The 57,671-nt window shown below is 32.3% G+C and carries 51 protein-coding genes and 1 tRNA gene (1 of these 52 running past the window's edge); 26 read left to right on the forward strand and 26 right to left on the reverse strand.

Features of this window, described 5'->3' with window-relative positions; genetic code table 11:
- Positions 1–174: 174 nt before the first annotated feature.
- Positions 175–1,968: a PepSY domain-containing protein gene (locus GCL57_RS14355; protein ID WP_152214047.1), complete on the reverse strand. Its 1,794-nt coding sequence runs from the start codon at positions 1,966–1,968 to the stop codon at positions 175–177.
- Between the two features lie 533 nt (positions 1,969–2,501).
- On the opposite strand from GCL57_RS14355, the gene GCL57_RS14360 reads away from it, so the two are divergent.
- Positions 2,502–5,306 (forward strand): hypothetical protein, encoded by a 2,805-nt coding sequence (locus GCL57_RS14360; RefSeq protein WP_152214048.1) that lies wholly within the window; start codon positions 2,502–2,504, stop codon positions 5,304–5,306.
- A 27-nt stretch (positions 5,307–5,333) separates the two neighbouring features.
- On the opposite strand, the gene GCL57_RS14365 is transcribed toward GCL57_RS14360, so the two are convergent.
- Together GCL57_RS14365 and GCL57_RS14370 are read right to left on the reverse strand one after the other, a co-directional pair.
- Positions 5,334–6,014: a tetratricopeptide repeat protein gene (locus GCL57_RS14365; RefSeq protein WP_152214049.1), complete on the reverse strand. Its 681-nt coding sequence runs from the start codon at positions 6,012–6,014 to the stop codon at positions 5,334–5,336.
- Positions 6,011–7,126 (reverse strand): hypothetical protein, encoded by a 1,116-nt coding sequence (locus tag GCL57_RS14370; RefSeq protein WP_152214050.1) that lies wholly within the window; start codon positions 7,124–7,126, stop codon positions 6,011–6,013. The genes GCL57_RS14365 and GCL57_RS14370 overlap by 4 nt, the downstream gene beginning before the upstream one ends.
- 92 nt (positions 7,127–7,218) lie before the next feature.
- On the opposite strand from GCL57_RS14370, the gene GCL57_RS14375 reads away from it, so the two are divergent.
- From GCL57_RS14375 to GCL57_RS14385, 3 genes are all read left to right on the forward strand, one after another.
- The gene (locus GCL57_RS14375; RefSeq protein ID WP_152214051.1) at positions 7,219–7,791 is read left to right on the forward strand and encodes a gamma carbonic anhydrase family protein; all 573 of its coding nucleotides are present in this window, start codon (positions 7,219–7,221) and stop codon (positions 7,789–7,791) included.
- Between the two features lie 63 nt (positions 7,792–7,854).
- A tRNA-Cys gene (locus GCL57_RS14380) sits at positions 7,855–7,929 on the forward strand.
- A gap of 167 nt (positions 7,930–8,096) precedes the next feature.
- Complete coding sequence (locus tag GCL57_RS14385) at positions 8,097–8,834, forward strand: substrate-binding periplasmic protein (RefSeq protein WP_152214052.1); 738 nt, start codon at positions 8,097–8,099, stop codon at positions 8,832–8,834.
- Here GCL57_RS14385 and GCL57_RS14390 read toward each other — a convergent pair.
- Positions 8,831–9,538, reverse strand: a complete 708-nt coding sequence (locus tag GCL57_RS14390; protein ID WP_152214053.1) for a dienelactone hydrolase family protein — start codon at positions 9,536–9,538, stop codon at positions 8,831–8,833. The genes GCL57_RS14385 and GCL57_RS14390 overlap by 4 nt on opposite strands.
- Before the next feature lie 197 nt (positions 9,539–9,735).
- On the opposite strand from GCL57_RS14390, the gene GCL57_RS14395 reads away from it, so the two are divergent.
- Together GCL57_RS14395 and GCL57_RS14400 are read left to right on the forward strand one after the other, a co-directional pair.
- Positions 9,736–12,585, forward strand: a complete 2,850-nt coding sequence (locus tag GCL57_RS14395; RefSeq protein WP_152214054.1) for an ATP-binding protein — start codon at positions 9,736–9,738, stop codon at positions 12,583–12,585.
- Positions 12,586–13,227 (forward strand): response regulator, encoded by a 642-nt coding sequence (locus tag GCL57_RS14400; protein WP_152214055.1) that lies wholly within the window; start codon positions 12,586–12,588, stop codon positions 13,225–13,227.
- 118 nt (positions 13,228–13,345) lie between these two features.
- On the opposite strand, the gene tuf is transcribed toward GCL57_RS14400, so the two are convergent.
- Together tuf and GCL57_RS14410 are read right to left on the reverse strand one after the other, a co-directional pair.
- Entirely contained in the window at positions 13,346–14,533 is a 1,188-nt protein-coding gene (tuf, locus tag GCL57_RS14405) for an elongation factor Tu (protein ID WP_152214056.1), read from the reverse strand.
- 251 nt (positions 14,534–14,784) lie between these two features.
- Positions 14,785–15,294 carry a hypothetical protein gene (locus GCL57_RS14410; protein ID WP_152214057.1) on the reverse strand — a complete coding sequence of 170 codons (510 nt, stop codon included), beginning with the start codon at positions 15,292–15,294 and terminating at the stop codon, positions 14,785–14,787.
- A 110-nt stretch (positions 15,295–15,404) separates the two neighbouring features.
- On the opposite strand from GCL57_RS14410, the gene GCL57_RS14415 reads away from it, so the two are divergent.
- From GCL57_RS14415 to GCL57_RS14455, 10 genes are all read left to right on the forward strand, one after another.
- Positions 15,405–16,421 (forward strand): glutathione S-transferase N-terminal domain-containing protein, encoded by a 1,017-nt coding sequence (locus GCL57_RS14415; RefSeq protein WP_152214058.1) that lies wholly within the window; start codon positions 15,405–15,407, stop codon positions 16,419–16,421.
- A gap of 11 nt (positions 16,422–16,432) precedes the next feature.
- Complete coding sequence (gene mtnP, locus GCL57_RS14420) at positions 16,433–17,308, forward strand: S-methyl-5'-thioadenosine phosphorylase (RefSeq protein ID WP_152214059.1); 876 nt, start codon at positions 16,433–16,435, stop codon at positions 17,306–17,308.
- A complete protein-coding gene (gene mtnA / locus GCL57_RS14425; protein WP_211363276.1) occupies positions 17,299–18,450 on the forward strand; it encodes an S-methyl-5-thioribose-1-phosphate isomerase in 1,152 nt (383 codons plus the stop codon). The genes mtnP and mtnA overlap by 10 nt, the downstream gene beginning before the upstream one ends.
- Before the next feature lie 26 nt (positions 18,451–18,476).
- Positions 18,477–19,631, forward strand: coding sequence for a RuBisCO large subunit C-terminal-like domain-containing protein (locus GCL57_RS14430; protein WP_152214060.1), 1,155 nt, complete (start codon positions 18,477–18,479; stop codon positions 19,629–19,631).
- Positions 19,632–19,633: 2 nt separating this feature from the next.
- Entirely contained in the window at positions 19,634–20,326 is a 693-nt protein-coding gene (locus GCL57_RS14435) for a class II aldolase/adducin family protein (protein WP_152214061.1), read from the forward strand.
- A gap of 76 nt (positions 20,327–20,402) precedes the next feature.
- Positions 20,403–22,079: a SpoIIE family protein phosphatase gene (locus GCL57_RS14440; RefSeq protein ID WP_152214062.1), complete on the forward strand. Its 1,677-nt coding sequence runs from the start codon at positions 20,403–20,405 to the stop codon at positions 22,077–22,079.
- 115 nt (positions 22,080–22,194) lie between these two features.
- Complete coding sequence (locus tag GCL57_RS14840) at positions 22,195–22,419, forward strand: hypothetical protein (RefSeq protein WP_161597780.1); 225 nt, start codon at positions 22,195–22,197, stop codon at positions 22,417–22,419.
- Complete coding sequence (locus GCL57_RS14445; protein WP_161597781.1) at positions 22,343–23,371, forward strand: NAD(P)-dependent oxidoreductase; 1,029 nt, start codon at positions 22,343–22,345, stop codon at positions 23,369–23,371. Before GCL57_RS14840 ends, GCL57_RS14445 begins: the two co-directional genes overlap by 77 nt.
- Positions 23,372–24,391, forward strand: a complete 1,020-nt coding sequence (locus GCL57_RS14450) for a hypothetical protein (protein ID WP_152214064.1) — start codon at positions 23,372–23,374, stop codon at positions 24,389–24,391.
- 268 nt (positions 24,392–24,659) lie between these two features.
- On the forward strand, positions 24,660–25,160 hold the full coding sequence (locus GCL57_RS14455; RefSeq protein WP_152214065.1) for a hypothetical protein: 501 nt from the start codon (positions 24,660–24,662) through the stop codon (positions 25,158–25,160).
- A 32-nt stretch (positions 25,161–25,192) separates the two neighbouring features.
- Here the strand turns inward: GCL57_RS14455 and GCL57_RS14460 are convergent, their stop codons facing one another.
- Complete coding sequence (locus tag GCL57_RS14460) at positions 25,193–25,804, reverse strand: helix-turn-helix domain-containing protein (protein ID WP_152214066.1); 612 nt, start codon at positions 25,802–25,804, stop codon at positions 25,193–25,195.
- Between the two features lie 138 nt (positions 25,805–25,942).
- Here GCL57_RS14460 and GCL57_RS14465 point away from each other — a divergent pair, with 138 nt between their 5' ends.
- Complete coding sequence (locus GCL57_RS14465) at positions 25,943–27,022, forward strand: hypothetical protein (RefSeq protein ID WP_152214067.1); 1,080 nt, start codon at positions 25,943–25,945, stop codon at positions 27,020–27,022.
- Here GCL57_RS14465 and GCL57_RS14470 read toward each other — a convergent pair.
- Together GCL57_RS14470 and GCL57_RS14475 are read right to left on the reverse strand one after the other, a co-directional pair.
- On the reverse strand, positions 26,990–27,502 hold the full coding sequence (locus GCL57_RS14470; RefSeq protein ID WP_152214068.1) for an HAD family hydrolase: 513 nt from the start codon (positions 27,500–27,502) through the stop codon (positions 26,990–26,992). The two genes, GCL57_RS14465 and GCL57_RS14470, sit on opposite strands and share 33 nt — an antisense overlap.
- Positions 27,503–28,471 (reverse strand): AAA family ATPase, encoded by a 969-nt coding sequence (locus tag GCL57_RS14475; RefSeq protein WP_161597782.1) that lies wholly within the window; start codon positions 28,469–28,471, stop codon positions 27,503–27,505.
- Positions 28,472–28,701: 230 nt separating this feature from the next.
- Here GCL57_RS14475 and GCL57_RS14480 point away from each other — a divergent pair, with 230 nt between their 5' ends.
- From GCL57_RS14480 to GCL57_RS14495, 4 genes are read left to right on the forward strand one after another with little or no spacing between them, the layout of a single operon-like run.
- Positions 28,702–29,733, forward strand: coding sequence for an NAD(P)H-dependent glycerol-3-phosphate dehydrogenase (locus GCL57_RS14480; protein ID WP_152214070.1), 1,032 nt, complete (start codon positions 28,702–28,704; stop codon positions 29,731–29,733).
- A gap of 42 nt (positions 29,734–29,775) precedes the next feature.
- The gene (mfd, locus tag GCL57_RS14485; protein WP_152214071.1) at positions 29,776–33,327 is read left to right on the forward strand and encodes a transcription-repair coupling factor; all 3,552 of its coding nucleotides are present in this window, start codon (positions 29,776–29,778) and stop codon (positions 33,325–33,327) included.
- Positions 33,302–35,764 carry a tetratricopeptide repeat protein gene (locus tag GCL57_RS14490; RefSeq protein ID WP_152214072.1) on the forward strand — a complete coding sequence of 821 codons (2,463 nt, stop codon included), beginning with the start codon at positions 33,302–33,304 and terminating at the stop codon, positions 35,762–35,764. The genes mfd and GCL57_RS14490 overlap by 26 nt, the downstream gene beginning before the upstream one ends.
- 11 nt (positions 35,765–35,775) lie before the next feature.
- Entirely contained in the window at positions 35,776–36,783 is a 1,008-nt protein-coding gene (locus GCL57_RS14495) for a 1-aminocyclopropane-1-carboxylate deaminase (RefSeq protein WP_152214073.1), read from the forward strand.
- A gap of 32 nt (positions 36,784–36,815) precedes the next feature.
- On the opposite strand, the gene GCL57_RS14500 is transcribed toward GCL57_RS14495, so the two are convergent.
- From GCL57_RS14500 to pilM, 4 genes are all read right to left on the reverse strand, one after another.
- A complete protein-coding gene (locus GCL57_RS14500; RefSeq protein WP_152214074.1) occupies positions 36,816–37,904 on the reverse strand; it encodes an LD-carboxypeptidase in 1,089 nt (362 codons plus the stop codon).
- 293 nt (positions 37,905–38,197) lie between these two features.
- Positions 38,198–39,133 carry a hypothetical protein gene (locus tag GCL57_RS14505; protein WP_152214075.1) on the reverse strand — a complete coding sequence of 312 codons (936 nt, stop codon included), beginning with the start codon at positions 39,131–39,133 and terminating at the stop codon, positions 38,198–38,200.
- A complete protein-coding gene (locus GCL57_RS14510) occupies positions 39,134–39,787 on the reverse strand; it encodes a hypothetical protein (RefSeq protein ID WP_152214076.1) in 654 nt (217 codons plus the stop codon). It abuts the gene before it with no gap.
- A 2-nt stretch (positions 39,788–39,789) separates the two neighbouring features.
- On the reverse strand, positions 39,790–41,511 hold the full coding sequence (gene pilM / locus GCL57_RS14515; RefSeq protein WP_152214077.1) for a pilus assembly protein PilM: 1,722 nt from the start codon (positions 41,509–41,511) through the stop codon (positions 39,790–39,792).
- 154 nt (positions 41,512–41,665) lie between these two features.
- Between pilM and GCL57_RS14520 the strand changes: the two genes are divergently transcribed.
- Positions 41,666–44,368: a tetratricopeptide repeat protein gene (locus tag GCL57_RS14520; RefSeq protein ID WP_152214078.1), complete on the forward strand. Its 2,703-nt coding sequence runs from the start codon at positions 41,666–41,668 to the stop codon at positions 44,366–44,368.
- A gap of 100 nt (positions 44,369–44,468) precedes the next feature.
- Positions 44,469–45,245, forward strand: a complete 777-nt coding sequence (locus tag GCL57_RS14525) for an HAD family hydrolase (protein WP_152214079.1) — start codon at positions 44,469–44,471, stop codon at positions 45,243–45,245.
- A 66-nt stretch (positions 45,246–45,311) separates the two neighbouring features.
- On the opposite strand, the gene pal is transcribed toward GCL57_RS14525, so the two are convergent.
- On the reverse strand, positions 45,312–45,797 hold the full coding sequence (pal, locus tag GCL57_RS14530; protein WP_152214080.1) for a peptidoglycan-associated lipoprotein Pal: 486 nt from the start codon (positions 45,795–45,797) through the stop codon (positions 45,312–45,314).
- A gap of 359 nt (positions 45,798–46,156) precedes the next feature.
- On the opposite strand from pal, the gene GCL57_RS14535 reads away from it, so the two are divergent.
- Positions 46,157–46,705: a 50S ribosomal protein L25 gene (locus GCL57_RS14535; protein WP_161597783.1), complete on the forward strand. Its 549-nt coding sequence runs from the start codon at positions 46,157–46,159 to the stop codon at positions 46,703–46,705.
- A gap of 5 nt (positions 46,706–46,710) precedes the next feature.
- A complete protein-coding gene (gene pth, locus GCL57_RS14540; protein WP_161597784.1) occupies positions 46,711–47,265 on the forward strand; it encodes an aminoacyl-tRNA hydrolase in 555 nt (184 codons plus the stop codon).
- A 311-nt stretch (positions 47,266–47,576) separates the two neighbouring features.
- Here the strand turns inward: pth and GCL57_RS14545 are convergent, their stop codons facing one another.
- From GCL57_RS14545 to GCL57_RS14565, 5 genes are all read right to left on the reverse strand, one after another.
- Entirely contained in the window at positions 47,577–48,464 is an 888-nt protein-coding gene (locus GCL57_RS14545; protein WP_152214083.1) for a hypothetical protein, read from the reverse strand.
- A gap of 104 nt (positions 48,465–48,568) precedes the next feature.
- A complete protein-coding gene (locus GCL57_RS14550) occupies positions 48,569–49,378 on the reverse strand; it encodes a hypothetical protein (RefSeq protein WP_152214084.1) in 810 nt (269 codons plus the stop codon).
- A 187-nt stretch (positions 49,379–49,565) separates the two neighbouring features.
- Positions 49,566–50,375, reverse strand: coding sequence for a hypothetical protein (locus GCL57_RS14555; protein WP_152214085.1), 810 nt, complete (start codon positions 50,373–50,375; stop codon positions 49,566–49,568).
- Positions 50,376–50,565: 190 nt separating this feature from the next.
- Complete coding sequence (locus GCL57_RS14560) at positions 50,566–51,378, reverse strand: hypothetical protein (protein WP_152214086.1); 813 nt, start codon at positions 51,376–51,378, stop codon at positions 50,566–50,568.
- A gap of 13 nt (positions 51,379–51,391) precedes the next feature.
- On the reverse strand, positions 51,392–53,119 hold the full coding sequence (locus GCL57_RS14565; protein WP_152214087.1) for a putative toxin: 1,728 nt from the start codon (positions 53,117–53,119) through the stop codon (positions 51,392–51,394).
- 378 nt (positions 53,120–53,497) lie between these two features.
- Here GCL57_RS14565 and GCL57_RS14845 point away from each other — a divergent pair, with 378 nt between their 5' ends.
- Positions 53,498–53,665: a hypothetical protein gene (locus tag GCL57_RS14845; RefSeq protein ID WP_161597785.1), complete on the forward strand. Its 168-nt coding sequence runs from the start codon at positions 53,498–53,500 to the stop codon at positions 53,663–53,665.
- An 84-nt stretch (positions 53,666–53,749) separates the two neighbouring features.
- Here the strand turns inward: GCL57_RS14845 and GCL57_RS14570 are convergent, their stop codons facing one another.
- The 7 genes from GCL57_RS14570 to GCL57_RS14595 form a co-directional block, all read right to left on the reverse strand.
- Complete coding sequence (locus tag GCL57_RS14570) at positions 53,750–54,331, reverse strand: imm11 family protein (RefSeq protein WP_152214088.1); 582 nt, start codon at positions 54,329–54,331, stop codon at positions 53,750–53,752.
- Positions 54,332–54,478: 147 nt separating this feature from the next.
- A complete protein-coding gene (locus GCL57_RS14575; protein ID WP_152214089.1) occupies positions 54,479–55,048 on the reverse strand; it encodes an imm11 family protein in 570 nt (189 codons plus the stop codon).
- Positions 55,049–55,305: 257 nt separating this feature from the next.
- Entirely contained in the window at positions 55,306–55,875 is a 570-nt protein-coding gene (locus tag GCL57_RS14580) for an imm11 family protein (protein ID WP_152214090.1), read from the reverse strand.
- 221 nt (positions 55,876–56,096) lie between these two features.
- Complete coding sequence (locus GCL57_RS14585; RefSeq protein WP_152214091.1) at positions 56,097–56,666, reverse strand: imm11 family protein; 570 nt, start codon at positions 56,664–56,666, stop codon at positions 56,097–56,099.
- Position 56,667: 1 nt separating this feature from the next.
- On the reverse strand, positions 56,668–56,790 hold the full coding sequence (locus tag GCL57_RS15100; RefSeq protein ID WP_281349679.1) for a hypothetical protein: 123 nt from the start codon (positions 56,788–56,790) through the stop codon (positions 56,668–56,670).
- Positions 56,791–56,888: 98 nt separating this feature from the next.
- Positions 56,889–57,458 (reverse strand): imm11 family protein, encoded by a 570-nt coding sequence (locus GCL57_RS14590; protein WP_152214092.1) that lies wholly within the window; start codon positions 57,456–57,458, stop codon positions 56,889–56,891.
- A gap of 1 nt (position 57,459) precedes the next feature.
- Positions 57,460–57,671, reverse strand: the 3' end of a protein-coding gene (locus GCL57_RS14595; RefSeq protein WP_152214093.1) for an FG-GAP-like repeat-containing protein. It continues 6,811 nt past the right edge of the window; only the last 212 of its 7,023 coding nucleotides appear in the window; its start codon lies beyond the right edge, outside the window; the stop codon is at positions 57,460–57,462.

Raw genomic sequence — 57,671 nt, forward strand, 5'->3', positions numbered from 1 at the left:
ATCAGAAAAAGGTGTTGCCCAATCAATTCGTGAAAGAAAAGTACGGTTGCGAGCCGACTAATATAATTAAAAAAGCCACTATCGTGTTTTTTTAATTCCTCGTCCACTTCGCCGACAATGGATCAATTGGCCTTGACTCGCCCCTAAAGGAGCGAGAATGCGGCCTTGCTCTGTTCATTCAAGAGCTCTTGGAACTGTTACACCATAAGTACAGGAAGTGTTATAAGCATATGCAATTTTATCTATTTGTTCTTGAGAATAATGCATATCTTTAGCAGCATCAATAATTGCTTGGGCAGCTCCCTTTTGATTTGTCGAACGGATTGTTTTAGAGAGACCATTTAAAAAAACCGCATCCATTAATTTAGCTCCAAGTCTATCGCGCGCATCCAAATTACAAGAAGACCAATACTGCCCTGCCGTGTGAGGAGAGCCTGTGTTGACGACATCCTTTGGATAAGTGCGACCAATATTCCAATTTGTCACACGTCCGCCCCAAAATGGATTGTGCCCATCCCAACGCATAACCCAATTGTACTCAGTGTCAGTTGATTTCCATTTGCTTTCATTAACATCTCGCAGATATCCCCCTGCTAAATAATCTCCTGTACCTTCACCCATTCCATTTTGACCGTCATTCCCTGCATTTCCATGAGTGAGCCAATCATGAATACCGTGCCCTAATTCATGGATGACAACTGCTACATCTTCCGCATCATCAACTCCGCCCTGACCGAAAGCAAGCTTTCCTGCGCTTGGAATATAATGAGAATTATCTTCTCCACTCAACCCATGAGGGTCAAAAAGGACTCCACCTTTGTATTGAAATGGCATTACTTTTACATTTAAAGTTTCATTTACATAACGCATATATGAATCAATTGCATAATATGCATTGACGCCATCGAAATACAAATTCGTTCTTGTGAAATCAAAATTTTGTTGAGGCTGCACTGGACAAGCTTTGTCTTGTGGACTTTCAAAATCTCCGCAAACTGCGTATTGTCCGGCAAGTGAGTAATTTCCGTCCTTAAAAGTTACGTCTTCTAAAGTAACATTCACACGAGCTGCTGTAAGTTCAGGAGAATCTGTTGGAGTTTGTTTGATATTGGATGAACTAGAGTTTGCAGTATTGTCGACAAATCCAATATCACCGTATTTCTTTCCTGCAAGCGCAAGAGGATCTGCTTTAAAAACTTGCGCACTGCCTTTTGCATGAAGTTCTTTATTTTCTGCACGAAGTATTTTTCCAGTAACAGCATCTACAATTACTTCCCAATCACCTTTGGGGCCATCATTCGGAGTCAATCTGACTTGCCAAGCATCATATTGACTTGCATCAGTTGATTTATAAATCACAAGATCAGCTTTTTTAAAATTTAATCTATTAACTCCAAGATGCTTTTTAGCAAGTTGAATAGCTTGATTCATATTTATAATTTTTGCACTGCTAAATTTAGTTTTGGCAAGACCTGTTACTGTATTGCTTGCGACAAATGTTACTTTACCATCATAAGTTACAGTAACAGCAATTTCGCTTCCATAAACCGAAACTCCATTAATACGTTGTTCAAAGCGAACAACTGAAAACTTTTCATTTAAACGTGTAGAGGTCACTTCTAATTCAGAAATCTCTTCAGCGCTCAAACCAAATTTACTTGAATTTATCTTTAAATATTCAAGTGCAATTGAGATTGATGATTTTTCTCTGTTTTCTGGCTCACTCAAAGCACTTACCAATTGAAAATTTGTGGTCTTAAAATTTGTATCAGAGACAATTTCAGCTATTCCATCTGTTCTATACAGTCCTCCCTCATTTTCTATTAAAGTAGGTAATGGACTCACTCCAATTGTAAGAGAACTTGTCAAATTATTTGATTTCTGAGGAATTTCTGCTCCTGCAGATAAAGTCACAAAAGTAAACAAAGAAGAACTGATCAATGCTAAAGACATCTTATTCATATTCATTCAAAATTTCTCCAAGTGATAATTGCGTGCTTACAAAAACCAAGAAATTTGGTCTAAATTCTTTTATTGAATATAAATGTAACAATTTAATATTACACTCGTAGCAGTCTATATTTTGACTGCATAGTCTGTTATTTGTTGTATTATTTTTAAATATAATTATTCAAAACAATATAAATTATTTTTAACTTTTAATTAAATTTATTTATAATTTTATATATATTATTAAAAATAAGTATTAGCTCATTAGTTTTTAATAAATAAAAATAAATTGTTTACGTGCCTTTAAAACATATAAATATTAGTAATATTTAATATATATAATATTAATTAAAAAAGAGTATTGACATTTTAATTTTTATATGAAATAAAAAAAATAATCGTTATGGTTTAATTTTTATTACTTCATAATGAACTAATATTTTTATTCCTCTCTAATAAATAAAAAGCTTTACACTTACCTAATAAGTTAAAATATTTTCTAATATTTCATTAATTTTTATTTAGTTCTAATTTAATAAAAGGAATTTTCTATGCAAAAAATAATAATCTCTTCATCCCTGCTCTTTATTTCATATTCTTCATCAGCTTCATCATTTGTTTCAGCCTTTGACTCAACTTATAAGTCAATATCTGAAACACTTACTGATTCAGCATTTGAATCAAATATAATTACTCCAACTAATTGCAACTCTATTTCAGAATTTTTTGGAAAATGTAAAAATTTAGGGACGACAGATCAAGCCTCTATTGCAGAAAAAGATTGGGAAAATTTTAATATATTTAAAGATAGATTCGAAAATTTTAAAAATAAAAACGAAATTTTTATTACAAAAATAAATGAAATTCCAAAGAATCATGTCTCAAAATCTATATTTAAACAATTTGAGCATTACTATGCAAAGCTCCATGTCATTAATGAAATTGATAGTAAATTTATTTGGAATAATTTTAAAATAAATTCCGTAAATGAATTATTTACTGATACTGTAAATCAATTAGCTATATTATTAAACCACGGAGAAAACCAATTTGTTGAATCTATTATAAGTGGTTATTTTAAAAAATTTCCAACAATATTTCGGAGTATTGAATTTAACTATTGGTATAAATCGTATTGGCCCGCTTATAGCGAAAAATGGGGTGGCTTTGGTCCAAATTATTATCAAAAGAGTACTTACTCTTTAGCAAATTATGGATATCTTTCCCAATATATAGAAAAATCAAATGAAGACGATTATGATTTTACCCAAACAGAAAAAGAATTTTATGCTAAATGGAATAATTGGAATACTCAACCTTCTTCTGAGACAAAGACTAAAAAAGTATATTATAAATTTAAATACAAAGAAGATCCAGATATTATATCAAAATATTTAGGAATTATGAATAAAAAAGAAGTAATCTCAATAATTAAAAATGAAATTAAAAAAAGAGAAACTATTGAAATTATTAAAAATAAAATAGTTGAGTTTCCATCAGCAATTTTTAAAACATTATTAGCAATGGAACTGGCAGATGAATCTGAACATGACAAGGCAAAATTGAAAAAAAATCAATTCAAATTGAATAGTTTATTTTTAGATTTTCTCCCTAAAACTACCAAAGTTATTTCAAAATTATCTAATAAATGTTTGTCATATACAAAAGCAATAAATAATGACGCCAAAAATTTGATCAATGTGATGCCTAGCAAGAAAAAGGAATACATTAATGCAAATATTAAATCATGTATTCCTCATGATCTATCACAAGAATTTATAATATTTCCAATAGATTCTGCTGCAATTGAATTTATGATTGCTTCTGCTAATGAAAAAGGGAAATGCTTAAGCCCTTTTAATTCGCCTCATCAATTCGAGTTCATAACCTGCAATATAAAGGATTCAGATCAGAAATGGATATTTGAAAAACAAAATAATATTAATATAATTAAAAATAGCAACTTAAAATATGATTTTTTAGAAAATGATCTTGAAGAAATTTATCATATTTTTAAAGACAAGGCTGAATATGACTTGAGTCAAGATCTACAATGGATAACCCCTACTTCAGGGAAAAATAATTTCTACTTAAAATCTTTAGCTCTTGGAAATTTAGCATATAGTCAATCTGGATGGGATAATGGATTTAAAATTAAAAAAGATTTACCCAATATTTTATATGCTTATTTATTTATTCAAAAATATTCTTTACCTACCCTTCCTAATGCAAAAAAATTTATAAATAAAATAAAAACATCCAGATGGTTTGACACTCTCCAACCCGAAGTAAAAAGCTTTATTAGTTCTTTACCAAATAAAACATCTCTGCCTGATATATCAAAAATTAATAATTTATTTACCTCTCTAAAATTACAAAAATTTAGCATTGGTGAATTAAACAGAGATACAGATCTTAAAGAAATTCATTTTTATTCAGACCAAAATAATATACATAAATTAAACTTATTTGTAAGAAATTTTACAGAAAATCCCTCATCTAAAGGTTTTTCTTACCCCAATGAAGCAAAGTCTAACAATTACTTTACTTACCTAGGCAACGTAGATATCAATCAAAGCAAACAAAATATTATAAATATTTTTAATATATTACACAAAATCAAAACTCTAACATTAGAATACAAATTCTTATCATTAGTAAACCCAAAGGTAATAATTCAACTCAATTCTATAGTAAATCAAATGAAAAGTGCTCAATATAATTTGAAAGAGGAACTTAATTTACAGTCTTCAAAAATTAATAGAGGAACAAAAACTAATAATAATATTTTAGGAAATCTTACCTCACCAATTGTAAAAATTATAAATAATCCTTTACCTCCACCATTGCCATTATTATCTGTTTCTTCACGAGATTCTGGATATTCCTATTTAACTGAATATGAATATATGGATATGAACCCTTCAGTCCCAATTCAAAATAATCCTCCTTCTAATATTGGCTCATCGATTGCATCAAACAATACTTCGATTATTTCTCCTGAAGGGGGAGGAGGATATCTTAGAATGGATGGTGGAGAAGGATATATAAAAGACCAATATCTAATAGAAAGATTAAAAGATTTTGATGAATTTGAAGATCTTGATGCAATGGAATACCAAGAAGTATTAAAGGATTATGGAGACGGAGTGCACGACACTGGGGAAGGAATGCGGGATTATGGAGATGGAATGAACGATTATTTATATGAATTTGAAAATGCAGTTAACATGGGTGAAGATGCGAATGAAGCATTAAATATGCTCGATTCAACTCCTATCACTACTTCGTCAACAACAGTGGCAATTGGAGGAGCTTCTGTTGCTACATTATTATCAGTTATTTCCATTTTATAACTAATAAAATATTATTTAAAAGTGAATTTAAATAAAAAATGTTAAGAAATTTTGAACTTGCAATGCTTGGGTTGCACCTGGGGTATTTGTAATACCTGTTGTGACAGCGGAAAATAATTCTGTGATTGGATTTGTACTACTCACATTGGAAGCAATAGCAGAGTTTAGCGTAGCGACAACCAACGCAGTTTGTGCCGCAGTCCAAGGAGTTCCTGCACGTAACAAAGCAAGTAATTCTTCAAGCTGTAACAATAAATATAAATTAATAAACATAGCTTGTACAAATTGCATATCACTTGATAAACCTGCAGCAGGAATAAGTGCCATTGAATTAACTGCCAATTGCATTTGACTTAAAACAAATGCAGTTGGATTCGGCAAAATAGCACCCGTAAAACCAAAAGGATCAGTATTGATATTATAAGAGCTTGAACTTGTAACTGCAGTAATGAGAACTTGAAAAATAATAACTCCACCTTGAGCGGCATAACAAGAAGCAAGCAAAGAACGAGCTGTGTAATTTGTGGAATCAGATGCTAAGATCTTTTCAAGTTTTGTTTGGGCAGAAGAGTAATTTCCATTTTGCATATCGATTTCTGCTTGTTCTTGATAGTTTTGCGAAGAAAACGAAGAGAGTATATTACCACTACAAGATAAAGTATTCATTAATAGAGAAAATAATATTAATAATGAAAATAACCGCTTCATAATTCAAACCCTAAAGAAACAAAATATACTTGTCTTCCTAATATTCCAGCCTGATAGTTTCCAGCATCTTTTGTATATGATCCTGCCTCAATTCTCATTAAGAATAAATTTAAGACAACTCCATAAGATGGCCAGCCTTGTAAATAACCAAAACCAACTCCAAAAATACGGGTTATTAAAAGCTTACAACCCATATAAACTTTTTTAGGCAAATCTTCTCCATACACATCGGTAATATCTCGATAATCAATAGCACAGTGCAACGCATTGGTTTCATCATGCAGAGCAAACCCCATACCTGCATTATAAGTTTGCAGCCAAGGGGGCACTCCTCCTGTAAAAGTTGTGTTACCTAAATCAGAAACAACTCCTGCAAGCCGCACATCAAAATACTTTGAACGCTTTTGTAAAGTAACACCAATATCTGTTGAAATGCCGCTTCCTCTTTTTATTGAGTTTAAAACTTTATCCTGAGCTTGGCTCACATTTAAAATATCATTCACACCAAGATCGGTATTTATTTCTGCATTGTAAATATATTTAGGTCCCACTCCGATTGCTAAGATATCAGCAAATTGAGTGCTCATAGAGGTTGCAATACCTGCAAAACCGTTGTTTCGTAAATGAATTTCTGGTAACCCAAGAGTTCCAAACTCGCGCCCTTCCACATCGATTTTAGCAACTGCAAAACCCGCCATTCCAAAATTTGAAGTGATGACACCTGCAGCATTGTCTAATCCAAAATGAACAGGTTTTTTAACGACATCTGTCAATAAATTTTGTAATTGGGTTGCATTGAAATTGCCTGCGGCTGTTACAGCATCTTTTGCAAATGAAATGGTATCAGCCCCAATGCTCACCGTACTCCGTAAAAATGTCCAACGAAAAATTCCTTCACCAAATGCTGGTAAACTTGGATTTGAAAATAAAACCCCTTCTTGGGTGGCACGTGTCATACTCGCTCCACCACTTGCAAGATCAAATGGGTTTTGATAAATTGGAGCAGATTTTTTTAAACTTGATGTATCAAGTGCTTTCATTTCCACTATAAATAAATAGTTTATTAGAATAAAAAGAATTATTTTTATTTTTAAATAAACAAACCTTTTCAAGAATTCTTATTTCCTATTATTCATTTTAGATATTGAAACCTGTGATTTCATCGGTTAGTTTTGCTTTGATCTAAAAAGGAGAAGAGTCATTTATGGAACAAGATTTAAACCAATTACAAAATAAAAGTCCTTTCGCAACAATAACAGCATATAGAGGAATCCTACCTAAAATTCCAAATTCTGTATTTCTTGCTGATGGCGCCCGTATTATTGGCGATGTTGAGTTTGGTGAAAACTGTAGTGTTTGGTTTAATGCCGTCGTACGTGCTGATGTCCATTTTATAAAAGTCGGAGAAAATACTAATATTCAAGATGGAGCCGTCATACACTGCACTTTCCAAAAAAACCCGACTCATATTGCAAAAAATGTGAGTATTGGTCACCTCGCCATCCTTCATGGCTGCAGCGTAGAAGAAGGTTGTCTTATTGGAATGGGTGCAACCATTATGGATGAAGTTGTGGTTGGCAGAGAATCGATAGTTGGTGCTGGTAGCTTAATTACCCAAGGAACACAAATTCCACCACGCAGCCTCGTCATAGGCTCACCTGCAAAAGTCGTTAGAATGGTTTCTGACGAAGAATACAATAAAATTCTTGCCACGACTTTTCGCTACCTAGAATACGCAAAAGGCTATAATTTCAGTAATATATCTAAAAAATCATAAAATCTACGAGAAGGACTTGCAAAGTCATTTCAAAGACGTTATAGCTTCAACCACTCTTCACAAGGTGCTGTGGCGGAGCGGCTACGCAAACGATTGCAAATCGTTTTCACATCGGTTCAAATCCGATCGGCACCTCCATTTCTCCCGAAAACTCATTTCTAAATTGACATGCCGAATTTACTTATAAATCTTCCTAAGTAGATGCATAAAATTTTATAATTAAAAAATAATTCCTTTGACACAATTGCTTTTTTATTTTTCATAAATTAAAATCGCTCTAAAAGATAACAATTATCGAGAGCAATATGAAAAAATATACTTTAATAATATCAATTCTCATTTTTTTATCTATAAATAATAAGATTTTTGGCAAAAATCAAATCTATTTAATCACTGGAAATGATTTTACACCCTATAGTGATGAAAAGCTAAAAGAAGGGGGAATGTATACCTACATTGTCAAAGAAATATTTAAACGTCTCAATTTAAATTTTAAAATCGAATATTTACCTTGGGCTCGTGGATATGAAATAGTAAAAAGAAATAAAGCCGATGCAACATTTCCATATGCAATTACAGAGCAAAGAAAAAAGGAAGTAAAGTATTCTACCGTAAGTCTTATTAGTGGAAAAATATTTATCTATGCAAATATAAAGCACAAAAACAAAAAAAATGTGGACGACTTTAAAAATAAAATATTTTGTAATCCAATTGGATATTATGTTGAGTCTGCAATTCAAAAAGTAATTGATAAAGATGAATTAAAAGTAATTACTAAATTTGATGCAAAATCCTGCTTAACAGCAATACTAAAAGGAGAGGCTGACTTTATGGCCTCAAATGAAGGCTATATTAAAAGCATATCTATTAAAGCAATGCTTGAGCTAAATAAAATTGTTCCTATTGGTGAAGCATTAAATGAAATGAAATTATTTATAATATTCAAAAAAGAAACAGATGATAATTTTATCATAAAATTTGATAAAGAAGCAAAAAAATTTATGGCAACAGAAGAATATAAAAGAATTATAGAATCTTATTAGAAACTTTCTCGTAAAAATTCTGTAACATAAAAATCAGTTCTTTTATCAGCTATATAATTATATGCAGTTGCAGCATTGCCAGCAGCATCTGCGTTTGTAAAGGCATGTGTACTTTGTCCGTATGAAATAAAAGTAAAATCGGCATTACATGCAATCATTTCTTCATGAAAATTTTTTATATCAGAGTCAGGTACCATACCATCACGAGCCCCATTTAAAATAAGTATTTTAGGCATTTTTTTACTTGATGGAACTCTTAATTGAGAAGTTAATAAACCGTGAATACTAATGACCCCTTTTAAACCTTCACTCATGCGAGCAAGCTTTAAAGAAACAGCTCCACCAAAACAATAACCTATTGAAAATAAATTATCATTATTGACTAAAGGATTTTTCTTTAACATATCATATGCAATAAATATTTTTTTCTGAAATACTTCTTCATTTTCTATGGCAGAGTGCATAAGTTTTCCAGAATCTTCAAAAGAACTTCCTATTTTTTGTTCTCCATACAAGTCAGCAACAAAAACAACAGCGCCTAAATTTGCCCATTTTTCCGCTACTCTTTTTTGTCTTGCATTTACACCCCAAAAATCAGTGAACATAAGAATTCCTGGAAGTTTCCTTCCTTCTGACTTTGGTTCAACCACATATCCTCGACAAACTGTCTCATCCACACGATAATCAATATTATAAGATTTCATAAAAATATTTTCCTTTTTTTAATTTAACCACAAATATTATATACTAATTATAAAAATATAAAAACAGAGTGTGATTCATATTCGATTGCAAATTATCATTGACACTTTTATTTATCAAGAGCCCCCACTTTTAAAAACAGAGCAAAAATAATATATTTATTTAAGATAAATCGATGAAATCTTAATAAGGATATCGAATGCTAAAAGCACCCATTGGAAAGAATGAAGAGGAACGCCAAAAGACTTTAGAAAACTTTTTTGTTCTAGACACTGACGAAGAGGAAGTCTTTAACGATATAACACAATTAGCCTCTGCAATTTGTCAAACTCCAATTTCTCTTATCAGTTTAGTCGATTCAGAAAGACAGTGGTTTAAATCAAGTAAAGGATTGTGTGCAAAAGAAACTCCTCGAGATATCTCATTTTGTGGACATGCCATTCAACAAAAAGAGATATTTGAAATTCAAGATGCGAGAGCTGATGCTCGTTTCTTTGACAATCCATTTGTAACCGAGCCCCCACATATTCGATTTTATGCGGGAGCTCCACTCATAGCTTCAAATGGTCATTCCATTGGCACCCTATGCGTGATAGATAGTAATCCAAAAATATTGACGGATGAACAAAAAAGATCACTTGAAAATCTTTCAAAGCATATAATAAATATATTAGAATTGCGCATATTAAATACCAACTACTATAAAATAAACAATCATTTTAATAATATTTTTCAAAACATAACAAATGCAATGGTTATTCAAAATAAAAATGGAAAATTTTATGACTCCAATCAAGCTGCACTCAACATACTTGAAATCAGTTCTGAACAATTAAAAAATATGTCATCCATTTTTTCAAATTTTACTTTGATTGATGAACATGAAAATACTTATCAAGATGAAGATATTCCTCCAAAATATTCTCTAAAAACAGGGGAAAATCAAAGAAATATTCTGATAGGATTAAAAAATAAGAGTGGAAAAATTCGCTGGATAAGAATGAATATATCTTTAATATTTATACCCAAAGAAACAAAACCTATCTTTGTTATTTATGAATTTGAAGATATCACCGCTCAGAAAAATATGGCTGACGAAGTCAAAAATATTCAAAAAGAAATTTTAGATCAAAGAATTTTTCTCGATATTATTTTACAAAATATCCCTTCAGGAATCGTCGTTAAAGACATGAAAAATGATTTACGAATTACAATCTGGAATAAGGGCGCCGAAAATCTTTTAATGCTAAGCGCTGATGAAACCCTAGGGAAAACTGCATTTGAACTCTATCCAAAAAAAATGGCAGAACGAGCTCTTGAACTGGATCTCAAAGCATTTAAAACAGGAAATCTTATTGAAATAGAAGCAGAAGAATTAGAAATTCCAAATAAAGAAAAAATGTTGCTTCATACGCGAAAGTTACCTCTTATAACAGATCTAGGTGAAGAACCCAGATACATGTTAACAATTTTTGATGATGTTACAGAAATTTATAAAGCAAAGGAAGCCGCGCTCACTGCAGTAAAATCGAAGTCAGAATTTTTAGCTAATATGAGTCATGAAATTCGCACACCAATGAATGGAATAATTGGTATGTGTCGTTTATTACTAGAAAGCAGCCCTCTTCCAGAACAAATAGAACGTCTTAAAATAATTCAAAACTGCGGATATTTATTACTAGATTTAATTAATAACATCTTAGATTTTTCAAAAATTGAAGCGCAAAAAATAGAAGTCGAAAATATTACTTTTTTAATAAAAAATATGATTCATGAAATTACAGAATTATTTTCTGCACAGGTGAACGATAAAAAACTTTCTTTATCCTATTCTCAAGATTTATCTGTACCCGAATGGATTTCAGGTGACCCCACAAAAATAAGACAAATTCTTATGAATCTTATATCCAATGCAATTAAGTTCACACAAAATGGTTTTGTTAAGATTTCTTCAAATGCAAAGAAGATTGAAGATAAAAAATTTAAAATTGAAATTACAGTTGAAGATTCAGGTTTTGGAATCTCAAAAGATGCCCAACACAAACTTTTTAAAGAGTTTTCACAAGTCGACGCATCAAGCACCCGTAAGTTTGGCGGATCTGGATTAGGTTTAGCAATTTGTAAAGGTCTATGTGAAAAAATGGGAGGAACAATTTGGGTAGAAAGCGATATAGGAAAAGGATCAAAATTTATTTTTAACTTTATTGCTACTCAAAGTGATAATAGTGAAGTAATAATTGATGAATACTCAAGAAAAAATATTGACAAAAATTTAAGCGAGAAACATCCGCTCAATATTTTAATTGCTGAAGACAATAAGATAAATCAGCAAGTAGTCTTTTCCTTTTTAGAGAAACTTGGATATAAAGCTGATATAGCAGAAAATGGTAATAAAGTTTTAGAGTATCTTAAAAAAAGAAATTATGATCTCATTTTAATGGATTGTCATATGCCTGAACTAGATGGTTTTGAAACGACTAAAGCAATTAATAAAAAATTTAAAAATAAAAAAAGACCAAGAATACTTGCCTTAACCGCTAGTAATTTACAAGCAGATATCGATAAATGTTTTGCCAGTGGTATGGATGGCTACATTAGCAAACCTATTATCTTGGATGTTCTCATAAAAAATATCCTTGATAATAAAGAACAAGTAAATACAGAGTTAAATCATGAAAAAAATATACCAAACCATTTAACAAATTATATATCATTCAACAGAAAAAACTTTCTTACTAACTTTCAAGGTATGAATGATTTAGCAATTAAAACAATTGATGATTTTTTAATTGATCTTCCTAAATATATCTCTAAAATTAAAAAATCGATTCAAAAAAATGACTCAAAGGAACTTGAAATTTCTGCTCATACTTTAAATGGCATTTTGTCTTATTTTTATGCTGAAAAATCAAGATATTTTGTTAAAAAACTAGAAGAAATGGGGCAAAGAAAAAAATTAATTTCAGCTCAAGAAATTTTAACAATGCTAAATTTAGAGTTAGTTAATCTAAAAAAAGAATTAATTAAATTGAAAAAGGAACTTTCATAAATGGAATCAAAAAATATTTTAGTAGTTGATGACAGTGAATTTGATAGGAATTTACTCGTCAATGGGTTGTCACGAAAGGGGGGTTATAAAACACTTCAAGCAGGCAATGAAGAGCAATGCTTAGAAGTATTAAAAAAAAATAAAATCAATTTAATGCTTATGGATATTATGATGCCAGGCACGCTTGGCTCAGAGGTTTTAGTTAAAGTCAGAAAATCCTATAATTCGCTTGAACTCCCCATAATAATGGTAACAGCAAAAGGAGACACATCGGATATTGTAGAATGCCTTCAAAAAGGTGCGAACGATTATATTATGAAGCCAATAAATTTTGAAGTTGCTGTATCACGCATTTCAACTCATTTAAAAATCTCCGAACTCTCCCTAGAAATGGCTAAACTAAATAAACTTGAGGCATTAAATGCCATGATTACAACTTATAATCATGAGATTAATAATCCACTTACAATTGCGATCAGTTGTTTAAATGATCCCTTAATAAAAGATGAAAATATTGGAAAGAAACTGCATACCGCTTTGTGGAGAATTGCAGATATAGTAAAAAAAATTAGTCTCATTACTTATGACAGTGATGTTGAAATGGAAACATATGCTCAAGATACAAAAATGATTAAATTATAAAATAGTTCAGAAAGTTTAAAAGAAAGATATACTAAAATCGAGTAAAAAAAGCCTTCAAAAGTCGAAACTCTCGAAGGCTTTTTTCATAAACACTTTGCTTAGATGCTAAAGAGTATGATTACTCGATGCACTTACCAACAGCGCCAGAACCAACAGTACGACCACCTTCGCGAATTGCAAAGCGTAGACCTGGTTCCATAGCCACTGGAGTAATAAGTTCAACAGTGATTTCAACGTTATCACCAGGAACAACCATTTCAACGTTAGCTGGAAGATCAACAACACCAGTCACGTCAGTTGTACGGAAATAAAATTGTGGGCGGTAACCTTTGAAGAAAGGTTTATGGCGTCCACCTTCGTCCTTATTAAGAACGTAGATTTGAGCTGTAAACTTCTTGAATGGTTTGATAGATCCTGGTTTAGCAAGAACTTGACCGCGTTCAACGTCTTCACGTTTTGTACCGCGAAGTAGAACACCAACGTTGTCGCCTGCCTGACCTTGATCAAGAACCTTACGGAACATTTCAACGCCTGTACAAATAGTCTTAGAAGTTGGCTTGATACCAACGATTTCAAGCTCTTCACCAACTTTACACATACCTTGTTCAATACGACCAGTACAAACAGTACCACGGCCAGAAATTGAGAAGACGTCTTCAATAGGCATAAGGAAAGGTTTGTCAATTGGGCGTGGTGGCTCTTTAATGAAAGAGTCAACAGCGTCCATAAGTTCAACAATTGCTTTAGCAGCTTTTTCGTCGCCAGGAGCTTGAAGAGCTGCAAGAGCGGAACCACGAATGACAGGGGTGTCATCACCTGGAAAGCCGTACTTGCTAAGAAGTTCACGGATTTCCATTTCAACGAGATCTGTTAATTCAGGGTCAGCAATATCGCACTTATTCAAGAATACAACGATGTATGGAACGTTTACCTGACGTGCAAGCAAGATGTGCTCGCGAGTTTGAGGCATTGGTCCATCAGTTGCTGCACAAACGAGGATTGCTCCGTCCATCTGAGCGGCACCAGTGATCATGTTCTTTACGTAGTCAGCGTGACCAGGACAGTCAACGTGTGCGTAGTGACGGTTAGGGGTTTCGTACTCAATGTGAGACGCGTTAATGGTAATACCACGAGCTTTTTCTTCTGGCGCTTTGTCGATTTCGTCGAATTTAGTAGCAACTTTACCTTGACGTGTAGCGAGAACAGCAGAGATAGCAGCTGTAAGAGTGGTCTTACCGTGGTCAACGTGACCAATGGTACCGATATTCATATGAGGCTTGGAACGCTCAAATTTTTCCTTTGCCACGGTGTAATCCTCCAGTATAGGCAACACAAAATAAAAACAACACGAAAAAAAATCATGCTTAGAATAAGCACAGTCAGGAGCGATTGTAAAGCTCTTCCTGCACCTGTGAAGGGCATAGATACAAACATTCCATAGAAAATGCAATGATCTTTTAGGTGCTCTTTATAAATTTTTAGAGCAAGAGTTGCTTTGTTTTATCCCATGCAGCAGTAAAGGAAAAGAAGAGTTTTTTTTGATTTTGTTAAGAGATTTTAGTGTGATTCATTCTCTAAGTTTATCAATTCCTCCATAATAGATTCATTATCTTCTGCACGTGAACGAGCTAATCGCTCGCGAAAAGCATTATAACGCAATTCTCCATCAGGCATATCAAACGGGATTTCCCCTAATTCAAGCATTCTTTTTGAGTAAAAAAACTCAAAAAAATTAATTTTCTTTGAAATATACAATTGTTCTTTAACCGCATGAGTAAACTCAAGAGGAATAAGTATAATTGCTCGAGCAACAGCCAAAATTAGAATCACGCCAAAAAAGCCAATGAGAGTGAAAGAGCTCAACTGTTTTGCTTCAAAAAACCAGGGGGAAATAACAAAGAGCACTCCTCCCACAAACACTTGCAAGGAGACATAAGTCATAACATTTAAGGTATCATCATCCCAGTTTTTAAACTCTATTGGAAGCAAAAGAAAAACAGATTGAATTATTATGCCAATAAAAATAGCCACATAAGATAAGATAAAATTCAAAATTTCGATTAGCATTGTATACTTTCCTATTATATAGATGAGCAATCACTTATCGACATGCGCTCATTTCATTTTGGAGGGAATTTTATTCCGAGTTTTTAATTAGACGTTTAACTGGAGAAACTATGAAAATATATACAATTCCAGATTGCCCTTTCTGTTTTAGAGTAAAAATAGCCTTAAAAATTAGAAAAATAGTAGATTATCATATTGAAATTCAAGATATTGATCTTAAAAACCCGCCCAAAGACTTCCTTGACATCAGCCCAAACAAAACCGTACCTGCACTTGAGCTTTCTCAAGGAAATGGATTTTCAGATAGCATGCTTATTGTTGAATATCTTGACTCAATTCAAGGTAAAGGAGAAAGGCTCTATGCCAGTACTTTAGATGAGAGTATGAAAATAAAAATGCTAATAGAATTGCTTTCTGAAAATGTAACAAAGACAATCGCTCAAATTCTCTTCACAAATGGCAGTGCTGTCGAAGAAAGAAAAGCACTGGCAAAAGTACCTATTGCTTTTTATGAACTTGAAAAACTTCTTAATAAAAAAGACAAACGTTTCTTAGGAGGAAATAATTTAAATGCAGCAGACATACATTTAATTCCATTTGCACTTTATTATATTGCCGCAGAAAAACTACTTAAAAAGTGGATCTCACCCGAAAAAAACTCAAAAGTAGAAAAATACTTTAATGATATTTTATTTCACTCTGCTATTAGAAAAGCCATACCTAGTATCGAAGAATTGACTCATTTTATTTCTCTTTTTTTTACTCCTAAAAGTGAAATTCAAAAAATAAAATCCTCATCAAGAAAATTAGTAGATGATATATCCGAAGAACTTGTAAATTTAAATGAGTCTATTAGAAAATATAATTCAACGCAGATGTGGCACAGAAATGAAAATAATCAAGGTTCATTTATAGAAACAGTATTTCATTTTAAAAGTTATGAAGATGCGATAAAAGCCATTCAGACCCTCTGCGATGTGCAAGAAACTGCTGACCATCATGCTAAGTTCACACTTGATAACTTTAGCCAACTTAAAGTAGAAGTATGTACGCATGAACCTAACTGGGGTGTTACCTCAATGGATTTTGCATTTGCAGAAGTTCTTACCTCCCGAATCTTTAAGTAAAGGATGTTTACATGAGCCAAATTAAAAAAACTTATCTCGCTTTTATTGGTGGCAGTGGACTTTATGATCTTCCTGGCATTCAAAATTTAAAAGAAGAAGAAATTTCAACACCATTTGGAACTCCTTCAGACAAAATTATTACAGGTGAAATTGATGGAAAACCTATTGCATTTTTGCCACGCCACGGCAAAGGTCATCGCTTCACACCTTCCGAAGTAAATTACCGTGCAAATATTTATGCGCTTAAAAAGCTTGGCGTCACTCATATTGTCAGCGTAAGTGCTGTTGGAGGACTTCAAGAAAAAACGGCTCCTGGAACAGCAGTTATACCAACACAGATAATTGATAAAACAACTGGAGTTCGTGAAAGAAGTTTCTTTGGAAAAGGAGTGGTTGGACATGTCAGTTTTGCGGATCCATTTTGCCCAGAGTTACAAAAATATATTTCTAATGCGTGTGAACAAGAAAAAGTAAAAACTCACTTTGGTGGCTCTCTCGTATGTATTGAAGGACCTCGTTTCAGCACACGGGCTGAAAGTCATAGTTTTAGAAGAGAAGAAGCGGTTATTATAGGCATGACTGCAATGCCTGAAGCAATTTTAGCGCGTGAAGCAGAAATTGCTTATGCAACTTTAGCTTTTGTAACAGATTACGATTGCTGGAAAGAAGAAACAGAACCAGTCACTGTTGAAGCCGTGCTTGCTGTTTTAAAGAAAAATGTCGATGCTTCAAAACGAATAGCACTCTCTATTCATAAAAATATACCACTGGAAACTAAAAATCCCATTTTTAATACAGCCGAATATGCAATTATGACTGATAAAAATTTAATTCCATCTGAAACAAAAAGAAATCTTGATTTACTTTATGGAAAATATTGGAATTAAATTTAACTGTTACTTTAAAAAAAGAAATGAGTTTTTCAATGTTACTTTCTCTAGAAGCAATTCGATATAAAAATAATAAATTTGAAATTCTCAATCAACTTTTATTGCCTCAAGAATTTATTTATGAGGATTGTTCTTCAGTAGAACAAGGTTTTTCCGCTATTAAAACCATGAAAGTGAGAGGTGCTCCAGCCATTGCGATTTCTGCTGCACTTTGTCTTGCCATTGAACTTAAAAACTTGAAGTCAAAATTAAATTTAGTAGAAACTAAAAAATATATTTTTGAAAAGCTTGATTATTTATGTGAAAGCCGCCCGACTGCAGTTAACTTATTTAAGATGGCAGATGAAATGAAAAGCATATTGCAAAATGAATTAATTCATTTAGAAAATGATATTGCAGGCGGAGAGTCTCTTAAAAATTTATTTATTAAAAAAGCTGAAGAACTTTTACAAATTGATATCTCTGACAATATGTCAATTGGCCATTTTGGAGCCGAGTGTTTTGCAAAGCAAAGTCAAGTTAAAATATTAACTCACTGCAATACTGGGAGTTTAGCAACTGCAGGATACGGAACCGCCTTAGGAATTATTAGAACTCTCCATTCCCAAGGTAAATTAGAACACGCGTATGCATGTGAAACACGCCCCTATAATCAAGGAGCACGCCTGACAGCATTTGAACTCGTATATGAAAAAATATCTGCAACTCTCATTTCAGATTCAATGGCTTCCTTTTTAATGAAAGAAAAAGGAATTCATGGTGTCGTTGTTGGTGCTGATAGAGTCGTTGCCAATGGAGATACTGCAAATAAAATTGGAACTTATCAACTCGCTATCGCGGCAAAATACCATAATATTCCTTTTTATGTTGCAGCTCCTTCAACTTCTATCGATTGTAACAAAAAAAGCGGTAAAGAAATTACAATTGAAGAACGCCCTAAAAAAGAATTAACACATATAAATAATATTCAAATTGCGGCAGATGGAATCAACGTTTGGAATCCATCCTTTGATATTACGCCTGCAACACTTATTACTGGCATTGTTACAGAGCTTGGAGTCATTCCAAAGAATACCATTGGCGAATTTGATGTTTCTGAATTTTTAGAGAAAAAGAAAAAATTAAGTTCTCTTTTTTAAAGAGAACTATTACTTAATGAGAACAAATGATGAAAAAATATATTAAAAACCATGAACTTCTCGAACCATTAAATAATGTTCCCCATGCATTTGCGAAATTTCGAATTAATGCGGATAAACATCCCATAAATATAATTGAAGAAATTGCTTTGGGTCAATCTCTAGGTGCTTGGGACTCTCAACATGTCGATATTGAAATATTAAGAAAAAAAATTGCAAAAATCATTAATATTGAAACTAATAATAATTATCACGAAGCAACCGTTGCATTTCCTATTGATATTTGGCATCGAAAACTCTCATGGCTTATGACAATTCTATTTGGTAAAATGAGTTTTTTTGAGGGAGTTCAGCTTAACTCAGTTTGGTTTTCTAATGATTGTTTTGACAATATTAATTTAATCGGACCCAAAAATAATATAAATTCTATACGAAATCAAGTTGGTGTAAATAATAAAGATCCGCTTTTAATGGGTATTTTAAAACCAAATGTAGGAATGAGTTCAGAAAAAATAGCTTTCCTATATGTTGAAGCGGCCGAAGCTGGTATTCATTTATTAAAAGACGATGAAATTCGCCATGATCTTTCTCCATTGGAAAGTTTAAAAAGAGTAGCACTTGTTGCCAATGAAGCTCAAAAAAGAAATTTAAAAACCTTGTATGCCGTCCACTTACAAATTGAAGGAAATAAATTTATTGAGCATGCTAAATCTTTGGAAAGTGCTGGCGCAAATGCTTTTTTAATTAATACATGGATTACAGGCATTGAAGTGCTTCAGGAACTCAGAAAAGTAACAAGTCTTCCTATAATGTCGCATCCTGCGCTCGTTGGAGCTTTCGGTATTCAAGAAGAAAATGCAACTATACATCCTAGAGTTACTTTAGCACAATTTATAAGAGCCGCAGGCGCTGATTTCAGCTTATTTCCAAGCCCTTATGGTAAATTAGGACTTAATAAAGAAATTGCTCTCGATGTAGCGAAAAACTGCCTTGTAAATAACGAAAATTGGCGAATAAATGGAATGACTCCTGTTCCAAGCGCGGGAATTAAACCAGAACATGCGCCCTTAGCAAAAAAAGATTTCAGTGAAGACTTTATTTTAAATGCGGGTACCGGTATTTTTTCACATCCAAATGGAATTCAAAAAAGCATTGAAGAATTTAGAAAAGAATTATATTAATCATGAGAACATATCAAAAATATAATAAAGATGCCTCATTTTTTTCTTTATCTTTGAATGAAAGAATTGAATTAAATTCTTTATGCGAAACAGTGTGCAGACTCGACAAACGTCAAGCCATTCCTGCAACAAGCAGCAATTTTAGTATAAGATCAAAATCTGCGGAGTTCCTAATTACAAAATCTGGTATTCATAAGAGAAATCTCAATCCAAGTCATTTTATTCGTACCAATTTTTCGGGCATTCCCCTGCATCCACTGGCACCAAAACCAAGCGACGAAACTCTGCTGCATGCCCTTATTTACAAAAATTTTAGCAATGCAAATGCAATATTGCATTGCCATGCACCCGAACTTGAAGTTTTTAGTTTAGAAAAAACTGAAAAATCCACTTTTAGTAAGCAAAATTCTTCTTTTATTAGACATAGTTTATATAAAATAAAAGGTCATGAACTTTTAAAAGCTTTGGGTTTAAAATCGCATAGTGAAGATTATTACCTTCCAATTATTGAGAATCATCAAAATATGCTCTTACTTTCACAAGAGATTGAAAGCATTTTTATTAAAATAGAAACTCCTTCTCCGCTGTGTGCTTTTGTTTTAGAAAATCATGGAATTTACTGTTTTGGTAACTCAATTTCTCAGGCAGAACTAAGACTTGAAGCTATTCTTCACCTTGCAAATAATCTAAAGTAGTCTCCCCTCATCTCCGAAAACTTTCTGTTGAGATCCTTCTTTCTGAAGCCTTATTTTAAGTGAGTAGGAGGCCTTTTTGTCAGAAAAAATAATAAATATTAGACTTCCATTGACTGTAAAAATCGCCTCAAGTCTCATTTTTATTATTTTCTTTGTTGTAAGCATTTATACATATTTTGATATAAAAAGAACCCGTACTCAAATGGAATTAGATGCTAAAAAAAATACTTTAGCGGCCTTTACCTCAGCTATTCCAATCATTGAAAATGGAATTTGGGGTTTGGACATAACACTTATAGAAACGACTTTAAAACAAGTCTTAAAAAACCCAATAGTCGATTCAGTTCTTGTTTTTGATGAGAGTGGCAAAGTGTTTGCCACTTTTGATAAAGACGCAGATGGAAGATCTTACTCTCTCAATAATTACTTAAATGATAATGACATTCAAAATATAAATACAAAAAAAGAAAATAGTATATTTGAAAAGAAAATAAAGAAAGAAGAAAAAGTTATTATTGCCACAGCTCTTTATTCAAAAGAAAATCACCTAAGAAAAGAAACAATTTTTAAAATTGGTTACTTTGTAATGACTTATTCAACTCAAAATATTACAGAGATTATCAATGAAACAATCACTAAATCTATTTTACTCTCATTCTTATTAGGCGTCGTTATTATTATAACTAGCTTTCTTTATATTAGACAACTCATAATTCTACCATTAACTGAACTCGAAAAATCGAGTTTAAAAATTGCAAAAAATGAATTTATTCAAACTAAAAAAAGAAAAAGTTATATTGGTGAAGATGAGATAGATAGTCTAATTAATAATTTCAATTTGATGGTTATTCAAATTATTAAATTTATTGCAGAACAAAAAGAACAACAGCGTATGGCTAATGAACTTGAAATGGCAAGAATAGTTCAAGAGTCTCTCATACCAAATGCAAAAAATTTAAGAGTTGGTCATTTTGAATTGTCAAGCTATTTTAAAGCTGCCTCTGAATGTGGAGGAGATTGGTGGCATTTTTATCCTTTAGCAAATAAAAAAATATTAATTATGTTGGGAGATGTAACTGGGCATGGAACGCCAAGTGGAATGTTGACTGCTGCCGTTAAAGGTTATTGCGATTCTATCTATTCAAAAAACGAAATAAACCCCGCAAAAATCCTAGAAGAACTTGACATTGTTGTTCGTTTAAGTGGAGATAAAAACAGACTTATGACAATGTTTGCCGCAATTATCAGTCCAATTGATGAAACAATTACTTTCGCAAATGCTGCGCATAATTTCCCATTTCTTATTAAAAAAGACAGTGATAAAAATCAAATAAATATAACGACACTTGTTATAAATGGAAAACGATTAGGATATTTAAATAAAAATTTAGATGAAAAAGAAATTATTTACGAAGTGAATACAAAAAAATTTAGTACAGGAGATATTTTATTTGTTTTCTCAGATGGCCTAGTCGAGGCAAAAAATAAAGATAAACAAGAATATTCAGAACGAAGACTGAGAAAATTATTAACTAAATTCGAAACAAAAAATACATCTGAAATGATTGAAGAAATCTCTTTAGACTTAAAAAACTTTGCTCAAGATGAAATTTTTGATGATGATGTAAGTTTTGTATTTTGCAAAATGTGTTCTGATGAAGACACATCTTATTCGCATGAAATGCTAAAATATTTTGAAAAAGATAAAAATAAAAGTCTAGATTCTGATAAGTTTCTTAAAAATGTATCCTAGGATATTTTTGCCCATAATATAGGCAAAAATTACTAATAACACATTCTTGCCTATCTCTATCCTCATCTTTTTAACGATAATTTAAATAGATTATTTATTTTAAGGAGGATACAAAATGCTTGATGAAATTGAATTTCAAATTTGTGATACTGATTTTAAGAATCCAGATATTGACTTTCTTGAAATTGAATTAAATCCTCCAGTCTCTGAAGAAGATATTCGGTATGCACAGCTCGAAGAGCTTATTTTTAGAGATAAAAAAAATGAATTTACAAAAAGAGTTCCCATTTCAGTTTATTACAACTCAGGAGTTTCCTGGACTCCCCTTAAAATTCAATAATCAAATACAAGGATTTGTTTTACTTGCCAAACAAAATTCAAGTATTTCACAAAATTTAAAAGACTTTTTAAGCCTTAAAAAAGATTCAAATATTTTAACACTTGTTTGCTCAATTATAGATAAAATCGATGCAAGTGAACTCGTAATTATAAAAAAACTATTACCAAATCTTTCTCACATTGCTAATTTTGGAGTAGGTTTTAATAATATCGATGTTAAATCAGCAAAAGAGCTCGGAATTCGTGTTACAAACACCCCAGGTGTTTTAACCAATGCAACTGCTGATATTGCTCTAACGCTTTTATTATGTGTCACGCGACGCATTGGTGAAGGCTATCTAATCATGAAAGAGAATGGCAAATACCCAGGTTGGAGTCCAACTTATATGCTGGGCAGCAGCTTGCAAAATAAGACCTTAGGCATTGTTGGCTATGGACAAATTGGCAAAGCATTTGCTAAACGAGTCCAAGCGCTGGGTATGAAATGCGTTGCTTTAAAGAGCTCTCAATGGTCACACCTAGAAAATAAAGTAAATGATATAGAGAGATTAGAAGAAGAAGAGTTTCTTAAAAGCATTGATGTTCTATCTCTAAACTGCCCCCTCAGTGAACACTCAAAAAAATGGTTGAATTTTAAGCGCATTTCAATGATAAAAGCTGGGTCATTCGTTATAAATACCGCTCGAGGCGAGCTTATTGATGAGCAAGCCCTAGCGGATGCTCTCAATAGCAATCATCTAGCGGGGGCTGGACTTGATGTTTTTTGTAACGAACCTAATTTGTCATTAGAACTTCAAAATTCAAAAAACCTATTTGTTATACCTCATTTGGGAAGTGCAACACACGAAACTCGGAGGGCAATGGGGGAAAGAGTATTTGAAGCTATAAAATCGCATTATATTGAAAGGTATGAAAAGCATGAAACAGGAGTTTTGCTCTTTCAAGTAAATTAAATGAATTTTTTGAGATTTTTAGTTCTTGTTGTCTTTTGTTCTTTAAACTTTCATGCTTGTTCGGCTCCTTCTAAAGCTCCTTTTCCGTTAGGAACAGAGATTGAATGGGAAGAATTGCTCAAGCAAAATAATTCTTCTATTGCAAAAGATTTTATTCATTCTTCAAAAATCATTCATGATCGATTGCTTTATAAAGGAATTCCATATGAAAAAGATGGAATTTCACAATTCTGGGAAAACAGATATCAAGCATCTCAAGATAAATTTAAGTTTATGCGAAAATATGGTGTCGATTGCACACGCCTCCTGCGCTACCTTTTTCGCAATATGTTGCAGTTACCTTATAATTCGTTATTCACTGAAGCTCCCATTATCAGTCATACTTTTGCAAATATAAATTCACAAAATGCAAAACAGCTTAGAAATTTTATTCGTGTACCTCAAAGTAAAAATGGTTTTCGTCCTCAAACAGGTGATATTCTAGCTTTTCCAGGACATGCGATTGCGGTGCTTGATCCTAAAAATTGTATTTCTATTCAATCAAGCAGTTGGGTTTGTAAAAATATTAAAGATGGACGATGCGTTGAAGCAGAAATGGGAAAATATGCGGGTGTTGCTATTTATAAATTAGCAAGCAATCGCTTTTGTTCAAATGGATTATGGAAAGGAATGGATGGAGATCACAATAAGTTTACAGTTGCATGGAGGCATAGGGCTTTCACAACTTGGATTTCCGAGATGCCAAAGCATGCATTTACTAGCAAAAGAATTTTTTTAACAGGCAAAAATATTGCAGGTAAATATATTTATTTTGAAGGAAGCAATAAAGCTGTTCGCACAACACTAAATAAATATAATAAAAAAAATGGACTCCAATCGGTTTTTGTTCTCGTGCCAAATGATGCAAAATCAGGAAAAATAAAAATTTACTGGGGAACAGGTCGACCCACGCTCCTGAAAACAGTTGATTCAAGTCTTTCAATTATAATTAACAAAAAAGGTTTGGTAAGAAATAAATAAGTTTCTTTATAAAACATTCCACACTATTTAAAAGATTTACGTTCGTTTCTGGTAAAAGCAGAATAAATTGACAAAGTAATTTTATGTTTATTTTTTTTTAAAAATACTTTTAATTTTCATGAAAGTAATTTATAGTGTTCGACATAAGTAGCATTCCTTTTTTATATGTGTCTAGAGATAAAGTATTGCAAGCCTCTTACAATATAAATGTTAATTATTAATTTTTTTTGGGAATCTATTTTAAATTTCAATCAATCAAGGAGTTTTTATGAAAAATATTTTCTTAATTTTATCCGCAATATTAACTATATTTATAATGCCCATATCAATGGCTTCTAATTTTGATAATGGAAGCACAATTTTTGGCCCTTTAGTTGCAAACGCTACAACTTACGATAAGCAAATTAAAGTTTTAGGACCAGTAAAATCAACTGATTCTATTTTTAATGGTGAATTAAAAATACTTGGCCCGATTGAAGCCATAAATTCAAAAATCAATAAAAATTCTGAAATTTATGGAGATATTAAATTCACAAATTCGACAGCAACTGCAAAAATAGTAACAAAAGGCAAAACAAATCATTTTTTAAACGGCTCTAGCTTAAAGGATCTTACTTTATTAAAGCCAGACTTTGGAAGCCAAACAGTATTAATTGACAATTCTATTGTTAATGGTGATATAAAATTTGAAAAAGAAGGAGAGGTTATTTTAAGAAATAATGGAAAAGTTACCGGAAATGTAATAAATGGGAAAATTATTACAAATTAATTATTTTTATTTAGAATTATAGGCGAAGTTAATTAAAACTTAGGGACCTGCACCACAATACTCAAACCTTTAGAATATTTAAAACCGAGACAACAAGCATAGGCATGTTTTTGATGGCCATCAAAACAAAGTAAATCCCCTTCTTCAACAACAAAGTATTCACTTTCCACCATAATTTCAAAGGAGCCTGTTTGACAATAAAAATACTCTTCAGTTCCTGGAGAATGAGGAGAGCCAGGAAAACGCTCACCTTCATTTAAAATATATTCTTGCAATATAAGGTAACGAGAATTTTCTGGAGTTAAAAGTGCAATATCAACAGTTTTAGTTAAAACTTCACCTGTTTCAATAAGTTTTTTTGTGACTTTCGTATAGTCCTTCTTCTTTCGTAGCACAGCAGTTGGCACTGGTTTTTTCAAGAGTGAAGACATTTCCACACCAAGTCCCTGCGCAATACCAACTAAAACCTGTAATGTTGGATTTCCTTCTCCTCGCTCTAAACTTGCAATTGTGCTACGAGGAATTCCTGATCTTTCTGAAAGTTGTTCTTGGCTCAGTCCATATTCACGACGAAATGATTTCATATGTATTGCAATATACTGACCAAAACTATCAGATTTATCTGTCTCTATGTTTCTCGACATAAGCTAGACACTCCAAAAACTCCTGTGAAGGGTTTGTATTTCTATATAAGAGGGCAGATTTTGCATCAAATAAAACAAAAAGCTGCTCGTTAAAGCTATATATTGATTATATCTAAGATGACAACAAGGAATGTGGCCATGAAAAAACAAATCAAATATATAACTATAAGTTTCATCTGTCTTTTTCTAACAGGATGCATGTCACAGAAAAATTCTTCAATGCAAAGAACCTATTTTGGAGATTATGCTGAACCCAAAAATGTTTCGGTTGCATGGAATTCTCTCTATGCAGAAAATCCATCTCCCGAAGTTAGAAAATTTCTATCTTATTCGCAAGATATTAAAAAAAACATCTATCAACGAGGAATACCCTACCCAGCCAAAACGCTTTCCTCAAATTGGGATCGCAATTATTTGAGAGCATCTGATAAATATAATTTTATGCGAAAAAATGGGGTGGATTGCACTCGTTTTCTTTGGCATTTATATGCAGGAGAAATGAATTTACCTTACAACTCTAAATATAAAAACTCTGCAATACTCAGTCATACTTTTGCAAAAAAACAGATCGATCAAGAACTTAAAAATTTTGTGCCACTTAAAAAATACAAAAATGGTTTCCAACCAAGAACGGGTGATATACTTGCTTTTCCAGGACACGCTCTCGCAGTTCTAGACCCTAAACAGTGCATTGCCATTCAATCTACTTCTTGGGCCTGTGAAAAAATGACCGCGAAAGGGCAGTGCCATAAGGGAACGCAAGGAAAAAATGCTGGAGTTGTGATCTACAAATTAATGAATAAAACTGACTGTACAAATGGCATTTGGAATAAATTAGATTCTCAAAAAAATAAATTTACTGCTGGCTGGAGGCACAAAGCATTAAACACTTGGATTGAAAAAATCCCACAAAAAACAAAAACAAATCAGACAATCACTCTTATTGGACATAATATTTCGAGAAGATATATTTTTTTCAATGGAAATACAAACCCTGTAAAAACATCTTATGCATTAAAAGTCTTTAAAAGCTCTAATGGTTATCCACTCGATTTAGTAAAAGTAACAGTGCCTAAAAATGCTATCAGTGGGAAAATTAAAATTTATTGGGGCAATGATTTAAAGCCAAACATAACTCAAACCGTATCTTCTAAAAGAGAAATTATTATTGAGAATAATAATAAATTACTTACTAATAATAGTGTCCAAATAAAATAAAACATCATTTAAATTATCAAATATTGGGTGTTTTAACATGGATGAGTCTTTATTCAAATAAGGAGATCTCCTAAGCCATATTCCATGAAGCCCCGCATTTTGTGCACCAAGAGCATCATCAAACAGTGAATCTCCTATGTGAATTGCATTTCTGAGTTCAACACCTAAAAGAGAACAAGCATAGTGAAATGTTTCAGGATCAGGTTTTCCTTTAGGAGTATCATCTGCACTAATAACAACATCAAAACAATCTATCACATTTAATGCTTTTAGCATTGCATTTATTCTATTTCCCCAATTTGTTATCAGTCCTGTTTTGATGCTAATTCCATCGATGTTTCTTTCACGTAATGCAGATAAAAGTTTAATAGAGTCGGGAAATAATTCAACTCCCAACGCACTTGTATTTGATCCACCTAAAATTGTACCAGATGCATCGACAAATATTGCATACTTTACATTATTTTGATTTAAATTCATTTATAAAACCGTTTCCTGCACTATTTGATTAACAATATTTGAAACACTCCTTTTTTCTGCCAAAGATCGAAAATTTACAATGCATCTATGACGTAAAACAGCCGGAGCAATTTCTATGACATTTTCAAATTGAACTTCCTTTTGGCCTCGAATAACCGCAAAAGCCTTACTCGCAATTAAAAGAGCTTGAGTTGCTCTTGGGCTGGCACCAAAATCAAGATAATCTCGCGCGACTGAGAGTTTTGATTCAAGTGGTCTCGTATTTCTCACTATTCTCACAATTCCTTGTAAAAGATCATCTTTGATTGGAACATTTTCAATGACTCGTCTTGCCTCTAACAAAATAGAAACAAGAGGGATAGCATCGAGATCATTTTCCATTTGTGAAAGGCTTGCTATTTTTACCTCAGAATCAAAGTCTGGGTATGGAATTTCAAGATTAAGTAAAAACCTATCAAGTTGTGCTTCGGGAAGAGGGAATGTACCTTCATTTTCAATTGGGTTTTGCGTAGCAAACACAAAAAAAGGTTTGGGTAAAGGACGAGAAATACCTTCAATACTCACCTGTCTTTCTTGCATTGCCTCTAATAAAGCAGATTGAGTCCTTGGAGAAGCTCGATTGATTTCATCGGCGAGAATAAAAGGTGCAAAAATAGGTCCTGGGGTAAAACCAATTTTTTTTAAGTCAGGATCTTTATCATCAAATTGAATTGTATAACCTCCCAATATATCGAAAGGAGTAAGATCAGGAGTGAATTGAATTCTTTTATATCCACAGCCAAGGGCTTTTGCTAAATTTCTAACCAATGTTGTTTTTGCAACCCCTGGAGCTCCTGTTAAAAGAGCGTGACCATTGCACAAAACGGTCAAAACAATTTGTTCAATAATTTCTTTTTGGCCAAAGACTTTACTATTAAGCAGTTCGCTTAGTTTTGCAGAAGCTTGGGTAATTTCTTGAAAATCTTTCATGTCTTCCCACCCTTTCTTTTGAAAGTTTACCATTGTAAAAAGCTTATCTCTTTGCAAGGAAAAGGGAAAGAGCCTTCATAAATGCATATAAAAAGCAACAGTTAAAGTATGAGCAAAGATATCCTATATCTCTAAAATTCTGAAAAACATAAGTGATATTTTTTGCTCTTCACATATTTGAAAAATAAAGGTAGTTCATACACGAGGACCTTATAGAGGAGTACCCTTCAATGGCCGACAATTTAAGAGTAAAAACACTTGTAGTAGGAGCGGGAGCTTTTGGAACAGCTATTGCAGCTTGTATTCATAACGAAAATAATGCAGTAACAATTATAGCGCGCAGTCATAAAAATTTTTCAAATTTAAAAAAACACGATATTTTAAAAGAATGTGAGCTGCAAACTTTTGACGAATTTAACACTGATTTTAGCGAATTTAAACTTATAATATTAGCAATACCATGCCAAAGCTTACAAAAAGTCAGTGAATGGATGCTAAAAAAATGGTTATTAGTCAGAAATTGTAATGAAATTATCAGCACTCCTAAACTCAATATTATTTCTGCTGCTAAAGGAATTGAACAAAAATCATTAAGATTGCCATACCAAGTTTTAGAAAATTTTTGGCAAAATAATGCCGAAATAGGGAGTTTAAGTGGTCCAAGTTTTGCAAAAGAAATGCTACTTGGCCTTCCAACTTGCGTTGTTGTTTCCTCAAAAAGCTCTGAGTTACTTTCTATTGCAGCTCAAATACTACACAGTCCTTATTTTAGAGTTTATGACTCAAATGATATTGTAGGGGTTGAAATTGCGGGTGCTTTAAAAAATGTGATTGCCATGGTTGCCGGCGCAGTTGATGGACTTGAGCTTGGCTACAATGCACGTGCAGCAGTCATAACACGTGGACTGTCCGAAATTGCGAAAGTAGGAGTTCAATTGGGAGCTGATCCAATGACATTTTTAGGATTAAGCGGGGTAGGAGATCTTATCTTAACCTGCACTGGAGATCTTTCGCGCAATCGTCAATTCGGCTACCGCATTGCAAAAGGCGAAAGCAAAGAAAATATAATTGATTCTATGGCAGGACAGGTCATTGAAGGAATTGCCACAACCCAAAGTGCATATGAACTTTGCAATAAATTAGGGATTGAAACATCTATTTTAAGCGCAGCATATAAAGTTATTTATGAGGACATGCCAATTAAAGATGCCGTTACTTTATTAATTGATAAAGAACAGGGCAGAGAATTTAAATGGAAATAAATAAAGCTAAGATCATTTAGGACTACGAGGATATCCGAGTTTATGAATTTTTCTCCTCTCGAACCCATACTTATTGAAGTTATTTCAACTTTAATAGCAGCCCCTAATAAAACAAAAATAATAATTGTAAATACTGAATCTGACGCTCAAAAAGTTGAAGAATTAGTAAAACAATTTACCTCAGATATTTTTACAGAAGAAGATATAATTCATATCCCCGGATATTTTCAGGCAGGTGTTTTTCGCTTTGAATCTTCACGTAAAATTATTGCAAAACGTATAGCAGCATCTTATTCATTGAAAACTCATTTTCCAAGAATTATTATTTGTAGTGTTGCTGGTTACCTTAGAAATTTTCCAGATCATAAATGGATCAACGAAAATAAATTTGACATTAAAATTGGGGACGATCTCGATCCTGATCTCCTCATAGAACAACTTTCCCGTCTAGCTTATTTAGAAGTTCAAAGAGTTGAAGAAGTTGGAGAGTTCTGTGTCCGAGGTTCCATTGTCGACTTTTGGACTCCAGGCGAAAAAACGCCCTCACGTATTGAAATATTTGGAGACACGGTTGATAAAATTCGTTCTTTTCGTTCATCGGATCAAAGATCATTTCAAACTCTTGAAAGCCTTGTTCTTCTCCCGTCACGAGAATTTGTTTGGCCTTTTCCAAGTCAACTTGAAAAAGCATTAGAGAAATTCAATCACACTATTTTAGGTCAAAAAGTAATGGGCGTTGGCAGAGCAAATTTATTAGAAGATCTGCGCGCGAATATTCAATTTCCTGGAATTGACGATGTTTTTTATATGTTTGCCCCAAGTATATTTCCAGCATTTCATACATATATTTCTTCACTGGCAATTGAAAAAAACTATGAAATTTCTTTTGAACTAATAGAGACGTATGAAAATTTTCAAAAATCTGTTCATGAAATTGAAAAACTTTATGAGAACTCATATAATTCTGCTATGGGCAAAAATTACCCAGTTGGTAAAATAGAATCTGTTTTTCCTAATCTAGAAAATGCTAAGAAAAAATTAAATTCTGGAAATTCAAATAAAAGTTCTTTTACTATTCCTGAAGAAATTTCTTCAGAATTAAAACAATTAGAAAAACAAAAATTTTCTGGACGTATTAAAAAAATTAAAGAATTATTAGATAATAAGAATTCAAAAGTAGAAAATATTTTATTTTTAGCAAACTCGAAAGAAACTTTCATAGAATTTTCTGGCATTGCTGCTAAATATATTGAAGACTTTTCATTAATTGAAGATATAAAAGAAATATCGACTTTTTCCGTTCAAGAAATTTTAGCTGATAACTTAACGTCTTCAAAAATTTCAAATAATATTTTCTGTAGCATTTTAAATACATCTGGTGGTTTTTACCTTCCAAATTCTCAAACTCTAGCTATTTCTGAAACATGGCTGAGGAATGTAGCAAGTTTTGAGCGATTTGAAAACTTTAATTCGGATGAAGATAATAGCTCAACGACAAAATCGAATACGGAAGCCTTTTTATCTGCTCAGTTTTCCGATTTTATAGAAGGCGATCTCATTGTCCACATTCAACATGGTATTGCACGTTTTCGTGGACTAATGACAATTAAAATTCTTGACATTACAGGGGATTTTCTAGCTCTTGAATATGCAGGCAATGATAAAATTTATGTTCCTGTCCATAAATTAAATTTAATTCAAAAATATATTGGATCTTCCGAAAGCACTTCTCTTGACACTCTAAAAAGCTCATCTTGGGAAAAAAGAAAACAAAAAGCAAAGATAGATGTTGAAAAACTTGCAAAAGAACTCATGGAACATCAAGCACGCAGAGCTATGACCCCAGGACATGCCTTTGCAACAATTGATGAAGACTACATCGCCTTTGAAGATGCTTTTCCCTACGACGAAACACTCGATCAAACCCGAGCCATAAAAGAAATTATGCTTGATATGAACAAACCAAAAGCTATGGATAGGCTTTTATGTGGTGATGTTGGTTTCGGTAAAACCGAAGTTGCAATGCGTGCAGCTTTTCGTTGTATTTTAGATGGAAAACAAGTTGCTTGGCTTGTACCTACTACAGTGTTAGCCCATCAGCACTTTCGTTCCCTTATAGAACGTTTTCAAGATTTTGGTGTTCATATCGAAGTGCTCGATCGTTCCATTACTTCAGCAAATAAAGTTCTAGTAAAAATAAAAAAAGGTGAAATCGATATTTTAATTGGCACTCACAGAATACTTTCAAAAGACATCGATTTCCGTGATCTTGGGTTACTCATTGTAGATGAAGAACAGAGATTTGGAGTTCTTCAAAAAGAAAAAATTAAAAGCATGTCTTATGGAATCGATGTTCTCACAATGACAGCAACACCCATTCCAAGAACATTACAAATGTCAATGGTTGGATTAAGGGATTTAAGTCTCTTAACAACTCCACCAAAATCACGTCTAGCAACAAAAACTTTTGTTTGTCCTTTTGAAGAATCCACTATAAAAGATTGCATTTTATTTGAATTAAATCGAGGAGGACAAATATTTTATGTGCACAACAGAGTCGAAGAATTAGAAACCGTTCTTAAATATTTACAAAACTTGTTACCTCAAGCTAAAATAGCAATTGGCCACGGGAAAATGAGTCAAAAAGATTTGGAAAGTACCATAATTAATTTCCTCGATGGTAAATTTAATATTTTATTGTGCACCACAATTATTGAATCTGGTATAGACATGCCGAATGTAAACACAATAATTGTGCAAAATGCGAATCATTTTGGTCTTGCTCAACTTTATCAATTAAGGGGCCGTGTCGGACGACGCTCAACGAGAGGGTACGCATATTTATTAACTTCACAAAATGCAAGTGAAGATGACGAAGGAATGAAAAGGCTAAATATATTAAAAGAGCACCAAGAACTTGGCAGTGGCTTTGTAATTGCTAGTCATGATATGGAAATGCGCGGCTCAGGAAATATATTAGGGGATGAACAAAGTGGTAAAGTAAGTGACGTTGGTTTAGAAACTTATTTACAAATGCTAGACGATGCAATTAAAATTCTTGGTGGAAATAAAGTAACAAACGTGACAGAGGTTGAAATATCTATTCCTCTCACTGCCCAAATTCCAGAAAATTATATTGTTAATTCTAAAGATCGCTTGCGTACATACCGTCGTTTTTTTGGTGCTCGTTTAGAAAACTCATTGCAAAACCTTATCACAGAATGCGAAGATCGATTTGGACCACTTCCTGAAGAAGTAAAAAATCTGGCTGAACTTGCACGCATTCGTAGATGGTTGCTTTTATTTGGGGCACTTTCCCTCACTGTAGGAGAAGAGGCCACTGAAATTCGCCTCGACAAAGGTGTGTTGCAACCTGATATTTCTGATGACACAAGCGAAGAACTCGTAAAACGAATTTTAGACGTGTGTAACAGAAAAACCAAAGGCATGCGAATCACACCAGATGGAAGACTCATTTTTGCAATCCGCAAGAAAAACTTTATTCAGGACAAATTGGGTGCCGTTAGTGAATTGAAAAGAATTTTGAGTCTCCTTGCTGGAGAAGCATATGAAGGAAATTCGTCCAAGAATTAGTTTTTCTAAATATTTTCTTTTTAAATTTATTTATATGTTTTTTGCATGTTTAATTTTTAAATCGTACGCACAACTTCCATCTTCATTAACAAAAGATTTTCTTCCCACTTTAAAATCAGGACCTCCCTCATCTATTTATGCTTCATATGACTTAGAAATCCCCTTAAAGGTAACACTATCTGAGAATCTAACTTCAAAAAATTCTACAATCTCTTGGATTTTAAATAGCAAAAAAATATGTACAGGTACATCTTGTGAAATTCTTTTAAAGGAAAAAGATTATAAAGAATTAACTCCTATACTTTTTATTATTGCAACAAATAGTTATGGTGGAACAACATATTCTTATGAATTTAAAATGCATACAAGACAAGGTTTTGAATCAGATAAGTGGAATAAAGAAGTTGCATATTTAAAAAGAGATGCAATTCCAAAAAGTGCTCAAAATCCACCAAATTACTCTAGTCAAAATGCAGTAGCTTTGTTTGGTAAAGGAACACTTATTCAAAATGATTATATGCTTTATATTGGAAAAGTTTCCAGAAGTTTTGTATGGAAACAAGGCTATTTTCAAACAGATAATCTTGATTCATTAAGAATAACAGACTCCGAATCTGGTGTATGGTTTTTGCTCCCTTCAACACGCCTCACTCTTCAAGACCAAAGTGATGATGTTAATGCGCGCGTTGTAGAATTAAATTTTGGAAATATAAGAACAAAAGCATCTGGCAACCTGTATGATACAGATGAAAAAACAAAAGATTTTAAAAATAAAATGATTATTTTAACCGATGAAACTCAACTCAATATTCCCAGAGGAGGCGATGCACTCATAACTCGTGAAACCGATAAAAAAGGAGAATTTTTTACTCGAGTTATTGCTATTGGAGGTGCAATTGAAATTTTACCGAATTTAAATAGTGTAAATGAACAGGAAAAAGAAAAATATAAAAACATAACTTTAGGTTCTGGCATGGAACTTATAATATATGGCAAAGGAAAATTACTACCTGTTACTTCACCTAAAAGAGAAACAATAGATAATTTCCTCGCTTTCACAACAACAGCCGATGAACTTCAAGCACGCAAACTTTCTGCCAATATTCTCAATTTGGATGAAGTATTAGAAAAGGCTGCAATATTAGCTGAAAACGAAGAATATTTTGAATTGCTTAATTTACTTGCGCCTTATCAAGCAGAGTTTAATAAAAATGCTTTGCTACCTTATTATTATGGATTTGCAAAAAAAGGTTTATTTCAAACATACGAAGCAAAAAAATACTTTTTAATGTCACAAAAACTTGATAATAATTTTCCACTTTCACATTGGCAACTCGGACTCATTTATTTGGATGAGAAAAAATATAGCGAAGCTTTAAATGAACTCCTAATTGCCCGAAAAAATATGAAAACAGAAGAAAAATATATACATGAATATGAATATTATGTAGGTGTCGCATATTATTTTAAAAACATGTTACAAGAAGCAAAACGAGCATTTAAACGTGCCGTATGGGATAACGACCTAGATGCAGCACTCAGACAATCAGCTGCTGAGTTTTTAAAAAAAATAAATATCGATAAACCATGGAGCTTAATTGTCCCTGTGGGAATCCAATACGATGGAAATATTCTTTCAATTGCACAAAATCAATCTCTTCCTTCTCAATATTCAACAAAAGCAGGCTGGAGAAGTGTTATTGGAGGTTTATACAACTATGATACAAGCAAAGAAAGTGATAATGCAGGCTGGTTTTTAGGCGGAGGTGGAAAAGCATTTTATGTTAAGAATTTCACATCTGACTATACAAGCTTAGATACCATCATTTTAGAAGGAAGTGTATTTGAAACAAATCGAAATTATTTAGAAGTAAATGGAAAAAAGGAAAAGCAAGGATATAGGTTATATCAAACAGCAGGAACTATTATAGTTAATAATGCTTTTGACACACAATATTTAATCTTTGGTATTAACTATAAAGAGCTTGAATTAAATATGGGTATTCAAATTGATATTTCAGATAGAAGTACTTTAAATCAAAAAAGTGGACTCATATATAATCAATACTATACATATAGCTTTGGAAATTATGGAGTCTTTAGTTGGGATATTTCTTTGCAAGGTCAAGAGCAAATCATGTTTAATACGACATCTGCAGTTGGGCACTCTCTCGAAGCAATTGCAACACCTAGCGCAACTTATGCATTAGATTCTAAAACGAGTTTTAAATTAAGTACAACTTTTGATTTTCTCTATACGTTCTTAAACCCGCTACAAAGTAACTATAAATTTATTCCAACCGCATCTGCTAATTATTTTTTCCTAGATTGGTTGATTGGAACTTTCAATCTCACGTATGAATATGATATTGTTTTCCCAGGACCAAGCACAGTCAATCGTCCTGGGTTTGCACTTTTATTTACTGGCATATTTTAAAAGAAAATCGAATGGAAAATCACAATAAAATTGAACAATATTTAAAAAAATTTATATTAATGGATTATTCAAAAAATTCAAGAGTACACTCTTTAAAAACTTACCAGTATTCTAATGCTGAAGTGTTTGTAAAAAGAGATGATGAGCTCGGTTTTGGAGTCAGCGGATCTAAAATTAGAAAGTATATAAGTCTTATACCCACTTTAAAAAAAGAACAATATAAAGAAGTTATCATTTTAGGAGGCCCATATTCAAACAATATTTTATCAGCAGTACAGCTTTTAATTGAAAATGGTATAAAACCAATCTTATTTTTTGACAGACGAAATAAAAAAACACCCTTAGGGAATTTTCTCCTTACATCCCTTTTTTTAGATGAAAGTTCAATTCAATGGCTTGAAAAGGATGATTTTAATAAGAAAAATGAAATCATAAATTTATATAAAGAAAAGCAATTAAAAAAAGGTGTTCGAGTGGGATTTATAAATGAAGGTGCTCTCATGTATGAAGCTTTCCCTGGAGCATGCACATTAGCACTCGATATATTAAGGAATGAGCAAGAAAAATCTTGTTATTTTGATCATATAATTATTGACTCAGGAACTGGTTTAACAGCAATTTCTCTCATTTTATGTTATAGTTTATTGCAATTAAAAACAAAAATTCATATTTTACTTATTGCTGGAACTGAAAAAGAGTTCAATAATTCTTTAAATTTATTAAAAAATAATTTCGAAGCTGATATAATACAAAAAATAAAATTACAAGATACATATAAATTATATTCCCCTCAAAGTGCAAAATCCTTTGGTTCGGTGAATAAAAAAATTATGAATAACATAGCTTTTATTGCAAAAAATGAAGGAATACTAACCGATCCTATTTATAGCTCAAAACTATTTCTTGAAGCTAGAAATATTATTAATGAAAAAAATCTCAGTGGAAAAATACTCTTAATCCATTCAGGTGGAAGTCTAACTCTTTTTGGTTTTACAGAAAAACTTCAAGAATTAATATAGTTCATCCTTTTCATTCATACAAATTTAATAGCTCAATTGTCTGCAACAAAATTATCTTTCTGAGTTTTTAACGCGTATGTAAACTCATAATTTATTTTCATTGTTATACTATTTTCACGAGATGAAATAACAGTATTTGAATTAAAAATAAGAGGATAATTTTTATTACCATGCCCAAAAATATTTGCTTTATATACTGGTATATTAATTTGCTCTGCGAATCTCTCTAAAGCAAAACCGACGAAAGCATCACCATTTATAAATTCCCCAAGCAATATTGCTTTTGCATTTTTAAATATGCCTGCCTGTTTTAAATGATTGAGACTTCGATCTAAAGCATATCCTTTTGTACCAATATCTTCAATAAATATAATTTTATCATTACCATTTATCTGCCATTGAGTTCCTAAACTATTATTTAATAATTCAAGATTGCCACCAGTTAATACGCCATCAACTTGATCAATTAAGTGCGCCTGCTTATTAAATGGTTTAATTCCTTCATATTTAAGATCTTCACTTTTTCCAGAAAGAATATCTGTTATGATTGAAAAATTCTTAGGATCTTTTTCAGTCTTTAGCAACTCAGACAACATTGCGCCATGAATTGTCTTCCAACCCCATTTTTGAGTTAAAAACAAATGCAAAAATGTAGCATCACTGTATCCAATGAACACTTTCTCATTCGCTGGTTGCTTTAATTTTGCAAGTGATTCATACAGACGTGCAGAGCCATAACCTCCTCGTACAGACCATATTATGGATGAATTATTATTAAAAGAATTTTTTAGCTGTTCAAAACGCATTACATCTGAATTTGAATTGTAAGGTACAATCTGGCTAAGCAAATTTTCTGGTACAAGCAATTCTAGAAGTTCTTGATTTTGAAAATACTTTAACTCATCTCTAGTAACACCTGAAGAGGGAGCTACAACATTAATCGGAACTTGATTGAGAGTGCTCACAAAAAATCGTTCATCTAAAACAGAATTTACTTTAATTTTTGGTTCTCTTATTTTAGTCGTACTTATACAATAAGAATGTTTACAACTTATTATGAGAGAGCATAAAAAAACTACTAAAAAAAATCGTTTAAAGAATCTTACAACACATTTATTCATTTTTTATTCCACTAATTTATTTAAACACAATTATTTTATTCTTAGATAACTACACTTGAGTAGCGCTCAGATGAGTGTACTACACAATCCATATCCAGAGTTCAATATTTATTTATCAAATAGAACATAAGACATTGATTTCAAAGTAATGATATCTAAACTTACTACGAGAAAAGTTAAAATAACTTTGCTTCATTGATTTATATTGAATACTCAATCATGTAGGAGAATATCTAACATTTACAAAAAAATATTCATTAATAATACAGAATTTAAAATTTTATAACTTTAATTTAATGGCACGTAAAATTATTAGCTTCTCCAACCAACGAAACATTCATATTTCCATTGATTAAAATATTTGGAGAACAATTTAAGAATTGTGGAATCAAAAAGCCAAAATCTTTTTCAATCACTCCAGATAAATTGATTTTTAAATCTAAACTAATTTGAGTAGGTTTTGTAGGATCTGGAAAAGTTTCCCAAAATCCACCTACATTTATAGAAACATTTTGTGTTTTCAATTCAATTTCTTTATCTAAATAAAACCGTTTACTATCCCATTTTATATTAACTGCTGCTTTACTAAAATCTTGCTTTGGAATGTTTAATGTTTCATTTTGTATATTTAAATATGCTTTATCTAAAGTCAAACGTATATTAGCATAATTTTCTCGAAATTTAATTTTTCCATTTAAATTTCCTCCCATAGTTGTTTTAGAAATTACTGGAGTAAGAACTGCAAATTCTGTTTTATTACTTGATTTTATCACAGATAAAAACTGTGAAAAAATGGTGTTTAACGGAAAATTTGTAAGAAAAACATCTAAATATTTTAACGTTACTATACCAGATAAAGCATCAATTAATGAAATACTTGCTGACGTGTACAAAGTACCACCAGTTTGTAGCGCCTTTAAATCAATTGAAATTCGCCCGATAATAAAAGGTAAAACAGATAACTTTACAATTACATTATTTAAAATAAAAGGAGGGGAATCATCTAAAATATTTTTAACTTCAACATCATTAAGCTCTAGACCCGTAACCCAGTATGGTTTTATGTCTCCAATTTTTACAACTAAGGGTATTTTTTCTTTTTGAATTGCTAAATTTATTTTCCGACTCAAATTATCTTTTATAAGATCATAAGGAAATGTCTTGTAAAGAAGAATTAAAAAGAAAAACACGCCAAAAGTAATAATTTTAATTAATTTTTTTTTATTCATTTATAACTCTTGTTTTTCAGAAGGAATGACTCCATCAACAGTTATGGCAACATCAAAGTATAGTTTTGCTTCGGATAAAGATTTTATATTTAACTTTGACACGACAAATTTATTTGGAAGATCTTCAACAGTCTTAATATATTCCATAATCTTTTTAATACTTACATTAGAGAGTTTAAAGTCAATTGAGATTTTCTTAAATTGCCCCGCAAATGGACTTTGATTTGGCAATTGAGAGACTATTGGTCTATCTGGAAATCCAGAAGCTTGAATACCAAGTTCTTTTGCTTTTGCTTCTAACATTGATGATATTGAAATATTTAAATTTTCACTTTTCAAATTATTAACTAGCAGTAAAAACTTATCTTGAACTGCCATATAAGAAGGTTTCATATTATTCAATGCTAAAGTATTTGAATATGCTCTATTTAAATCATTTTGGAGAAAATATAGACCTAAAAAATAAAAAATAATTATGAATAAAATTAAGGCAATAGTTGTCGCGATTGTTGACACAATTATTACTATTCTTCGTTCATGATTTAATTTATAAAAATATTCAATTGCAATTTCTAAACGAGAGTTATTTTCACCAAAAATAAAAACTTTTACATTCGTTAAAATGCGAGAGATATCTTCTGAGTAACGTGACATTTTTAAACCTCTCCATTCTTGAAAATCGCCGTAAATGAAAAATGTATTATTTTATTATTGCTACCAATCTTGTTCTCTTCTTTATTTTTAGTAACTTGCTCAAATAAACTTATAGCAGAAACTGTATCAATTATTTTTTTTACGTTTGCAGAACTTGTAGTCTCAGCTTCAATATATACTGCACTTTCATGTATTTTAAATTCTTTTACTTCAAAATATAAAGATTTTGGTATAGCTTCAGAAACTTGATTTAATACTTTTAAGACAAAAGGAGGCTCTGCTTCTGAAAGAGTTTCTACAAGCTTCTTTTTATTTTTTAAACTTTGATTTAAAAGGACAAGAGCTTCGTTTCCATATCTTTCAAAATCCCAATTTTTCTTGCCTGAAATAAGACGCAATGGATAGGGTTCTCCTGCAAACATAGAAATCACATCTTTTCTAAATTGTGTTTTTAAATTCTGAACTTGATTATTATATGTCAAAGAGCGAATGATATAACTTAGTGCCAAACAAAAAATCACAATAAATGCAGCAGAAGAATACAAAGCTATTTGTTTTATAAGTTTATCATAATTGCTGATCTGAGCAAACTCACCCTTCCGTAAATTTATTTTTGAAATAGCTCCATTTATTGGTAACCCACGCATTGCAATTGCAAGAGACTGTGAGATTTTATATAATTTTGGTTCAACTTCAGTAAATGAATTTAGCACAGCAGAGTTCAAATTATAACTAAAGTTCTCTTTTTTAAGAATCATTTCTTTGACTGGAGTTTTAAAATATTCTTCAAATTGGCTAAAAAGACCTTTAATTTTACTTGAACCACCAGTTAAATAGATAAATCTAATTTTTTCGTTATTCTTTTCATGAAAAGTTTGAATTGTTCTTGCGATTTCACTTGCAAGTTCACTCGCAGCTTTTGCCAGAATAAGTGCTACTATTTTAGCTTTATTATTTTCATTTTCTCCATAACTTTCTATTGAACTCACATAACACTTTAAAGCCTCTGCTTCTTCATAATTTAAATCAAATTCTTTTTTTATCATTTCTGTAAAATACGAGCCAGCCATATTTATAATGCGTGTAAAAAGTATTTTCTTATTATTTAGAAAAGTTAATGTCGTTTTACTATGCCCTATATTAATAATAATATTACATGAGTTTTTTGAATTTAAAAATTCTTCTTCTTTACCTTCTTCGGGGTTAACTTGTGTATGTGTTACTTGCAAAAAAGATATCATATTCAAATATGTTAAATTATCTATATCTATTATTTTTGCCCGTAAATGTTCTTGCTCAAATGTTTCAATAAGATCTTTTATACTCTCTTTCTTACATAAAACAGCTAATAAAGACGAGTGTGATTTTGTATAATCTATGAGTTGATAGTCAAGAATAGAGTCTTCTATTGCGAAAGGACTCGAACTTTCTAATTCATTTTCCAAAAAATTAGGGATATCCCTTTTCTTAATATTATCAAATTCAACTCTCCGAATGGATGCAAATCGAGAATCAAGAGCAGCAAACATAACATCATATTCTGGTTTATGTTTTGCAAAAAGTGCGGCTATTGCTTGGGATTGTGCTGAACTTTCATCAATTCCATCTTTTCTTTCAATAACTTGCTCAAAAAACTGGTGAACAATATAGTTTTTGTAATCATTCCATATGATGACTGCCTTTATCGAATAGGATCCAATATCAAGTCCGAGAATCTTTTGCATTTTTTGACTACTCCACTAAAGGCTGTATCATCAGCGCCTTATAACATTTCATTTCAGACTCTTCCGCCAAACAGCAAACGATTAAATTAAGCTACAGCTTGCTCAAAGAAAAACCGATTTGTCCTTTAAGAGTCAAACTCTTGCTGGAGAAATTATGCCGTTAAGTACCAAGAGTTTAAATATCAAAGGTTTAAAGCATAGACAAAACATTGTCTTAGGCATTAATTTCTCTCTAAAAAAACGCTCTTATAAACTCAAAAATACACCTGAAAACTATCTTAACTCCGCTAATAAGTATATTTTTGTCCAGGATTTTGATAAAGCCGAAGCTATTTTAAGACAACTCACTCGCCAACATCCTGATGACTATGAAATTCTTTTTCGTCGTGTTGAGGTTTCCTCCAAGAGAGACACTCTTCCTGAGCTTATACATGAATTTAAAAAACTCTGTAAAGATTTCCCATTATCAAAAGCAATTGAGTTTGCTAATATTTTAGCAAAAATAAGACTTCTGAATCAAAATGATACTAAAAAAGACAAATTTAATCCTCCTGTAAAACAAGCATTTGAGGTTTCCAAAAATATTGATAATGTTTCAAATAATAGAATGCCTCTTGTGAGCATACTTTCAAATAAAAAAATAAGAATAAATAGGACACTTGACATTCCGGATGATTATATAGCGGAAGAAAACCCACACTTTGAAATGAGTCCTCAAGAAGCAGAAACTAAAAAAGATAAATTAAACTCTATTAACCCTGATAGCAAAGAAGATCTTCTTGCAAAAACAATACTTCTTCAAGAAAAACATCCTGAAAATTATGCAGCATGGTATATTGCGGGTTGTGCATTAGAATGCAATGGCAAGTTAAGCGAAGCCATTGAAAAATGGGATCATGCATTTAAACTTAATTCCAAATCTACTTCAATACTAACAACTTTAACTGAACTTCAACAACTTGGAGTTATTCCAGAAAACTCTCCAGATTATTCAGAAATTTTTGAATCACTTGACAAATATCTTGTTCATGGACATTTTGAAACGCACACTTCTTTATATAATGAATTTATTAATTCTGGTGATCATAAAAATGCAATTGGAGCATTAAAAACTCTTGCTGATTGGTTACAAAAACAATATGGAGAAGTCCCAATTGAGGTTGAAATTCTCTGTTTACTTGGGGCAATGCAAGCTTATAAACTTGGAAAAAATCAACCGGCGGCCGAAGCTTGCCGGAGTGAAGTGGAAAATCTAGTCATAGCATGCAAAAAATCGCCAAGAGATATGAATCAAATCTCTTTTATTGCTCAATTGTGTGAAGAGTATGGATTAAAATCCGTCGCTCGTATTTGTTACTTTGCAATTTTGATATCTAAAGATGCTTCCCTTGACCTTATCATACAGACGGCCTCACATTGCGTAAGTTCAAACCCCTCAGATGGTCTTCTTGAGTGTTTAAAAGTTGCTTATAAAAACACGCATGGCAGCGCTGAAGTTCGCTTTTGTCTGTTACTTTGTGGACTAAAAATTGAAAAAGTAGATATTTCTGAATATATGCTTAAGAAAAATAAAATTAGAGAGCTTATAACAAACGATGCTGGAAATCCAACTATCTTCCCAATATTAGAAGAATTATTTGCATTTTATAACTTTGATCCTGAAGTAAACTATTATTTAGGTGAAATACATTCAAAAAACAGTCAGTTTCCTGAAGCTAAAAAGTATTTTAAATCAATGTTTTCAATTGATTATTTTAACACCGATGGAACTTTACGATACATATTTTTTCTTCTCAAATCTCATGACTATAATACAGCGCGAGAAGTAGCTCAAGAAGCTTTGACCTTAGCCACAATAACTGAACAACAAGCAAACGAAATGCACTGGAGTATTGCAGCGGCTTTTTATTCAGAGGGCGGATTTGAAAAAACTCATAATGAAATATTAAAATCGCTTGAAAATGATCCTTGGAATCACTCTTATCTCGTCCTCTATTTAAGGGCAAATTTAAATATTGATGGAAATGAATTCTTAAAAGAAAAAGAGATTATTATCAAAGAATTTGAAGAATCACTTCTGGGTCTAGATGTTACTTTATTACATAAAAATGGAATTGTTGAAAAACTCATCGCCCATGGAAACGAATGTCTACGCAGTGGTTTCTCAGAATATGCTTGGGTTCTTGCTAAATGTGCTATTCTTATTAGCGAAAACATAAATGAACCACTGCTTAATTTTCTTGCGAGAGCAGGAGCAGGATACAACGCAAGAACTGCTGTACAACAGATATTGCTTCTTTTACGCCAAAAAAACGGTCCTAAAGAATTTCATTTTGGAACATTATCCACATGTATAGCACAGATATATAGCTTTTCAGGAGATTGGCCCTTAGTTGATGAATGGCTCTCCATTTCAAAAAATAACCGAGCATTATTTAATAAAGTAACAAAACCAAAATTATTTGAACTTGAGGCTCTAAGCATTGCCATGAAAGGCTCTGATTTAAAAAGAGCACAAAATTTACTTGAAGCGGCAATGGATGCTTATGACAATATTCATAAGGTACCGCTAGATACAAAAGTCTTACATGGATATATTCTTGTTGCACAAGGACAATTTAGTGCTGGAATTGAAAAAATGCAAAATAATATCAGCACAAATGCATCAGTTCAAAGTTTATACTTTTTGGTAAAAGGACTGGAAAGAGCTGGTCAACTTAATAATACCACAAAGGAAACCCTTTCTCACCTCTTTCAAATTTATCCGACAAATACTTTCGAGCAAAGAATGATAGAAGAAATTTTTTATACTGTCGGAACTAAAAATCCAACAAGTCCAGTTGGTTTAGCCTGCTAAACAATTGACAATTTCAAATTATAATGAATATATTTTATTTGTTGAATCGTAATTTCAGTTTTGTTTCTTCGCGTAGGTATTTATTTGCAGGAATTCCATAATGAAAAATAAGCAGGGAAGTTCAAAATCATCTATCAAAAATTCAGAAATTAAACGAATTAGAAATAAAATCACCATTTCTGGAGATTGGTGGAATGGAAAAACTCATGTTCTTCTTGATATGGATGGAACTTTAATTGACCAACCAGGTGCTCTTTTCCATAACTTATTTGCCATGGGAGTCCTTTTTCGAATGAGAAGCTTCGGTTCTCTCTCTCAATTAATAAAAGCAGCACAAAAAACCAAAAAAATACTGCTATCTCCTCATTCTTTTGCCACAAATGAAGAAGCATTTTTTGAAACACTCGCTTCAGAATTAAATACAAATAGAAAAAAAATTGAAAGATTTATGTCAAAATTCTTTGACTCTGATTATCCTTTTATTTGTCTCTTTCTCCATTCCGATCCCTATGCACGCAGATTAGTCGATCTTCTCCACGCAAGTAACCGGCATATAACTTTAGCAACCAATGCTGTTTTTGGAAGAAAAGAAATTGAACTGCGCTTAAAAGCCAGTGATTTATTTTTACATGACTTCGATCTTGTGACATCATGGGATGTAATGAAAACAACTAAACCAAATACAAATTTCTTTGATGAAACATTAAAAAAAATTGGGGCTTCACCTGATAGTACTGTGATGATTGGCAATGACCCATATTATGATCTTCCTGCTCACACCTTAGGAATTCAAACTCTTCTTGTGGGAAATAAACTTAATTTAAAAGATATTGTTGATTCACTCGAAGAAAATGTTAGAAATAATCCTCGCTTTTAAAATAAATTGAAAAAAAAAGACCTTTAGTTAAAGGCCTTTTTTAATTAAAAAATATTAGTTTAAATATTATTTAACATTAACGACTTCGTCACGACGATTTTTAGCCCAAGCTGACTCGTTTTCACCTTGCATAGCAGGGCGCTCTTTACCATAGCTAATAGTTTCAATTGAATTTGAAACACCATTTGCCTTTAAATAGTTTTCAAGCGATTTAGCACGCTTTTGCCCAAGAGCCATATTGTATTCTGCGGAACCACGGTCATCTGTATGACCTTCAATTCTAATACTGGTGCTTGTATTTGCTTTTAAAGATTCAGCCATTTTATTAGCTGTTTCTTTTTGATCTCCGCGAATATCATATTTATTAAAATCAAAATAAATTGTTTTTAAATTCGCAGAAGAATTGGGATTGTGAGTCTCAACTGGAGATGCAGGTGCGCTTGGTTCAGAAGCTTTGCTTGGCCCATCGGACTTCTTAGTACTTGAGCAGCTTGCTAAAGAAAACGCAGAGATGAGGACAGAAGAAACTAAAAATACCTTAGAGAATTTCATAGAAGACCCCTACAGTGAACGTTACTAACCTAAAACAGGCAGATATGAGGTTATAAACGCATAACCACATAAAAATCAAATTTACTTTGCAATAATTGACATCTTCTCAACGTAACAATGGCTTGTTGATTAAAACCTACATTATCCTGAAATGCTGCGCTAGCTTTAAAGGGTTTTGTTTATGTATAATGAACGTATGAGCCCATAGGAGGCTTGTCTTATCCTCAAAAGGCTGTTAAAATCTTATTCTCTACTTTTTTTGCACTTTTGCAAAGCTTCTCTTGCTTCAAAGTCCTTTTTGATATATGCAAACCCATCACCATACCTCTATGGTGATGAAATTTATTGGAGTTTTTCTCATGACTTTAGAAAACATTGTAATTCATGCACAAGTGCGTGAATCTGCTAGCAAAAGCACCGTTCGCAAGCGCCGCCAAAGTGGGCTTGTACCAGGTGTTCTTTATAGAAAAGGGACTGCAACTCAAATTGCCATCTCCGCTTCTAACCTTCCAAAAGAACACACACGTTCTTGCGTTGTTAAACTTGTTCTTAATGACGAAGAAAAATCTGTTCTTATGCGTGAAGTTCAAGTTCACCCAATCACCGACAAACCTCTTCATTTTGACTTCCAAGAAGTTCAAGCAAATGATGTTGTTCGTACACATGTTCCTCTTAACTTTGTTGGCCTAACCCGCGAACAAGAAAAAGAAGGCGCATTCAACATCCGCACACGCTATCTTGAAGTAAAATCAAAGCTTTCCAATCTTCCACGCTCTATCGAAGTGGACGTAAGTGGCTTAAAAGTGGACCAATCTGTTCAACTCCATGACCTTAAGCTTGCTGAAGGAATTGTTGTTCGTACAGGTAAGGGCAAAAATGTTGCTCTCGCTTCTCTCGTTAAGATTTAATAAGAGTGTTTATTATTGTCGGCCTAGGCAATCCTGGCAACCAATATGAAAACACACGCCATAACATCGGATTCATGCTTATCGATAAGATAGCCTCTGAATCCGGTGTTTTTTTATCTCAAAATCGTTTTGGCGCTCAAACTGCGCGAACGACTTGGGAAGGTTATGATGTTTTTCTCGTTAAGCCCCAAGGTTATATGAACCTTTCAGGCGATAGCGTTCAACAAATTCTCAATTTTTTCAAAATTTCCGAACAAAATCTAATTGTTATTTTTGATGATCTCGATCAGTCACAGGGTGCAGTAAAAACGCGTCTAGGTGGTGGTCATGGTGGACACAATGGTATTCGTGATATTTTAGCTAAAACAGGTTTTGAGAAGTTTTATAGAGTTAAAATTGGGATAGGCAAGCCAGAACACAAAAGCTCCACGGCAAATTGGGTCTTGGGTAAATTCACATCTCAAGAAAATGAGTATTTAGAAAAAGAAAGTTTTCCATTGGCTAAAAGTCGAATTGTCGATATACTACGTCAACTTAAAAAGAAAAATATTAAGAATTAAGGTAGTCCCAAACTCTTAATACTCCATTGTAATGAAGTGAAAATACCACACAGCGACAATATGATTTTCAATTTTTTTTGAAAAATATAAAGTTTTCCTTACCAATCTTGAACACCTTTGCTCCTTTTGCTGATCTCGATCCGATATACAAATCAATAATTTCTCGATTTTCTTTATTTATCGCAATCCAAATCCATTGTTTATTTTTTTTATTTCTTGAAGCATTATTATTAACTACGAAAATGTTCAAATTCTTAAAAAATTCATGTCTATTATATCATTTCAACTTATAAATTTTCATCTTCTTTTAATCAACTCATTAAAAACTTAATTTTTTGATTTTCTAAAACCTTTAGCTCAGCTAAAGAGTTAATTGCCTGAATTTGTATATTGCAATCATCAAAATATTCAAATGAGATATGAGATAATCTTAAAATTTCATCAAGATCATTTCGTAAAATTAAAAAACTCTCTGTTTTTATTTTTTGAGGAATATAAACGAGATCTGATGGAGGTAACATAAGCTCTAAGTCTTCTTGCAACATAGTTAAAGTTTTTTTCCCAAACTTGGGATCTCTATCATAGTCCCACACAGATGCATAATAAATATTTTCATAATCGATTGCTTGTAAGCGAGACATTTGTGCAAAATAAACGTCAGCAAAACTGATATTTTGCTCCGTAGCAATGTTTTGAAATTTAGCGAAAGTTTTTGGACCAAAATACATTGACCTGCGTGCACCAATAATTTCTATTACGCTATTATTTCCGAATGAGAGAAAAGTCTTTACATCAAACTCTAAACACTCATGTATCCAATTGTGGTTGAACTTAGATTTAAATTCATCGATTGTAAAGTTTTGATTCCCCTCGTGGGTAATAGGTTTTTCGACTTTTAAAAGTTTATAATTCTCAGCAAAGTATAAAATAATTTTTAAAGCAAGTTCAAATTCATTAAGAGAGGCCGCACTCAAAATGCGCACATTCATTTCTTTAGCACTACGTGAATACTGAAGTTCAATAGCTCTACACATATTTATGAAAGGAGAAAATCTAAGTCTTTCAGGGGGCCATGTTTTAAAAGTGAATTTCTTTTCTGCTTCTTCTTCGTCTAAGCATATTATTTCAAAACTCTCAAAGAATTCCATAAATTTATTATAGGATACCTTTTGACATTTTACTTGAAATTCATAACTCATTTCTTATTTTTATCCTTATATTTTCATTAAAAATTAGCCCATAAACAGATTTTTGAAACCTCTAAGCCCCCCTTAAAATTGATTTCTAAAGGAATTTCTCCTTTTTACTTTTTCTGCTGGGCAATTTCATCAATAAATTGCAAAAAATTATCATCTCTCTCGTAATAATCAGCCCAGAGAATATTGAGATCAATTAAGTCCCTATCAAAAAAATGCTGTCGGCCCAAGTGCTGCATAATCCTTTCTTCTTCGGCATAGCCTTCTGAAGTACCGTGTACTCGGTGGGATGGATTTGTAATTATTAAATAGCCATCATTTATTTTTTCCACTTGATAGGCTTCTAAGGTTTTAAACTTGTCTTCACCTATGCGCTCAACAAGATCTTTTCCTAAATAATTTACCCAGCTGAGTTGGGGAATTCTAAAACCAAGTCCATATTTATCATATGACATAGCATATGTTCCACATCCTCTTTCCTGGGTAACACCATAAAATTCTTTATAAAACCAATTTTGTTTAATTTCAACATCATTGCTTCTAATACTTCCATAATCTGCTTTAAATATTCTTAATAATAATTTATACAGCCGAATCATAAACTCTGATTTCTGACCCATTGTTAAAAATATTGTTAAAACTTTCTCACGATAATATGAAATCATACCTTTATATTTAGGTTTGTTTTTTCTTCTAAACGTTTCACAATTACGAGGCCACCCATTTACTAAGCCCTCAACACCAAGCTCAGAAACCATAAATTTTATTTTTGATCGCTCTGCAAAAAAAAACTCCTCAGGACGTAAGTCTTCTTCAGCACTGAGCCAGTCTGATAAAAAACTTCTGCCAAAATCTTTACTTTCCATTTCAGGATTTTTTGATCTTATTTCAAAAATTAAATAATTTCGTGTAGACATTAAAGCACCTTATTTATTGATTATTTGCGATTTCATTAATTTTTTTCAAAAATAATTTATTTATTATTATTATCATTTTTTCATAGAATTTAAACACCAAAATCGCAATATTACCATATAAATTACTTCGCAAAATCTCCAAGAAAAAAATCCCCTTAAAATTTACTTCTAAGGGGATTTCTCCTATTTACTTTTTCTGCTGGGCAATTTCATCAATAAATTGCAAAAAATTATCGTCTCTCTCGTAATAATCAGCCCAAAGTATATTGAGATCAATTAAGTTCCTATCAAAAAAATGCTGACGGCCCAAGTGCTGCATAATCCTTTCTTCTTCGGCATAGCCAACCTCTGTACCATGCACACGGTGAGAAGGATCTGTAATTATTAAATAGCCATCATTTATTTTTTCAACTTGGTAGGCTTCTAAGGTTTTAAACTTGTCTTCACCAATGCGCTCAACAAGATCTTTTCCTAAATAATTTACCCAGCTGAGTTGGGGAATTCTAAAACCAAGTCCATATTTATCATATGACATAGCATATGTTCCACATCCTCTTTCCTGGGTAACACCATAAAATTCTTTATAAAACCAATTTTGTTTAATTTCAACATCATTGCTTCTAATATTTCCGAAATCTGCTTTAAATATTCTTAATAACAATTTATACAGCCGAATCATGAAATCTGATTTCTGACCCATTGTTAAAAATATTGTTAAAACTTTCTCACGATAATATGAAATCATACCATTAAACTTAGGTTTGGTTTTTCTTCTAAACATTGAACAATTACGTGGCCACTCATTTACTAAGCCCTCAACGCCAAGCTCTGAAACCAAATATTTTTTTGTCATTCCTTCAGCAAAGAAAAACTCCTCGGGACGTAAGTCTTCCTCTGCACTGAGCCAGTCTGATAAAAAACTTCTGCCAAATTCTTTTCTTTCCATTTCAGGATTTTTTGATCTTATTTCAAAAATTAAATAATTTCGTGTAGACATTAAAGCACCTTATTTATTGATTATTAGAGAATTCATTAATTTTTTTCGAAAATAATTAATTTATTATTCTTATTATCATTTTTTCAAAGAATTTAAACACCAAAATCGCAATATTACCATATAAATTACTTCGCAAAATCTCCAAGAAAAAAATCCCCTTAAAATTGATTTCTAAAGGGATTTCTCCTTTTTACTTTTTCTGCTGGGCAATTTCATCAATAAATTGCAAAAAATTATCATCTCTCTCGTAATAATCAGCCCAGAGAATATTGAGATCAATTAAATTCCGATCAAAAAAGTGCTGTCGGCCTAAGTGCTGCATAATCCTTTCTTCTTCGGCATAGCCAACCTCTGTGCCATGCACACGGTGAGATGGATTCGTAATTATTAAGTAACCATCATTTATTTTTTCCACTTGGTAGGCTTCTAAGGTTTTAAACTTATCTTCGCCTATGCGCTCAACTAGATCTTTACCTAAATAATTCACCCAACTGAGTTGGGGAATTCTAAAACCAAGACCATATTCATCATAAGAATTAACGTTTGTTCCACATCGTCTTTCCTGGGTGGCATTATAAAAATCCTTATAAAACCAATTTCGTTTAATTTCCACCTCATTACTTTGAATTCTTCCATAGTTTGCCTTAAATAAATTTAATAACAATTTATAAAGTCGAATCATAAACTCTGATTTCTGCCCCATTGTTAAAAAAACTGTGAGACAATTTGCATTTTTATAGTATCCAATCATACCATCAAACTTTGGTTTGGTTTTTCTTCTAAACATTTTACATTTACGAGGCCACCCATTTACTAAACCCTCAACACCGAGCTCAGAAACCACAAATTTTATTTTTGATCGCTCTGCAAAATAAAACTCCTCAGGACGTAAGTCTTCTTCCACACTGAGCCAGGCTGATAGAAAACTTCTGGCAAATTCTTTTTCAATCATCCCTGGGTATTTTGAATCAAACTTAATTTTTAAAAAATTTTTTCTAAACATAAATTAACCTTATCTACAAATAAATTGAATTTTCTATAAATTTATTGCTCTTTTCTGCATTAAGATCTTTGTCATTCTTAGTATGAGTATCTGTGTCTTTTTTTTCATTTAAATCAATTTCACAGCCATTAGTTTTATCCTTTTCATTAAAATCTCGTCGTTCTATTCCTTCCTTTATTCCATAGCCATTTATTTCATTATAATCATATATTTCTTGAACTAACTTACTACTCAACTTCGCTCGTTTATCAACGAAAAGTGTATAGCGCAAACCTAGTTCTTTTGCGACTTCTAATTGCATTTCTATCTGTGACCTGAATACTTGTTCATTCACATTTTTCACTTCAATCACACCGTACTTATTCGATCGATCAATAAAGTCAGGAATTGTACTCCCATTTTTAAAGCCTGGGACTTCATACCTTTTCGTGTTTTTTATTAAACCCGTTTCCCTTGCAACCATTGCTTCAGCTCTAGCTCCCTTTGATCTATTTTCTGCTAATTTCCTATCCGCATTTTGCTTATTTGAATTTACATTGCATGTTTCTGCTTTATTCAAAGTTGCAATAGATTTTATTTTGGACGCCTCATTCGGGTTTGTAGCAACTTCATTGTTTGAAACAGAAGCATCTGCTAATATTTTTCCACCTATTACAGCCGTTGAAACCATAGTGACTGCTTGGATTGCTTGAACTGTCCGATAGGCTTGGAATGCTCGATAACCCCAAACAGCTCCTATCACTAAAGCAGGCACAAACTTTCCTGATGGATCATTCAACAAAACAGGATTGTTCATTGAGTATTGAAATAAATTAGCCTCTACAGGGCTGCTAAACATGCGTTCTAAACTCTGCCCTAAATAAAGGTCAGGTGACATCCAGACCCCGCGGGCTGGATCGTAAGCTCGAGCACCCATGTTGTGCAGACCCGTGCTTGCCGAAAACTTTCCAGTGGCAAAAACCGTTGAACCACGCATTCCTTGCGCTGCATTTCCATTCGAAGAACCTACGACCTCGTAAGATTTAAGTTCCCAATTGTCTCGCATGTTACTTTGTGCATTTTGATAGAGAACAATATCTGCGCGTTTATTATTGGTTTTGAATTCATTTAAAACTGAGTTGGATAATAAGGGAATTCCACGCGCGAGACCAAACGGTTCACTGGCATTGCGTTCTACTATTTTATGAGTGGATATATCTATGACTTGTGAAACTGAGCCAACATGATCTTTAACTATAAGTTCTTTACGGGTCTGCATTTCTGCTGACTTTAAGGTTTCAGGACTTGTTGCATTTAAAGTTGGGTAACGGGTTATCAGTCTTAAAGTTGCAAAGGAACCTAAATCAATACTCAGGTGAATTTCATCTCGTTCGAAAGAAATTCCATCGGTTAAATTCACATTGCGTGGAAGCTTAGTTAACGTAACTTCTGTGGTTTTATCCTTTTTGTTTTCAAGGTAATCCACTCCATCAAATTCTGCTAGCTGACCACCACCTGCATCACTCATTCGGTAATTGAGCAATTCATTGGCTTCGAGATTATGTGAGTCTTTTTTCAGGACCGCACCAAAAACTCCTGCAAGCTGACCGCGCCCATTCCAAATGTATTTGTGCATTGGAATTTCTTCTTGATTTTTCCAAGAAGACGCTGCTCTATTTAAAGTATCACTATTTAAAACCGCAAGAGTTGGTGCAACACCATATTTTCTAAAACCAATGCTGTCGCTTGCAAACTTTTGCAATGCTGTTTCTTTATTGTCTGATGACAGAACCGACTGTAAAAGACCTATTTGTCCTGCTGTGCTATATGAATAAGTGTCTACTAAAGAATTAGCATTTTTTCCTATGCGCTCTTTTATAAAATGACCTGAACGGGTAACTTTATTTATTTTTCCGCCAACGGAATATTCATAAGTTATTTTGCCCCAAGAATGACTCTCGTCACCAATCCCTTGTGTACTTGCAAGACGTCCTTGAACATAGTAACTAAATAATGAATTTCCAGATAAAGCCGCATTTGAAATTATGTTTCCGCGCAGATCCGTTGAAGAAATAGTAATCCAGTTTTTAATAGCTTCCGCAAGGCTTAAACTAGATTATTGCTGACTTTAGAAGCATTAATGGAAGAAATGTTATCTGAAATAATAGGAATTGAGTTTGAAATCATGTCCCTAAAATCCAAATTTAAAATAAGCCAAAATAGAACGGATGAAGATAGAATCTCTATCATTCAAAACCTAAATGAGAAAAGTAATGATAATTATTTAATACATAATATTATGCAATAATTTTATGTGCTTGGGTGAGGGTATTATTAAAATTTGTCAATATTAAATACGAGCGAGGAGGTTGAGTTAAATTTTAAAATACAATTAATTATTATCAATAAGTTTTAAATTGAATCCAATTAATTTCATCTTTCTTATATTTTTTGCTATTTCTTCACTTACAATTACAATACTATCGCAACCCATTAAACGAAATAGATGGCTACCCTCAGGTATTTTTTTGAGGTCAATAACTAATTTTGAAAGTTCATATTTATTGCCATAAAAAGCTGGTAGCTTTCTTTTATCTTCAGGAGTAGGGGTAAAAACTGAAAGTTCTTCATTTAGACAATCAATGCATTTTAGAATATTCAAGATCTGATATTTTTGTGGACAATCTGAAATTCCTTTTCTAATAGGAATTAATTGAAAATGACTCTGATCAACTTTATTAAGAACTTGTTCAAAACTTTCATTAATAAATACTGCCCCCTCTCTCCCAAACATAAGATCACCAAATTTAGGTCCTAAATCAGGATTTGTAATACAATAAAGATTATAATTCTCCTGTCGATAAACACATTTTGTAAACGCCCAATGGGCATATGAAGCTAAAATATCCCCACTCTGAATTATATTGACCATATGGTATCCACGAACTTTGGGAATTATCTGATAATATTTCATTTATTTTCCTTTTTAGACAGTTGATACTTTATATTAAACATATTTGACCATTACTCTGTTAATTTATTTTTAAAGCATTTGCAATTTACTTAAAAATTATTATATGCAATTAATTCGATATAAAAGAATAAACTGATTCAAATTTTCTTACCCAACAGAAATCAATTCAAACCCCGTAATTTTTCTTTTTTTAAACTCTTCGACAAGAGCCTTAGTTACAACTGTTACAACTTCCCAACCTTTTATTCGAAAAAAGTGAACTCCTTCGGGGACTTTTTTGGGGTCTAAAATCATTTTTCCAAATCCTCTAAAATCACCTAAAATATCAGGTCTATTGTCTTCTTCTGTCCAAAGGTTAAAAACTGATTGCTCTCGGTCGACACAGTCAATCATATTCAGAGTATTTAGAATATAATAAGGCTTTTCCTCTGGCAGCACAGTGACCGGAAGCAATTGATAATTTGTTTCTCCAACTGCTTTTAAACAGTCGATAAAGCGCTCATTTATATAGGAAGCTTTTCCAATTCCAAAATTAAAATCGGCAAAATATTCCCCCCAGGATTTTTTATCGATCACAAGTGGGTTATTTATTTCTATTCTTTTTCCGCAGACAAACAATTGACCATCATAAGCAAGCCCAGTATCTATTTCAGGTGCCTCATAAAATAATAAAAATTTATTTTTTGCTTTTGGCCAAGTTAATTTAAACAAATTCATCTTATTTCTTCTCTACTTTTTTAACTGTACTAGATTTATTTTTGATATCTTTGCCATCTTTGCCATCTTTGCCATCTTTGCCATCTTTGCCATCTTTATTTAGATTATTGATTTATTTTTGCTAGTTGATTTGCCATTTACATCCACTCTTCGCACCATATTGTTTCAAAAAAATACAGCTTAATATTCTAATTGAATAGTCACGTAGAAAATATCCGTTAAATTTTCTGCGTGACTTTCACAGATTACAAAATACTTTACCCCACAGAAATCAATTCAAACCCCGTAATTTTTCTTTTTTTAAACTCTTCGACAAGAGCCTTTGTAACTATTGTTATGGATTTAAATCCTTTCAGCCTAAGAAAGTGCACCTCTGTAGGAATCATTTTAGGGTCTAGAATCATTTTATCAAGTCTATGAAAATCTCCTAGTTTATCAGGTCTATTGTCTTCTTCTGTCCAAAGGGTAAAGACTGATTGCTCTCGGTCAACACAGTCAATCATATTTAATGTATTTAGAATATAATAAGGCTTTTCCTCTGGCAGCACAGTGACTGGAAGCAATTGATAATTTGTTTCTCCGACCGCTTTTAAGCAGTCGATAAAGCGCTCATTTACATATGGAGCATCCCCTATTCCATGATGAAAATCTGCAAAATATTCTCCCCAGGATTTTTTATCGATCACAAGTGGATTTTTTATATCTATCTTTTTTCCACACTTAAATAGATAATCATCATAAGCAAGTCCAGTATCAATTTCAGTTGCCTCATAAAATAATAAAAATTTATTTTTTGCTTTTGGCCAAGTTAAATCATACAAATTCATCTTATTTCTTCTCTTCTTTTCTAACTGTACTAGATTTATTTTTTATATCTTTGCCATCTTTATTTACATTATTTGATTTATTTTTGCTGGTTGAATTGCCATTTACATCCACTCTTCGCACCATATTTTTAAAAAATATGTCGAATAATTCTCTAATTAAATAGTCAGATAGAAAATATACGTCAAATTTTCTGCATGATTATTTTAAATTAAAGAATACTTTACCCAACAGAAATCAATTCAAACCCAGTGATTTTTCTTTTTTTAAACTCTTCGACAAGAGCCTTGGTAACTATTGTAACAACTTCCCAACCTTTAATTCGAAAAAAGTGAACTCCATCGGGGACTTTTTTTGGATCTAAAATCATTTTTCCAAACCCTCTAAAATCACCTAAAATATCAGATCTATTGTCTTCTTCTGTCCAAAGGTTAAAAACTGAGTGCTCTCGGTCGACACAGTCAATCATATTCAGAGTATTGAGAATATAATATGGCTTTTCTTCTGGTAGCACAGTGACCGGAAGCAATTGATAATTTGTTTCTCCAACTGCTTTTAAGCAGTCGATAAAACGTTCATTTATATAGGGAACATTGCCTATTCCAAAATTAAGATCGGCAAAATTTTCTCCCCAGGATTTCTTATCAATCACAAGTGGATTTTTTAATTCTATTCTTTTGCCATAACTAAATAAATCACCACGATAACGGACTCCTGTATTTATTTCAGTTGCTTCATAAAATAATAAAAATTTATTTTTTGCTTTTGGCCAAGTTAAATCATACAAATTCATCTTATTTCTTCTCTTCTTTTTTAACTGTACTAGATTTATTTTTGATATCTTTGCCATCTTTATTTACATTATTTGATTTATTTTTGCTGGTTAAATTGCCATTTGAATCCACTCTTCGTAACATATTATTTCAAAAAAATATAGCTTAATATTCTTATTGAATAGTCAAGTAGAAAATATCTATTAAATTTTCTACGTGACTTTCACAGATTACAAAATACTTTACCCAACAGAAATCAATTCAAACCCAGTGATTTTTCTTTTTTTAAACTCTTCGACAAGAGCCTTAGTTACAACTGTTACAACTTCCCAACCTTTTATTCGAAAAAAGTGAACTCCTTCGGGGACTTTTTTGGGGTCTAAAATCATTTTTCCAAATCCTCTAAAATCACCTAAAATATCAGGTCTATTGTCTTCTTCTGTCCAAAGGGTAAAGACTGATTGCTCTCGGTCGACACAGTCAATCATATTCAGAGTATTTAGAATATAATAAGACTTTTCCTCTGGCAGCACAGTGACCGGAAGCAATTGATAATTTGTTTCTCCGACCGCTTTTAAGCAGTCAATAAATCGTTCATTTACATATGGAGCATCCCTTATTCCAAAATGAAAATCGGCAAAATTTTCTCCCCAGGATTTTTTATCGATAATTAAAGAATTATTAATCTCAATTGGTTCTCCATGTTTAAATAGATCGTCTCGATATGCCAGTCCTGTTTCTAATTCAGTTGCTTTGTAAAATAATAAAAATTTATATTTATTTTTTGGCCAGGTTAATTTAAACAAATTCATCTTATTTCTTCTCTTCTTTTTTAACTGTACTAGATTTATTTTTGATATCTTTGCCATCTTTATTTACATTATTTGATTTATTTTTGCTGGTTGAATTGCCATTTGCATCCACTCTTCGCACCATATTGTTTAATTCTGACCCCCTCGTAGCTATTTCCTTTTTAAGATTTGTCAGTTCAGAACGAAAAGACTGTTTAGACTCATCTCCTGTTT

The sequence above is a fragment of the Fluviispira multicolorata genome (assembly GCF_009208585.1).
Classification (GTDB): Bacteria; Bdellovibrionota_B; Oligoflexia; order Silvanigrellales; family Silvanigrellaceae; genus Silvanigrella; species Silvanigrella multicolorata.

Bases quoted from the DNA above. Each gene is read 5' to 3' on its own strand.
- GCL57_RS14355 (WP_152214047.1), bottom strand. From the start codon at position 1,968: ATGAATATGAATAAGATGTCTTTAGCATTGATCAGTTCTTCTTTGTTT.
- GCL57_RS14360 (WP_152214048.1), top strand. From the start codon at position 2,502: ATGCAAAAAATAATAATCTCTTCATCCCTGCTCTTTATTTCATATTCT.
- GCL57_RS14365 (WP_152214049.1), bottom strand. From the start codon at position 6,014: ATGAAGCGGTTATTTTCATTATTAATATTATTTTCTCTATTAATGAAT.
- GCL57_RS14375 (WP_152214051.1), top strand. From the start codon at position 7,219: ATGGAACAAGATTTAAACCAATTACAAAATAAAAGTCCTTTCGCAACA.
- GCL57_RS14385 (WP_152214052.1), top strand. From the start codon at position 8,097: ATGAAAAAATATACTTTAATAATATCAATTCTCATTTTTTTATCTATA.
- GCL57_RS14390 (WP_152214053.1), bottom strand. From the start codon at position 9,538: ATGAAATCTTATAATATTGATTATCGTGTGGATGAGACAGTTTGTCGA.
- GCL57_RS14395 (WP_152214054.1), top strand. From the start codon at position 9,736: ATGCTAAAAGCACCCATTGGAAAGAATGAAGAGGAACGCCAAAAGACT.
- GCL57_RS14400 (WP_152214055.1), top strand. From the start codon at position 12,586: ATGGAATCAAAAAATATTTTAGTAGTTGATGACAGTGAATTTGATAGG.
- GCL57_RS14410 (WP_152214057.1), bottom strand. From the start codon at position 15,294: ATGCTAATCGAAATTTTGAATTTTATCTTATCTTATGTGGCTATTTTT.
- GCL57_RS14415 (WP_152214058.1), top strand. From the start codon at position 15,405: ATGAAAATATATACAATTCCAGATTGCCCTTTCTGTTTTAGAGTAAAA.
- mtnP (WP_152214059.1), top strand. From the start codon at position 16,433: ATGAGCCAAATTAAAAAAACTTATCTCGCTTTTATTGGTGGCAGTGGA.
- GCL57_RS14430 (WP_152214060.1), top strand. From the start codon at position 18,477: ATGATGAAAAAATATATTAAAAACCATGAACTTCTCGAACCATTAAAT.
- GCL57_RS14435 (WP_152214061.1), top strand. From the start codon at position 19,634: ATGAGAACATATCAAAAATATAATAAAGATGCCTCATTTTTTTCTTTA.
- GCL57_RS14840 (WP_161597780.1), top strand. From the start codon at position 22,195: ATGCTTGATGAAATTGAATTTCAAATTTGTGATACTGATTTTAAGAAT.
- GCL57_RS14445 (WP_161597781.1), top strand. From the start codon at position 22,343: ATGAATTTACAAAAAGAGTTCCCATTTCAGTTTATTACAACTCAGGAG.
- GCL57_RS14450 (WP_152214064.1), top strand. From the start codon at position 23,372: ATGAATTTTTTGAGATTTTTAGTTCTTGTTGTCTTTTGTTCTTTAAAC.
- GCL57_RS14455 (WP_152214065.1), top strand. From the start codon at position 24,660: ATGAAAAATATTTTCTTAATTTTATCCGCAATATTAACTATATTTATA.
- GCL57_RS14460 (WP_152214066.1), bottom strand. From the start codon at position 25,804: ATGTCGAGAAACATAGAGACAGATAAATCTGATAGTTTTGGTCAGTAT.
- GCL57_RS14465 (WP_152214067.1), top strand. From the start codon at position 25,943: ATGAAAAAACAAATCAAATATATAACTATAAGTTTCATCTGTCTTTTT.
- GCL57_RS14470 (WP_152214068.1), bottom strand. From the start codon at position 27,502: ATGAATTTAAATCAAAATAATGTAAAGTATGCAATATTTGTCGATGCA.
- GCL57_RS14475 (WP_161597782.1), bottom strand. From the start codon at position 28,471: ATGAAAGATTTTCAAGAAATTACCCAAGCTTCTGCAAAACTAAGCGAA.
- GCL57_RS14480 (WP_152214070.1), top strand. From the start codon at position 28,702: ATGGCCGACAATTTAAGAGTAAAAACACTTGTAGTAGGAGCGGGAGCT.
- mfd (WP_152214071.1), top strand. From the start codon at position 29,776: ATGAATTTTTCTCCTCTCGAACCCATACTTATTGAAGTTATTTCAACT.
- GCL57_RS14490 (WP_152214072.1), top strand. From the start codon at position 33,302: ATGAAGGAAATTCGTCCAAGAATTAGTTTTTCTAAATATTTTCTTTTT.
- GCL57_RS14495 (WP_152214073.1), top strand. From the start codon at position 35,776: ATGGAAAATCACAATAAAATTGAACAATATTTAAAAAAATTTATATTA.
- GCL57_RS14500 (WP_152214074.1), bottom strand. From the start codon at position 37,904: ATGAATAAATGTGTTGTAAGATTCTTTAAACGATTTTTTTTAGTAGTT.
- GCL57_RS14505 (WP_152214075.1), bottom strand. From the start codon at position 39,133: ATGAATAAAAAAAAATTAATTAAAATTATTACTTTTGGCGTGTTTTTC.
- GCL57_RS14510 (WP_152214076.1), bottom strand. From the start codon at position 39,787: ATGTCACGTTACTCAGAAGATATCTCTCGCATTTTAACGAATGTAAAA.
- pilM (WP_152214077.1), bottom strand. From the start codon at position 41,511: ATGCAAAAGATTCTCGGACTTGATATTGGATCCTATTCGATAAAGGCA.
- GCL57_RS14520 (WP_152214078.1), top strand. From the start codon at position 41,666: ATGCCGTTAAGTACCAAGAGTTTAAATATCAAAGGTTTAAAGCATAGA.
- GCL57_RS14525 (WP_152214079.1), top strand. From the start codon at position 44,469: ATGAAAAATAAGCAGGGAAGTTCAAAATCATCTATCAAAAATTCAGAA.
- pal (WP_152214080.1), bottom strand. From the start codon at position 45,797: ATGAAATTCTCTAAGGTATTTTTAGTTTCTTCTGTCCTCATCTCTGCG.
- GCL57_RS14535 (WP_161597783.1), top strand. From the start codon at position 46,157: ATGACTTTAGAAAACATTGTAATTCATGCACAAGTGCGTGAATCTGCT.
- GCL57_RS14545 (WP_152214083.1), bottom strand. From the start codon at position 48,464: ATGAGTTATGAATTTCAAGTAAAATGTCAAAAGGTATCCTATAATAAA.
- GCL57_RS14550 (WP_152214084.1), bottom strand. From the start codon at position 49,378: ATGTCTACACGAAATTATTTAATTTTTGAAATAAGATCAAAAAATCCT.
- GCL57_RS14555 (WP_152214085.1), bottom strand. From the start codon at position 50,375: ATGTCTACACGAAATTATTTAATTTTTGAAATAAGATCAAAAAATCCT.
- GCL57_RS14560 (WP_152214086.1), bottom strand. From the start codon at position 51,378: ATGTTTAGAAAAAATTTTTTAAAAATTAAGTTTGATTCAAAATACCCA.
- GCL57_RS14845 (WP_161597785.1), top strand. From the start codon at position 53,498: ATGGAAGAAATGTTATCTGAAATAATAGGAATTGAGTTTGAAATCATG.
- GCL57_RS14570 (WP_152214088.1), bottom strand. From the start codon at position 54,331: ATGAAATATTATCAGATAATTCCCAAAGTTCGTGGATACCATATGGTC.
- GCL57_RS14575 (WP_152214089.1), bottom strand. From the start codon at position 55,048: ATGAATTTGTTTAAATTAACTTGGCCAAAAGCAAAAAATAAATTTTTA.
- GCL57_RS14580 (WP_152214090.1), bottom strand. From the start codon at position 55,875: ATGAATTTGTATGATTTAACTTGGCCAAAAGCAAAAAATAAATTTTTA.
- GCL57_RS14585 (WP_152214091.1), bottom strand. From the start codon at position 56,666: ATGAATTTGTATGATTTAACTTGGCCAAAAGCAAAAAATAAATTTTTA.
- GCL57_RS15100 (WP_281349679.1), bottom strand. From the start codon at position 56,790: ATGTTACGAAGAGTGGATTCAAATGGCAATTTAACCAGCAAAAATAAA.
- GCL57_RS14590 (WP_152214092.1), bottom strand. From the start codon at position 57,458: ATGAATTTGTTTAAATTAACCTGGCCAAAAAATAAATATAAATTTTTA.